50 protein-coding genes and 3 pseudogenes (1 of these 53 running past the window's edge) are annotated in these 57,671 nt (G+C 44.8%); 23 read left to right on the top strand and 30 right to left on the bottom strand.

Features of this window, described 5'->3' with window-relative positions:
- Positions 1-523: YHS domain-containing (seleno)protein (locus GPLA_RS01995; RefSeq protein WP_040513804.1), on the top strand; the 523-nt coding region annotated here is incomplete at its 5' end.
- A gap of 172 nt (positions 524-695) precedes the next feature.
- Here GPLA_RS01995 and GPLA_RS02000 read toward each other — a convergent pair.
- Together GPLA_RS02000 and GPLA_RS02005 are read right to left on the bottom strand one after the other, a co-directional pair.
- Positions 696-1,253 carry a phosphoribosyltransferase gene (locus tag GPLA_RS02000; protein WP_007103134.1) on the bottom strand — a complete coding sequence of 186 codons (558 nt, stop codon included), beginning with the start codon at positions 1,251-1,253 and terminating at the stop codon, positions 696-698.
- A gap of 155 nt (positions 1,254-1,408) precedes the next feature.
- Positions 1,409-2,620, bottom strand: coding sequence for a lipoprotein-releasing ABC transporter permease subunit (locus tag GPLA_RS02005; protein WP_007103135.1), 1,212 nt, complete (start codon positions 2,618-2,620; stop codon positions 1,409-1,411).
- A 296-nt stretch (positions 2,621-2,916) separates the two neighbouring features.
- Between GPLA_RS02005 and GPLA_RS02010 the strand changes: the two genes are divergently transcribed.
- Genes GPLA_RS02010 through GPLA_RS02020 form a run of 3 tightly spaced genes read left to right on the top strand, consistent with a single transcriptional unit; the run spans position 2,917 to position 8,437 of the window.
- Positions 2,917-3,513 (top strand): PilZ domain-containing protein, encoded by a 597-nt coding sequence (locus GPLA_RS02010; RefSeq protein WP_040513831.1) that lies wholly within the window; start codon positions 2,917-2,919, stop codon positions 3,511-3,513.
- 5 nt (positions 3,514-3,518) lie between these two features.
- Positions 3,519-7,001 (top strand): transcription-repair coupling factor, encoded by a 3,483-nt coding sequence (gene mfd / locus GPLA_RS02015; RefSeq protein ID WP_007103138.1) that lies wholly within the window; start codon positions 3,519-3,521, stop codon positions 6,999-7,001.
- Positions 7,001-8,437 carry a CsiV family protein gene (locus GPLA_RS02020; protein ID WP_007103139.1) on the top strand — a complete coding sequence of 479 codons (1,437 nt, stop codon included), beginning with the start codon at positions 7,001-7,003 and terminating at the stop codon, positions 8,435-8,437. Before mfd ends, GPLA_RS02020 begins: the two co-directional genes overlap by 1 nt.
- An 84-nt stretch (positions 8,438-8,521) precedes the next feature.
- On the opposite strand, the gene GPLA_RS02025 is transcribed toward GPLA_RS02020, so the two are convergent.
- From GPLA_RS02025 to GPLA_RS02040, 4 genes are all read right to left on the bottom strand, one after another.
- Positions 8,522-11,131, bottom strand: a complete 2,610-nt coding sequence (locus GPLA_RS02025; protein ID WP_007103140.1) for a TonB-dependent receptor plug domain-containing protein — start codon at positions 11,129-11,131, stop codon at positions 8,522-8,524.
- 110 nt (positions 11,132-11,241) lie between these two features.
- Positions 11,242-11,739, bottom strand: coding sequence for a RidA family protein (locus GPLA_RS02030; protein WP_007103141.1), 498 nt, complete (start codon positions 11,737-11,739; stop codon positions 11,242-11,244).
- A gap of 18 nt (positions 11,740-11,757) precedes the next feature.
- The gene (locus GPLA_RS02035) at positions 11,758-12,372 is read right to left on the bottom strand and encodes a c-type cytochrome (protein WP_007103142.1); all 615 of its coding nucleotides are present in this window, start codon (positions 12,370-12,372) and stop codon (positions 11,758-11,760) included.
- Positions 12,362-13,951 (bottom strand): flavin monoamine oxidase family protein, encoded by a 1,590-nt coding sequence (locus tag GPLA_RS02040; protein WP_007103143.1) that lies wholly within the window; start codon positions 13,949-13,951, stop codon positions 12,362-12,364. The genes GPLA_RS02035 and GPLA_RS02040 overlap by 11 nt, the downstream gene beginning before the upstream one ends.
- 293 nt (positions 13,952-14,244) lie before the next feature.
- Between GPLA_RS02040 and GPLA_RS02045 the strand changes: the two genes are divergently transcribed.
- Positions 14,245-15,243 carry a LysR family transcriptional regulator gene (locus GPLA_RS02045; RefSeq protein WP_007103144.1) on the top strand — a complete coding sequence of 333 codons (999 nt, stop codon included), beginning with the start codon at positions 14,245-14,247 and terminating at the stop codon, positions 15,241-15,243.
- Between the two features lie 52 nt (positions 15,244-15,295).
- On the opposite strand, the gene GPLA_RS02050 is transcribed toward GPLA_RS02045, so the two are convergent.
- The 3 genes from GPLA_RS02050 to nagZ all read right to left on the bottom strand — a co-directional run bounded on the left by GPLA_RS02050 (position 15,296) and on the right by nagZ (position 18,377).
- Positions 15,296-15,622: a YunC family protein gene (locus GPLA_RS02050; protein ID WP_007103145.1), complete on the bottom strand. Its 327-nt coding sequence runs from the start codon at positions 15,620-15,622 to the stop codon at positions 15,296-15,298.
- A 255-nt stretch (positions 15,623-15,877) separates the two neighbouring features.
- Positions 15,878-17,254 (bottom strand): SLC13 family permease, encoded by a 1,377-nt coding sequence (locus GPLA_RS02055; RefSeq protein WP_007103146.1) that lies wholly within the window; start codon positions 17,252-17,254, stop codon positions 15,878-15,880.
- A 124-nt stretch (positions 17,255-17,378) separates the two neighbouring features.
- Complete coding sequence (gene nagZ / locus GPLA_RS02060; protein WP_040513832.1) at positions 17,379-18,377, bottom strand: beta-N-acetylhexosaminidase; 999 nt, start codon at positions 18,375-18,377, stop codon at positions 17,379-17,381.
- Positions 18,378-18,643: 266 nt separating this feature from the next.
- Between nagZ and nadK the strand changes: the two genes are divergently transcribed.
- From nadK to GPLA_RS02080, 4 genes are all read left to right on the top strand, one after another.
- The gene (gene nadK, locus GPLA_RS02065; RefSeq protein ID WP_007103148.1) at positions 18,644-19,519 is read left to right on the top strand and encodes an NAD(+) kinase; all 876 of its coding nucleotides are present in this window, start codon (positions 18,644-18,646) and stop codon (positions 19,517-19,519) included.
- A 94-nt stretch (positions 19,520-19,613) separates the two neighbouring features.
- The gene (gene recN / locus GPLA_RS02070; protein WP_007103149.1) at positions 19,614-21,287 is read left to right on the top strand and encodes a DNA repair protein RecN; all 1,674 of its coding nucleotides are present in this window, start codon (positions 19,614-19,616) and stop codon (positions 21,285-21,287) included.
- A 113-nt stretch (positions 21,288-21,400) separates the two neighbouring features.
- Entirely contained in the window at positions 21,401-21,757 is a 357-nt protein-coding gene (locus tag GPLA_RS02075) for an outer membrane protein assembly factor BamE (protein WP_007103150.1), read from the top strand.
- Positions 21,758-22,172: 415 nt separating this feature from the next.
- Positions 22,173-23,759 (top strand): ABC-F family ATPase, encoded by a 1,587-nt coding sequence (locus GPLA_RS02080; RefSeq protein ID WP_007103151.1) that lies wholly within the window; start codon positions 22,173-22,175, stop codon positions 23,757-23,759.
- A 104-nt stretch (positions 23,760-23,863) separates the two neighbouring features.
- On the opposite strand, the gene GPLA_RS23660 is transcribed toward GPLA_RS02080, so the two are convergent.
- The gene (locus tag GPLA_RS23660) at positions 23,864-24,031 is read right to left on the bottom strand and encodes a hypothetical protein (protein ID WP_007103152.1); all 168 of its coding nucleotides are present in this window, start codon (positions 24,029-24,031) and stop codon (positions 23,864-23,866) included.
- 365 nt (positions 24,032-24,396) lie between these two features.
- On the opposite strand from GPLA_RS23660, the gene GPLA_RS02085 reads away from it, so the two are divergent.
- Positions 24,397-24,873, top strand: coding sequence for an NYN domain-containing protein (locus tag GPLA_RS02085; RefSeq protein WP_007103153.1), 477 nt, complete (start codon positions 24,397-24,399; stop codon positions 24,871-24,873).
- A 79-nt stretch (positions 24,874-24,952) separates the two neighbouring features.
- On the opposite strand, the pseudogene GPLA_RS02090 reads toward GPLA_RS02085, so the two are convergent.
- Positions 24,953-26,086, bottom strand: a pseudogene (locus GPLA_RS02090) (nucleoside recognition domain-containing protein); the annotation flags it as partial.
- 328 nt (positions 26,087-26,414) lie between these two features.
- On the opposite strand from GPLA_RS02090, the pseudogene GPLA_RS23665 reads away from it, so the two are divergent.
- Positions 26,415-27,161, top strand: a pseudogene (locus tag GPLA_RS23665) (transposase).
- Between the two features lie 315 nt (positions 27,162-27,476).
- Here the strand turns inward: GPLA_RS23665 and GPLA_RS02095 are convergent.
- On the bottom strand, positions 27,477-28,028 hold the full coding sequence (locus tag GPLA_RS02095) for an acyloxyacyl hydrolase (RefSeq protein ID WP_007103156.1): 552 nt from the start codon (positions 28,026-28,028) through the stop codon (positions 27,477-27,479).
- Between the two features lie 249 nt (positions 28,029-28,277).
- Here GPLA_RS02095 and GPLA_RS02100 point away from each other — a divergent pair, with 249 nt between their 5' ends.
- From GPLA_RS02100 to GPLA_RS02115, 4 genes are all read left to right on the top strand, one after another.
- The gene (locus tag GPLA_RS02100) at positions 28,278-28,898 is read left to right on the top strand and encodes a glutathione S-transferase family protein (RefSeq protein ID WP_007103157.1); all 621 of its coding nucleotides are present in this window, start codon (positions 28,278-28,280) and stop codon (positions 28,896-28,898) included.
- 47 nt (positions 28,899-28,945) lie between these two features.
- Entirely contained in the window at positions 28,946-29,614 is a 669-nt protein-coding gene (locus tag GPLA_RS02105; RefSeq protein WP_007103158.1) for a cupin domain-containing protein, read from the top strand.
- Positions 29,615-29,658: 44 nt separating this feature from the next.
- Entirely contained in the window at positions 29,659-30,243 is a 585-nt protein-coding gene (locus tag GPLA_RS02110) for a TetR/AcrR family transcriptional regulator (RefSeq protein ID WP_040513811.1), read from the top strand.
- Between the two features lie 75 nt (positions 30,244-30,318).
- Complete coding sequence (locus tag GPLA_RS02115; protein ID WP_007103160.1) at positions 30,319-31,401, top strand: aldo/keto reductase; 1,083 nt, start codon at positions 30,319-30,321, stop codon at positions 31,399-31,401.
- Positions 31,402-31,576: 175 nt separating this feature from the next.
- Here GPLA_RS02115 and GPLA_RS02120 read toward each other — a convergent pair whose 3' ends face one another.
- The 13 genes and pseudogenes from GPLA_RS02120 to GPLA_RS02175 form a co-directional block, all read right to left on the bottom strand.
- Positions 31,577-32,068: a PaaI family thioesterase gene (locus GPLA_RS02120; RefSeq protein ID WP_008983531.1), complete on the bottom strand. Its 492-nt coding sequence runs from the start codon at positions 32,066-32,068 to the stop codon at positions 31,577-31,579.
- Positions 32,065-32,550, bottom strand: coding sequence for a PaaI family thioesterase (locus tag GPLA_RS02125; protein WP_040513813.1), 486 nt, complete (start codon positions 32,548-32,550; stop codon positions 32,065-32,067). Before GPLA_RS02125 ends, GPLA_RS02120 begins: the two co-directional genes overlap by 4 nt.
- Positions 32,551-32,842: 292 nt before the next feature.
- Entirely contained in the window at positions 32,843-34,111 is a 1,269-nt protein-coding gene (locus GPLA_RS02130) for an ISL3 family transposase (RefSeq protein ID WP_007103163.1), read from the bottom strand.
- A 4-nt stretch (positions 34,112-34,115) separates the two neighbouring features.
- Positions 34,116-37,373, bottom strand: a complete 3,258-nt coding sequence (locus GPLA_RS02135) for a type I restriction endonuclease subunit R (RefSeq protein ID WP_007103164.1) — start codon at positions 37,371-37,373, stop codon at positions 34,116-34,118.
- On the bottom strand, positions 37,374-38,684 hold the full coding sequence (locus GPLA_RS02140) for a restriction endonuclease subunit S (protein ID WP_007103165.1): 1,311 nt from the start codon (positions 38,682-38,684) through the stop codon (positions 37,374-37,376).
- Positions 38,681-40,312, bottom strand: a complete 1,632-nt coding sequence (locus tag GPLA_RS02145) for an HsdM family class I SAM-dependent methyltransferase (RefSeq protein WP_264370806.1) — start codon at positions 40,310-40,312, stop codon at positions 38,681-38,683. Before GPLA_RS02145 ends, GPLA_RS02140 begins: the two co-directional genes overlap by 4 nt.
- A gap of 115 nt (positions 40,313-40,427) precedes the next feature.
- Positions 40,428-40,709 carry a type I restriction-modification system subunit M N-terminal domain-containing protein gene (locus tag GPLA_RS24180; RefSeq protein WP_264370807.1) on the bottom strand — a complete coding sequence of 94 codons (282 nt, stop codon included), beginning with the start codon at positions 40,707-40,709 and terminating at the stop codon, positions 40,428-40,430.
- 85 nt (positions 40,710-40,794) lie between these two features.
- Positions 40,795-41,487: pseudogene (locus GPLA_RS02150) on the bottom strand (FeoB small GTPase domain-containing protein); the annotation flags it as partial.
- Positions 41,488-41,614: 127 nt separating this feature from the next.
- Positions 41,615-41,848, bottom strand: a complete 234-nt coding sequence (locus GPLA_RS02155; protein ID WP_007103167.1) for a FeoA family protein — start codon at positions 41,846-41,848, stop codon at positions 41,615-41,617.
- Between the two features lie 80 nt (positions 41,849-41,928).
- A complete protein-coding gene (locus GPLA_RS02160) occupies positions 41,929-43,272 on the bottom strand; it encodes a class II 3-deoxy-7-phosphoheptulonate synthase (RefSeq protein WP_007103168.1) in 1,344 nt (447 codons plus the stop codon).
- 157 nt (positions 43,273-43,429) lie between these two features.
- A complete protein-coding gene (locus tag GPLA_RS02165; RefSeq protein WP_007103169.1) occupies positions 43,430-44,170 on the bottom strand; it encodes an ABC transporter ATP-binding protein in 741 nt (246 codons plus the stop codon).
- A gap of 7 nt (positions 44,171-44,177) precedes the next feature.
- Positions 44,178-45,179: a FecCD family ABC transporter permease gene (locus GPLA_RS02170; RefSeq protein ID WP_007103170.1), complete on the bottom strand. Its 1,002-nt coding sequence runs from the start codon at positions 45,177-45,179 to the stop codon at positions 44,178-44,180.
- Positions 45,166-45,663, bottom strand: coding sequence for a low molecular weight protein-tyrosine-phosphatase (locus tag GPLA_RS02175; protein ID WP_007103171.1), 498 nt, complete (start codon positions 45,661-45,663; stop codon positions 45,166-45,168). The genes GPLA_RS02170 and GPLA_RS02175 overlap by 14 nt, the downstream gene beginning before the upstream one ends.
- Positions 45,664-46,028: 365 nt before the next feature.
- On the opposite strand from GPLA_RS02175, the gene GPLA_RS02180 reads away from it, so the two are divergent.
- The 8 genes from GPLA_RS02180 (at position 46,029) to GPLA_RS02210 (ending at position 52,907) form a co-directional block, all read left to right on the top strand.
- Positions 46,029-47,018: a paraquat-inducible protein A gene (locus GPLA_RS02180; RefSeq protein WP_040513837.1), complete on the top strand. Its 990-nt coding sequence runs from the start codon at positions 46,029-46,031 to the stop codon at positions 47,016-47,018.
- A 2-nt stretch (positions 47,019-47,020) separates the two neighbouring features.
- Positions 47,021-47,989: a PqiB family protein gene (locus tag GPLA_RS23815; protein WP_226993034.1), complete on the top strand. Its 969-nt coding sequence runs from the start codon at positions 47,021-47,023 to the stop codon at positions 47,987-47,989.
- Positions 47,934-48,686, top strand: a complete 753-nt coding sequence (locus GPLA_RS23820) for an MlaD/PqiB family protein (RefSeq protein WP_226993035.1) — start codon at positions 47,934-47,936, stop codon at positions 48,684-48,686. Before GPLA_RS23815 ends, GPLA_RS23820 begins: the two co-directional genes overlap by 56 nt.
- A gap of 1 nt (position 48,687) precedes the next feature.
- A complete protein-coding gene (locus tag GPLA_RS02190) occupies positions 48,688-49,266 on the top strand; it encodes a PqiC family protein (protein WP_007103173.1) in 579 nt (192 codons plus the stop codon).
- A 24-nt stretch (positions 49,267-49,290) separates the two neighbouring features.
- A complete protein-coding gene (locus GPLA_RS02195; RefSeq protein WP_007103174.1) occupies positions 49,291-50,403 on the top strand; it encodes a GGDEF domain-containing protein in 1,113 nt (370 codons plus the stop codon).
- 130 nt (positions 50,404-50,533) lie between these two features.
- Positions 50,534-52,321: an ABCB family ABC transporter ATP-binding protein/permease gene (locus GPLA_RS02200; RefSeq protein WP_007103175.1), complete on the top strand. Its 1,788-nt coding sequence runs from the start codon at positions 50,534-50,536 to the stop codon at positions 52,319-52,321.
- Complete coding sequence (locus tag GPLA_RS02205) at positions 52,321-52,539, top strand: DUF3820 family protein (RefSeq protein WP_007103176.1); 219 nt, start codon at positions 52,321-52,323, stop codon at positions 52,537-52,539. The genes GPLA_RS02200 and GPLA_RS02205 overlap by 1 nt, the downstream gene beginning before the upstream one ends.
- On the top strand, positions 52,539-52,907 hold the full coding sequence (locus tag GPLA_RS02210; protein WP_007103177.1) for a hypothetical protein: 369 nt from the start codon (positions 52,539-52,541) through the stop codon (positions 52,905-52,907). Before GPLA_RS02205 ends, GPLA_RS02210 begins: the two co-directional genes overlap by 1 nt.
- Before the next feature lie 281 nt (positions 52,908-53,188).
- Here the strand turns inward: GPLA_RS02210 and rpsO are convergent, their stop codons facing one another.
- The 5 genes from rpsO to nusA all read right to left on the bottom strand — a co-directional run.
- A complete protein-coding gene (gene rpsO / locus GPLA_RS02215; RefSeq protein ID WP_007103178.1) occupies positions 53,189-53,458 on the bottom strand; it encodes a 30S ribosomal protein S15 in 270 nt (89 codons plus the stop codon).
- Between the two features lie 109 nt (positions 53,459-53,567).
- Positions 53,568-54,521, bottom strand: a complete 954-nt coding sequence (gene truB, locus GPLA_RS02220) for a tRNA pseudouridine(55) synthase TruB (protein WP_007103179.1) — start codon at positions 54,519-54,521, stop codon at positions 53,568-53,570.
- Between the two features lie 3 nt (positions 54,522-54,524).
- Positions 54,525-54,938, bottom strand: coding sequence for a 30S ribosome-binding factor RbfA (gene rbfA / locus GPLA_RS02225; protein WP_007103180.1), 414 nt, complete (start codon positions 54,936-54,938; stop codon positions 54,525-54,527).
- Between the two features lie 107 nt (positions 54,939-55,045).
- Positions 55,046-57,646: a translation initiation factor IF-2 gene (infB, locus tag GPLA_RS02230; protein ID WP_007103181.1), complete on the bottom strand. Its 2,601-nt coding sequence runs from the start codon at positions 57,644-57,646 to the stop codon at positions 55,046-55,048.
- A 23-nt stretch (positions 57,647-57,669) separates the two neighbouring features.
- Positions 57,670-57,671, bottom strand: a 2-nt sliver of a protein-coding gene (gene nusA, locus GPLA_RS02235; protein WP_007103182.1) for a transcription termination factor NusA. 1,492 nt of this gene lie beyond the right edge of the window; only 2 of the gene's 1,494 nt are visible here; its start codon lies beyond the right edge, outside the window; only part of the stop codon is in view: it crosses the right edge, with 2 bases visible at positions 57,670-57,671.

Consider the following 57,671-nt stretch of genomic DNA (forward strand, 5'->3'; position numbering starts at 1 on the left):
GGGATTACTCAAGCTCGCCGGTATTTTTCTAACCTTATACGTTTTAGCGATGAATGTGGCGTTAGCCGAATCAATGGACCGAGCAACCCTTGAAAAACAGGCCACACTCGCATTGGGCGGATATGACGCCACAACGTATTTCAATTTAAGCGGTGCCAAACAGGGTAACGATGCATTTCAGGCGGTTTATCACGGCAAACGTTACTTGTTTACGAGTGAAGAAAATCAACAAGAATTTGCTAACAACCCTACCCAATATTTACCTCAGTTTGGTGGCTTATGTGCACACTCTTTGGTCATGGAAAAAGAGGTCAGCGCCAACCCGGCTATTTACACGCTACAGCAAGGTAAATTGTACATGTTCGTTTCTGAAGAGGCTCGTACTCAGTGGTCCCAAGACACCAGCAAGAACCTTATTGCTGCAAATAAACACTGGATGTTTGAATCAGAAAAGCGTCATGAGCAAATTGCGGCCAAAAAGCGTTGGAAAACAAACAATACGGTTAAGCTATTTAGTTTTTAAACGGTTAACTATAACGCCATGTTTCAATACCTAATGAGCCCGGTAAGTTGCACGGTTGACGGTCGGTTACGGCTTATTAGGCGGGTCACCGTTTGGTTATGTATTCAGGCATAAAAAAGGAGCCAAAAGGCTCCTCAATATATACAGATTTTGCTGTAACAGATACGGCGAGTTAAACCAGAATGTCCCGCACGTTTGCTAGGTCTGTTTTGCCATTGATGATTTCGTCTGGCGTGAGGCCTGAAATTTCATGGGGGAAAACTAACCACTCTTCACTTTCATGTACGTAGTAGTCCGGCACTATGTCAGTTTTATTATTTTTAGGTTTGTAATACGGGCACGCAATTCGCACATTTTTTGGCATATTCGCACGAGAAAGCTTTTTGATCTGAGTGATCAGTGCATCCACACTGCGGCCTGAATCGAATACATCATCAACGATAAGCAAGTCATCTTCAGCATTGGCGTTTTCAATTAAATAATGTAAACCGTGAACCTTGATGGTTTTTGATTGCTGATCAATACCGTAATAAGACGAAGTACGTACAGCAATATGATCAGTTTCTACTTTTTTAAAGTCAAAGTACTCTTGCACTGCGATGCCGATGGGAGCACCACCGCGCCAAATACCAATGATGAACTGAGGGCGAAAGCCGTCTTCGTATACTTTTGATGCTAAGCGGAAGGAATCTTCTAATAACTGCTGAGCGGTGATAAATGTTTTTTCCATCGAAAAACCCTTTAAAGCGTAAACTGCCGCGAATTGCGTAACCTAACAATCCAACGGGCGAATATGAAATCATCGCCCATTATACACTGAAATAATCCAATATGAGACGAGGAATATTGCATATTTGTGACCAATTCAAGCACTTGCCTGTGAATTCATTCGTATTTTAATGCACTGGCGGGGTCAACTTTTACCGCTCGATAAGCAGGGTAAATACTGGCAGCAAAACACAACAACAAAGAGAATAAAATGAGCATAGCAATTTGCTGCCAATGCATAATAATCGGTAAGCCCTCGCCCCCTGTTGCCGCCATAATGGGCACATTGAATAAACGGAGTAAATTGTTGAGCTGACTGACCAACAACAAGCCCCCTAACGCCCCAAATAAAGTCCCTTTGATGCCGTTATACAAACCGTTAAAGAGAAATACCTGCATAATGCGCCGACGCGATAAGCCTTGGGTCAGCAAAATAGCGATATCGCCCTTTTTCTCGGTCACCACCATGACCAAAGCAGACACTATATTAAACGCTGCTACGGCAATAATGAGTAGCAACATCAAGGACATCATGTTTTTTTCCATTTTGACCGCATCAAATAATGGTCCTTGGCGAGTGCGCCAATCATCGCTGGCAAGACCAAGCTGAGAAACACTATCAACCACCGTTTTGTACTCAAAGGGGTCGTGCAAAAATAGCCGAGTTTGAGCAATGCGACTCACTTTGTTGCGCATGAGTTTTGCGCTGTCATTGATGTTCATCAGAATCACTTTTGCATCAAGCTCTGAGCCCACATCAAATACCCCAACAACGGTGAACAAACGTTGACTAGGCATCTGCCCGAATGGCCCAAACACACTACCTTGGGCCGAAATGATTCTCGTCTGCTGCCCCACACGCAGGCCAATACGCGAGGCCAGAGCACGCCCGACAACAATCCCATAGCTACCTGAAGTTAAGTCACTTATTTCCCCTACCAACATATTATTGGCGATAATGGAGTGCTGGGCGGTAATTTCAGGCTCTACGCCTTGGATCATAACCCCCTCTAAACTGCGCGCGGATTGGATCACGCCTTCAGATTCAATAAAATCGCTGGTCGCCACCACACCGGGCAACTGGGCAAGTGATGAAATGATCTCATCACTTGCCCCTTGCGTATCGACGACGACATGGGGAGCTATGCCTAAAATTCGATCTTTTAAATCGCCTTCAAAACCGTTCATTACCGATAAAACGGTGATCAGAGACATCAAGCCAAGGGCAATACCAATGGCGGAAAAAGCGTTGATAAACGCAATAAAATGGTTACCTTTAGAAGATTTTGCGTAACGCAAACCGATAAATGCGGAAACAGAGTGAAACATGCTAGCAATAGACTCTTAGCCAAGGGTTAGGGATAATTCAGCGATAACAATAACGGTGCAGAATAAACGTGGTAATAAATAATCGCTTAACTCATGGTAAAGTAAAACGTTTTTTGAATAATACGCTCTGGTCATAGTGCAAACAAGGTTACAATGATTACCTAGGCATAACTCCTGATGAAGACACAGAGCAAATACAACGCCATTGGCGCATAAATGACCTTGCGTTGGGCGCAATGAATGGTTTAACCCTTAGCGTCAACATCAAGGGTTACGGAATAAATAGCGGGGAAGACATGCACGGCTTAAGCCTTGAAGAAAAACAGCAGCAGTTCAATGAATTTTTTACCATAGAACATGCTATTCGGGTTAATTTCAAAGCGCTTGGACCGGACTTTGTGCTGCCTGACGTTGAAGATTTGGGCGAACATATGCCCTATGCGTTTCGCGTGGCAACTGAGGCAACGTCTATCGATGCTCAGGCATTGAAAGCACTGCGTAATATGGGTGAACACGCGGATGAATTAGCCAATTTTCTAAATGCTCAATCCCGTAAAATTGATCTCTTGATGTCCTTGGTACTGCAACAGCAAGACGATCCCAGTGTAGCATTCGAGTCTTATAAATTTGGCGGTGGCGGCATAGTTGTAAAGTGCGACCAGCCTTATGCTGTCGAGCAAACCATCGAGCTTAAGTTATTTTTAAAGGAAGAAGCGGCGGCTATCTTCTGTTACGGCGAAGTCATTAGTTGCGAAAGCATTGATGATAATTTTCACGTTTCACTTATTTACAACTGTATACGTGAAGAAGATCAAGATCTTCTCGTGCGAGCCAGTTTACATCTTCAAACCGCGCAGTTACGTAAACGCGCCAAGCAACAAAAGAACGACTGATTTACATGACAACAAGTATTTTTAATCCAACCTTAGCCAAAGGCCAAGGGGACGCTATTCACTGGGGAAACCTGCACGGTAGTAGTTTGGCGATGGCCATCGCAAATGCGGCGGGTAAAACCAAGGGGCCGATCCTATTGGTTACCGCAGACACCCCAAGTGCAATGAAATTAGAAAAAGAGTTGAGCTTTTTCTTGTTAGGTAAGAAGGTTCAAGTGCAGCTTTTCCCTGATTGGGAAACCCTACCCTACGATAACTTTTCTCCCCATCAGGATATTATTTCACAGCGTCTTGAGACCCTTTACCGTCTAACCCAAGCACAAAATAGCGTGTTTATCGTGCCCGTGAATACCTTGATGCTGCGCATGGCCCCGGTCGATTACTTGAGCAAGTATTTGCTGATTTTAAAAGTGAATCAGACCTTAGACATAGATGCATTTCGATTAAGTTTAGAGCGCGCAGGCTATCAACATGTAAATCAGGTCATGGGCCATAGCGAATTTTCTATACGTGGCAGTATCATTGATTTATTCCCAATGGGCAGTCAGCAACCGTTTCGTATCGATTTGTTTGATAATGACGTAGACAGTATTCGTTATTTCGATCCTGACAGCCAACGCTCGGGGGATAAAATTGATGAAATCAAATTATTACCCGCTCGTGAGTTCCCCACTGACAAAGACGGTATCGCCTTATTTCGTCAACAGTATTTAGAAAGATTCGACCCCAGTAATGCCAAAGAGTCCCTGTATTACCAAGTAGGCAAAGGCATGATGCCAGGCGGCATCGAGTACTATTTACCCTTGTTTTTTGCCCAAACCGCCACCTTATTTGATTACCTACATCCAGACACGTTATTGATGTTGCAAGGTGATTTAGGCTCTGCCTGCGAATTTTTCTGGACCGATGTGAATGAGCGTTATGAGCAACTTAGGTATAACCTGAGTCGGCCATTAATGGCACCCGCTGATCTATTTTTACGCCGCGAAGAGTTATTTGCCGCGTTAAAGAAATGGCCGCGGATCACCATAGATCACAGCGCCAAAGAACAAAAAGCCGGTGTCACCAATTTTGCCACCCGCACCATTGGCGATATCGCCATTAAATCGCAGAATAAAGTCCCTTGGGCCACGCTGAAACAGCGCATAGCGGATTGGCAAAAAAGTGGTAGCAAAGTACTGTTTAGCGCCGAGTCACAAGGCCGCCGGGAAAGTCTGCTCGACTTACTGACCAAAGCGGGTATTAAGCCAAAAGCCTTCGATCATTTAGATGCCTTTCATAAAAGTAAAGAGCAGATAGGTATCACTATCGGGCTAGCAGAACACAGTTTTGTCCTGTTCGAAGATAATAACGAACTGGCATTCATCACAGAAACCGAGTTACTTGGGCACAAAATTAGCCAGCGCCGCCTGCGGGATAAAAGCCAAGCTACCGACGAAAACGCTATTATTCGCAACTTGGCTGAGCTCGCGATCGGTCAACCTGTGGTGCATTTAGACCACGGTGTGGGCCGCTACCTTGGCCTGCAAACGTTAGACGCCGGCGGGATCACCACAGAGTACCTGTCAATTGAATACGCCAAGCAAGCCAAATTATATGTGCCCGTTTCATCACTGTATTTAATTAGCCGCTACAGTGGCGGCGACCTCGAACAAGCTCCCCTGCATCATTTAGGCACAGAAACTTGGACTAAAGCCAAGCGTAAAGCCGCGGAACGTGTGCGTGATGTGGCAGCCCAGTTACTTGATGTGTATGCCAGACGTGCAGCCAAACCTGGTTATTCCTACAAGATAGCCTGGGACGAATATCAAGCCTTTAGCGATAGTTTTCCATTTGAAGAAACCTTAGATCAGCAGCAGGCAATTAATGCTGTTATCCAAGATATGGGCAGTGGCAATGCCATGGACCGCTTAGTCTGTGGTGATGTGGGCTTTGGTAAAACCGAAGTGGCCATGCGCGCGGCCTTTATTGCTGCCAACCAAGGCAAACAGGTGGCCATTTTGGTCCCCACCACCCTGCTTGCGCAACAACACTACGAAAACTTTAAAGACCGTTTCGCGGACTGGCCATTCAAAATTGAAGTGATGTCACGTTTTGCCAGCGCCAAAGATCAAAAAGGCGTGATGGGCGGCTTAGACGATGGCAAGGTCGACATCGTCATTGGCACCCATAAATTGCTGCAAAACGATGTCAAATTTTCTGACTTAGGCTTGGTTGTAATTGATGAAGAGCACAGATTTGGAGTGCGCCAAAAAGAGAAGTTTAAAGCCCTGCGCTCTGATGTGGATATTTTAACCTTGACCGCTACGCCGATACCACGAACGCTGAATATGGCGTTATCAGGCATGCGTGACTTATCGATTATTGCAACCCCACCCGCCAAGCGTTTAGCTATTAAAACCTTTGTTCAGCAGCGCAGTAAAGAACTGATCCGTGAAGCTATCATGCGGGAAATCCTGCGCGGTGGTCAGGTGTATTTCTTGCACAACGAAGTGGAAAGCATTGAGCGCACAGCAGAAGAAATAGCCGAAATTATCCCAGAAGCCAGAGTAGCCATAGGCCATGGTCAAATGCGCGAGCGAGAACTCGAAAAAGTCATGGGTGATTTTTACCACCAGCGTCACAACGTGTTGGTCTGTACCACGATTATTGAAACCGGTATTGATGTGCCCTCGGCCAATACCATTATTATGGATCGCGCCGATCATTTAGGGTTAGCACAATTGCATCAATTACGTGGGCGTGTAGGTCGTTCTCACCATCAAGCGTACGCATATTTATTAACCCCACATCCCAAGCGCATGACCAAAGATGCCATTAAACGACTCGATGCGATTTCATCAATGGAAGATTTGGGCGCGGGCTTTGCGCTGGCCACACACGATTTAGAAATTCGTGGTGCAGGTGAACTGCTTGGAGATGATCAGACAGGGCAAATCACCACCATAGGTTTTACCTTGTACATGGACATGCTTGAGCAAGCGGTTGAGGCGTTAAAAGAAGGCAAAGAGCCATCATTAGACGCCGCCTTGGCCAATCAAACTGAAATTGAACTGCGTGTACCGGCATTATTTCCGGACGATTACATTAGTGATGTCAATACGCGTTTGTCTTTGTATAAAAAGCTCGCGAGCTGTAAAAATGAACGACAGATAAACGAGCTACAAATCGAACTCATTGACCGCTTTGGTTTACTACCAGATGCAGCGAAGAATATCGTCCAAATCAGCCTGATGAAGCTTGCTGCTAAGAAAATCGGTATCAGTAAAATTGAAGCTAATAATGCCGGCGGAGCCATCGAGTTTTCAGACAAAACCCAAATAGATCCAAGCTTTATCATTAAGCTTATCCAGTCTCAGCCACGTATTTATCGCCTGGAAGGGGCAAACAAATTGAAATTTAATGTGCCAACAGAATCGGCCAGCGATAGACTGCAACTTATCCTGGATATGTTAAATGAATTTAGCCAGCAATTACGAGCCGCTTAATGCCAAATATTTTTAGTCTTAGTTCTACGTCAATGCGCCCAAAAAATTCGCGGAAACGCCACTTCACCGCCTCATTTTTAGCGTTGAGCTGCACTCTAGGTGTTAGTACCGCTGCAAACGCCAATGACTGGTGGTTCGACGTGGAAGTCATTGTATTTAAACGTGATATAGCAACACAATCGATTGCTGAGAGTTTTGACCATCAGGTACCAAAGTTCGCTTCACCTTCCGCTTTAGATTTGCTCAGTGACTATATTTCGCCGAATTTAACTTACGTCAGCGCCGGCTTGCCCGTATGTAGCACATCACAGGCAAGCACTGAAACGCATTCTGAGCAGCAAGGCGATAAAGCATTAACCTTAGCCAATGAGGTTTTCACTCAGGCGGATTTTTCACACTTTGATAATCAAACTGACGCGCTAACACCTGACGCGACTATTGTTCATGCTCAGTTAGACTCACTTGATAGCGTGAGTAATAAAGATGCCACGAGTGGCACACTAGATATTGACGGTGAAATGTATGACCAGCAAAATGCAGACAGCATCGATCCCCAATATACCATCACTGCACCTCAGTGGATAAATTGGCAGCTACCAAAAACACTGCCTTGTAGCTATGCAGAGGATCGAATTTTACTGGCAGGCCCTTATGATCATTTGATACCAGTATCCCAACCGACCGGTATGCCGCTGAATATTGACGGCGTGGAATGGCCCAATCGCCAAAGCGCGTATTTATTGCCAAAATCAGCACAACAATTGGCTAAACTGGAAGAAAAAATTCGCTGGCAAAAAGACCTAACACCGATACTACATGTTACATGGCGCCAGCCAGTGGTATTTGGTCGCGATAAAGCTCAACCGTTGAAATTGATAGCCGGGGAAAACTACGCTCTGGAGTTTGAGCAAGATGGCCAACGTAAAATAGAGAAGAGTAAAGAAGTGGCTCAAGACTCACGCTTTATGGCGCAAGAGCAAGCTCTCGTTAACGAGCCGGTAGGCTTATCGAATAACGCTTTATTTGCCCAGATAAACGCCGCTTTAAATTCACCGGAGCCAGCCCAAATTGTCGACTGGAGTCAATCAACTCATGATGACACGGATACCAGCATTGACCCTGAAGACTTTACCCAAGCCGCTCAGCGTCCATTATGGCAACTGGAAGGCGACTTTAATGTTTACCTTGAGAATTTAGGCCGTACTCCTTATTTGCACATAGACAGTAACCTAGAGTTTCGCGCCCCTATTACCCTGCGCCTGCCCGGTGAAACCGACGTGAAACCCAATAACTTCTTACAGAGTTTTCAATTTGATCAACTTCGTCGGGTTATTTCCAAGCAATTGCATTATTTTGATCACCCATTGTTTGGTGTAGTGGTGCAAATTCGTCGCTATGAGCCACCCAAGATCAGTGATGAAAAGCTGAGTGAGTAAAGTACTGATTCAGTACTGGTTTTAAACAAACATTAAAAAGCGGCTAAATAGCCGCTTTTTTGCATGTATTAACCTAGGTTAATACTAGAACACTGTATTCAATCGCATATAGTAGTAACCACCCTGCCAATCAACTATGTTGCTTGACCAGTAAACAGCACCACAACATTCGTCACTGTTGTCGCTATCTGGGTATTCATCAAAGATATTACGTGCACCTGCAGCAATCGTTACATTTTCACTGATTTGGTAGCTCGCTTCTAAGTCGAAGAATACCGTTGGATCGTAATCTTGCTTAATCGTTGCATCTGAGTCGATAGCATTAGTATACGAACCGTATACGTTAGCACGTACCAGTAACGTCAGTGCATCGAAGCTATGCTTTGCCGAAGCTACACCGCGCCATTCTGGAATGGCATTTTCTAAATCAAATTGATCTTCAGCGTTCAAGAAATCTGATGCATCCGAATCAATTTCTGTTTTGTTATAGTTAATAGAGGTACTGAGTACCGTATCACCCATGGTGTATGTCACCACAAAATCCATACCATTAGTGACCGTATCAAACGCATTTTGGAAGTAGTTAACACCGCCAATCGTATTGGCGCCAGCCACACCAGCCGCTTCTAATTTAAGATAGTTGGCATATGCATCAGCATCTGTTTCATCCGTCGAAACATCTAAAGTAGATACCGCATAGAAACGATCTTCAAGTTCGATACGATAGAAATCTAACGTCACGTTCAAATCATCAATACTGCCTGTTACGCCCAAGCTATAGTTAAGTGATTTTTCAGGTTTAAGTGCTTCTGCACCTAATGCTTGACCCACAGCGCTTAATGCTGGGAACAAGCCCGTTGCAACAGGTAAGCCATCCGGCAAACGCGTTGACACGTTGGTGGTACCTTGCTGACCAGGTGTAGGTGCTCTAAAACCCGTCCCCACTGAACCACGCATATTGAATTCATCGGTAAGTGTGTATTTAAACGCAATTTTACCGACTAATTCAGAGCCGAAATCTGAATAATCTTCGTAACGCATAGCCGCTTGCAAGTATAAGTCTTCACTCACATCACTGCTCACATCACCGTAAATACCGTGCATATCACGTTCATATTTACCTGAGTATTCAGGAGAGTAACCAGGGAAACCGTTCGAGCCGACACCGACAACTTGATACACAGGATCATCGCCATTGGCACAATCTAGTGTTGAGCCATTCGTTATGACCTCTAAGCCTGCTGCGGTTGCCGCACCATCAGCACAAAATCCCCAAGGATCTGATGTTGCATAAGGGCCAGCAGAGTAAGACGTTTCATCCCCACCGGTTAGCTCATAGCTCTCTTCCATGTAGGTAGCACCGAACGCAAGAAGCACATCTGAATACAAACCAAAATCAAGATATTTGGTAAAATCTGCTGAGAACTGAGTTTCTTCATTGGTTAAATCACCTGGGCGAAATGAAGTAGGTGAATCAGCCCCTAACGACGGATTGATAGTATTTTTTAACGTGTATTTAATCTCGTTAGAGCCAAACCGACCACTGAAATCATAGGTAATGCCATTGGCAAATTCGCCTTCTAAGCCACCGACTAATGAGAAATCAGTAATATCGCCAAAGAAGCGCGGGGTAAAACCACCCGGGAATTTTTCTAACGGGTTGTAAATTGAGCCGTCTTCTTGGCGTAAATCTTCAATGGTACCGTTACCTGGATAACGATAATAGAATGATGCATCACCTTCACTTTCTGAATAGTTACCGAAAGCGTAGAACTTCATATCATCATTAAATTCATAACCTGAGTTAAAAAACACCCGAGTAGCGGAGGTATTTGGCTGACCCCAAGGTTGAACCACGTTCTCGCCACCTAAATTTGCATTCGCCAAACCGGCAACAAAGTCAGGATCGCTTAAGTACGGATTAGCAGCGCCCCGAGGGTCGCTCGCGTCAGCACAAAACCAGTCTTCACAATATTGCTCACCACGATTGGTCGAATCTGAATCGGCGTATTCACCTGACAAGCTAAAGAAACCTTTGTCGCCTAGGGCAAAACCAATATTACCGGTAATCGTTACTTGATCACCATCACCTTCATAATACTGACCACCTTCAACAGAAAAAGAGCCCCCTTCATCGTTATCTTTTAATACAAAGTTAATCACCCCTGCAATGGCATCTGAACCGTATTGCGCAGCGGCGCCATCTCTTAACACCTCCACACCTTTAAGGGCAGAAGCCGGAATAGTCGCGATATCTGGCCCTTGGGTACCTGAACCACCGATTTGCACTAAGGCTGAGCGGTGACGGCGTTTTGAATTAACCAATACCAAAGTTTTATCCGTTGGCATACCACGTAAAGTCGCTGGGCGAATGAATGACGCACCATCTGAAATAGGTTGGCGTTGTAGTGAATATGACGGCACTAACGTTTTGAGGATGTCGTTGGTATCTGAAAAAGGCACAGAGGCTAAATCGTCTTCACTGAGTACGTCTACAGGTACCGGTGAATCAGCTAATGAGCGAGGCGCGCCGCGAGAACCCGTTATAACAACTTTTTCGTACGCTGCTGCAATTGCCGCTTCATCGGGTGTTTGTGTTTCTTGTGCCATTGCTGACGATAGCGCCACTGAACTAAATGCGCATGTCACCAAACCGGTTTTAATTGCTTTGCTAAGTTTATTTTGCTTGAGCATGTGTGTTCACCTTTTATTATTTTATAATTTTTGCGAGCTAATTAACTTGGCTAAATCCGTTATTGCACAACCTGCTCATCCCGAGCAGGTCTCCTATTTACGTGGCTTTTTTACTCAGGCTTTGCCAGTACCACTTCGATTTCGATCAACATATTTGGACCACCAGCCAACCCTGCAATTTGAAAGGCAGAACGTGACGGTTTATTAGGTTGCGCTTCAGTACCGAAATATTTTGTATAGGCTTTCATGAAGCCGCCAAAATCCATTTTTCCGTCCATGCTTGGGTCACCCACCAAGAAAACCTGCATTTTGACCACGTCGCCAAAATCAACACCTAAGTCTGTAAACGAGCCTTCGAGGCGCTTGAACACACTTAGCGCTTGGGTTTCGGTATCACCGTAATACTCACGACTGCCCTTTTCTGCTTCTGCATTGACAGGTCCTGGGGTCATACCTGCGTGAAAAATCAATGTGGTATCAGGGGTGACTTCAACCGCACGAGAAATTGGAAATGGATTGTTGTTTGGCAATGCATGACGCGTCACATCGGCAAAACTGTTAGTGCTAAATAATGCAGCTGCGGCGGTTAGTAATAAGTGTTTTTTCATGTGTGTAACTCCTAAAGATTAATTAAGTTGGCTGATATAAGCAGCAAGGTTTGCCGCATCAGGATCTGATTGCACCGTAGATACAGCGGCTTTCATTTGTTGTCCGTACACATCCGAGGGCTCTGTGCCGCGAATACCTGAACGAAAATGGTTTATTTGGGTCAGTAGGTACCAGTCGTTGATACCGTTTAAAGCAGGTGCTCCTATGGCTTTATTGCCAGACGCATCAGCACCATGGCAAGCTGCGCAGCCTTGATACAAGTTTTTACCCGCCTCGATATCGCCATGCACGGTGAGCTTGGGCGTTGGGGATTCAGTTTTACTTATCCAGGTGGCAATTGCGGAAATATCACCTGGGGTTAAATGTCTCACCATGGATTGCATTTCACTACCGGTCACATCACTGGAATGTGCACCACGCACGCCTTTTTTGAAGTTGCTTAATTGACGTTCGATATACCATTTAGATAATCCGCCAAGTCTGGGCGCGCCGATATTGGCATTGCCTTTTAACTGACTACCGTGGCATACAGTGCAATATTCAAGACCTACTGGTGTAGGGATTTCAGATGCTTGCAACGTCCCCCCTGCACTGGCCAATAAAAGAATGAAAAGAGTAGACTTAAGCGACATGACTAGCTTCTCCACTTTTAGTGTTAGTACTGACTAATCGATTAAATTGTTGCAGTGCTTGCTCGCTAGACGCTAACGCACCTTCTTGCCAACCACTGTGGTGACTTATCTGATCACCAATCATAAAATGGCGCCCTTCAGGTTTTTGCAGTAAGGAATAATACTGATCGAAATCTTCTGGACTCATGCGCATGCCACAGCCCATTTGATGATTCATACGTGCCCACGGGATACTGATACCGTTCTCAATATACTTGCTGTAACCAGGGTGGATTTTCTCGGCATATAACGCACCAGCGGTCAGTCGCTCTGCTGGGGTCATTTTCTCAAACATGGCACCCACTTTAGGATCCCAAGTGTAAGCGCCAAGTAAAATGCCCTTTTGCGCATGGATATCGTGGGATGGATACCAAAGTTGACCAATGGGATCCGTGGTATAACTGATGCCACCATAAATACCGTCACGCTCCCAAAAACGCTCACTCATTTGATAGGCTATTTTGAATAAATGCCCACGCTTAACACTGTCTAAGCCAGACTGATAAGTCGCTGAAAAGTTATTGTCGATACCGGCCATAAAATAGGCGGGAATATTGTTAAAGCAATAATCCGCTTGCACGGTATGCAATTGGCCGCCCTGCTCGTATGTAACCTCAACTCCATTATCGCGGTTGTAAATTTTCTTCACTTGGGCATTCAATACCGGCTGGGTCTTTAAGTTACGCAAGAAGCCTTTAATCACACCGTCCATGCCGCCCACGGGCTCCATTAACGGTTCGCACCAATCGTAAAGCTCGGCCCCCATTAACCCGCCATACCAAAATTGACTGTCGAGCATGGCCTTTAACTCAATGGGAGCATGGGGCTTAGGGAATTCCAGCATACGGTCTGTGGTCGACCCAGCACGCTCACTGCCAATGTATTTGCCATTTTCAGTCAGATCGCCATAGGTCTGTGAAAACTTCATTAATTTGGCGACGTCATCTTCACTTAAGAGTTGATCATATTGATTATTTTCAGCCGACTTCCAAAGTAATTCAGACATCAAGCCACGTACATCTGTGTGGTACTCAATAATTCGCTTAGGCTTACCACCTAGAGAGTTGTCATCATGAAAATAAGCCATCTTGCTACTGTTGGCTTTGATCTGTAATGGCACATTCAGTGCTCTGCAATAGTGCAATATACGTCTGTGGTGGCCAGGAATACGCGCAGGGCCACAATTGAAAAATAAATTATCCTGTTTATCAAACTGGCAAATTTGAGGGTTACCCATTTCATCAATTTTATCGCCATTGCGCACAGTTAAGTTGCGTCCTCCAGGTCTAAATGATGCTTCTAAAATGGTGCAATGAATGCCCGCCTTTTCCAATTCTAAGGCGGTGGCAAGTCCAGCCACACCTGCACCTAAAATAAGTGCAGTGGGTTGCTCGCCGTTGGCTGCGGGTTTGATTTTAACCGGTCCAGCATAGTTATCATCAGGCATTAACCCCAGAGCTAAACTCGTTTTAAGTAATGCTGATGAACCACCTGCTGCCCCTACGTAACTGAGAAATTGTCTTCGAGTAATATTTAGCATAAGTGTTCTAACGTAAATCCTAATTAATCTTGAGGAAAGGTGGATAAATCAGATATTTATGCTAGCGATACCGGTTGAATGACAGAACACACAATACTATTGTGCGGCCCCATATTTTTTTTATGGCCTATATTTTTAGTGGGCTACGTAGTAGGTAAGGAGAATATAAAAAGGTAATTTTCGGTTAATTCAACTTGGGCAATCAGTTTTACGGCATCAAATTTGCTTTTCGATGTTAAGAAAATGGTTAATCAAAATGACTTTGGCCGTAACAGCATATTTTTGGGTCGTGAATGAACACAAAACAATTAGCGTATTTCTTATCGACTGCCGAGCAAGGAAGTATATCAGGAGCGGCAAAAACTTTAGACGTCGCACAACCTGCTATCAGTTTACAACTTGCGAATTTGGAGCATGAGCTCAAAATAAAATTGTTCGAGCGTAATTTTCGTGGCGTGGCGTTAACCTCAGCCGGAGAGCAATTCGAAGAACACGCTCGCCTTATTCTCAACCAGATCAACCAAGCTAAACTAGCACTCATTGGCCAACAGACCCAATGCAAAGGCAAAGTTGTAGTGGGCCTGAGTCAGTCAATCTGTAATGTATTATCGATTCAATTGCAGACGGAATTAGAGCACCGTTTTGCCAATGTAGAGTTAACGTTTCGTGTGGGGCCGTCTTATATGGTGGAAAACTGGTTTGCGGAACAGCAAATTGACATCGCCTTATGTTATAACGCCGAGCTCAATAAAAATGCAGCCAATACCCTGCCCTTGTTAAGTGAGAATTTGTATTTGTACATCTCACCTCGCCCTAAAAATCCGAGTTACAGCGAACTGTCATTATTCGGGTCCATTCCGTTTGAATCGCTGCAAGACTATGAATTATTCATGCCTGATAAACGCGACGCGTTGCCAGAATTGCTCGTTGCACAAGCTGAAAAATTAGGTATTAAACTGAAAACCAGAAATGCCTTCGGTCAACTGATGACAACGCTGCACTATGTGTCCCAAGGTTTCGGTTTAGCCATCTATCCGTCATCAGCAACCTGCCACTTAGAGGCCTGTCAGCAAATTAGAGCGATTAATATTATTCAACCTGAGCTAAAACGAGATGTCTTTTTACGTTTGTCTGATCATCAACGGAAAAATGCCGCTGTGGCTGCCGTGTTTGAACTGATCCGCGAAACCACCGCCAACCTGCATGCTGATCACAGTTGGCGGGGCACATTGCTCGATACCAAATATCGCCAATCATCCGTTATAAACGTAGAGTCTGCCGTCGCCGGGTAGACGCCGGTAAGTGGATTACCGGTAATAAGATAAAAATGCAAAACGCGTATTATTAACGCATTATTTCCAATGCTTGTGTGCCTGTCATGCCGACTTCAACACCTAATATACTGGCCGCTTTAGACACAGCCAGTACGGGCTGAGTTAGCATGTCATCGTGATTGCGTACCCCGGATACAATGGCACAGGCTTCACCGGTTTTATCACAGGTATTCACGTCCACATAACCACAGGCCAGCAACCCTTTTTCACCTTGCGCCGTTAGCAATGGAAGTTGTAACTCGATACGCGCAAGCTTTAACGCCCCCCAATCAAAAGATTCGGCATACACATTCCCGCTAACGAATAAGCTTAACGCTATCCCAATGACTCTACCCATTTATTGGCTCCTTAAATTGCCGTCATTAATACGCAATTGAGGTCATCTCAATGCTATCCGCTGTTAGGCAGTGCAGTATTAATGCCACAGGGGCAGCGCAATATTTTTAAGACTTGTAGGGTAAGCGACTGATTTTATTGCACCAAATTAACGATACTAGCCAGTATATTGCACAAAAAGTACTCGTTTCGTTTTTCACTCTGGCCAAAATTGCCACATAACCTCAGGGGATGGTAGTTATTGTGAATAACGAATTTAACTGAGTAAGCCAAAGCATATTAGCCCGACGATAGTTGAAATTAAAAAGCTTAAAATAGCCCCTTCTTTGACCATGTCTTTTATCTCAACTTCACCCGTCCCATAAGCAATAGCATTAGGCGCTGTGGCAACAGGTAACATAAAGGCGCAACTTGCAGCCATCGCCGCAGGGATCATAAACAACGCAGGATCATTGCCCGATGACATAGCCGCAACCGCTAAAATAGGCATCAGCAAGGTAGCGGTTGCTGTGTTGCTGGTGATTTCAGTGAGGTAGGTCACAATTAAGCAAATGGCTAAAATAACCATGACTAAAGGTAGGCTTGTTAACCCCAGTAACCAATCCCCTAGAATTTGACTTAATCCCGATGCGCTAAATCCCTTGGCGAGAGCAATCCCGCCAGCAAACAATAGCAAAATTCCCCATGGGATCGTTTTAGCTGTTTGCCAATCTAATAAGCGGTCGCCTTTACCATTTGGCACAATAAACATCACCACAGCAGCAGTAAGGGCAATGGTGCTGTCGCCTGCATATGGAACATCAAACCAAGTACTCCAACCACCAAACGGCTCATTGCGGGTTATCCAAGCTAACGCAGTTAAACCAAATACCCACAAGGTACGGGATTCTTCCTTACGCCAAGGGCCGAGTTTTGGCAGTTCGATGTCGTGCTCAAGGGTGACATTTCGGGTTAACCACAAGGCAATAATAGGTAGGCTAACGAGCACAACGGGTACACCGACCTTCATCCAGGCAAGGAACCCAAATTCCTGTCCGGTTTGCTCTTGATAGATACCGGCGAAGATTACATTGGGAGGAGTGCCAATTAAGGTCCCTAAGCCCCCCACGCTGGCAGAATAGGCAATGCCGAGGATCAGAGCCACTTTAAGTTTCGGGTTATCTACATGGGATAACACAGCTAAAGCCATGGGCAGAATAATCAACACGGTTGCGGTATTTGAAATCCACATACTGAGAAAACCCGTCGCCAACACAAACCCCATCACCAGACGCCTGCCGCTGCTTACTCCTACCATACGCACCATGTATACAGCCAAACGTTCATGAGCACCACTGCGCTCAAGCGCAGTGGAAAGCATAAATGCCCCCATGAGAAGCAAAATAACATGGCTACCTAACGCCGAAGCGGCAGTGCCATGATCAAGCACACCAAACAAGGGTAACAAAGCAAAGGGAATAATAGATGTAGCAGGAATAGGTAGCGCTTCACTTACCCACCACACCACAGTCAATAACGTAATTGCTGCCGTAATCGCAGGTAGATAGTCCAATTCATAATGACGCAAAAACGCGTAGAGTCCAATGGCAAGTATAGGGCCAATCAATATAAAGTGCTGACGCGCTAAGTGCATTATGGTGAGTTCCCTATCGTTTTATCGCTAAAAAGTGCGTGCTAGCCGTTAGCTATATGTAAACGGCATATTAAGCTCGCGCGGGCATTCAACATAGATGAATGCCAAATTTGCTATCGGCAATTTAATGGTAATATTCAGCTAAACTGCGCTGTGCAAGAGTATATTCTTTGGTCTTTTTCAAAGCGTTAAAATCACCACAGGGTGCTTTGGCTAATTTAGCCAAGCGTGTATTAGTTGGCATATTACTCGGTAAGTTATCTATAACCTGTGCCGCGGCGTCAGGGTTGTTGCACACTAAAATCATATCGCATCCTGCGTGCAGAGCGGCTTTGGCTCGAGCGGCAAAATCACCAATAAACGCTGCCCCTTGCATGGATAGATCATCCGAAAATATGACCCCATCAAAACCCATTTGTTTACGTAGGTAAGTCTGCAGCCACACTTTGGAAAAACCCGCTGGCATATCATCTACTTCTGGGTACACCACATGCGCTGGCATAATACCGTCTAACAGACCTTTGGCATGTAACTGAGTGAAAATATACATATCGAGCTCAGCAATTTGCTCTAGGCTGCGACCATCGATCGGCATCGCAATATGAGAATCTTCTTTAACATTGCCATGACCGGGAAAATGTTTCCCTGTGGCCTTCATACCGGCTCGGTGCATGCCAGTAATAAAATGACTGGCTAAATTAATGAGCGGTTCGGGTTGGGTATGAAACGAACGGTCGCCAATGACATCGGACACGCCATTTAAATCAAGCACTGGGGCAAAACTAAGATCAATATCAAACGCCAAACACTCTGCCGCCATCAACCAACCAAAGGTGTCACAGTATTGTTCAGCCCTTGTCATGACTTCTGCGCTACGATTAAAGATATCGCCCATGGCCGGAATAGCACTAAAACCTTGACGGAAGCGTTGTACCCGCCCGCCTTCGTGATCCACACCAATTAGAATATTATTACGTGCTGATAAGCGAATTTGACCGATCAATTCAGCTAATTGTTTTTGATCATGATAGTTGCGGCTAAATAAGATAACGCCGCCGACTAGGGGATGATCGAGTAACTCTTTATCGTCAGGTGTAAGTTCACAACCTGCGACATCTAACATTAATGGACCCATGGAAAATCTTATAACTTGTTGAATTAGATGCACTATAAGAGAACACAGAGAAGAAACAAAGGGTCAATACACACAATATGCAGATATTAACCATTCGGTCCCTGCCGATTGCGTTAAAAGAATGACCGCGCAATTAAATATTGAACACAAATCAATCGTTAGAAGGCATAGTAAAATCATAGACATAAAAAATTATGACTTTCACCACTGGGGATGATTATACTAACCCAAATGCGTTATTTTAATGAGTTACTATGGGTTTTCACACCGTTGGATTGATAGGCAAACAAGCCCATCAGGGAGCCAATTTAAGCTTACAAGCACTGATTGTTTATCTTAAAAACAAGGACTGTCGGGTGATTGTGGAGCAAAGCTGCGCATCACAATTGAAAGGCAATGGATTTGAGATAGCGGATCTGAACACCATAGGTACCCAAGCAGACCTAGCGATTGTGGTAGGTGGCGACGGTAACATGCTGGGTGCGGCAAGAGTACTCGCTAAACATAACGTCGCTGTGGTGGGTATTAACCGGGGTAATCTAGGTTTTCTAACGGATATTAACCCGGATGATTTTGAACGCCAGCTAGACACCATATTCGACGGTGATTGCCAAACCGAGCAACGTTTTTTACTAGAGTTAGAAGTCTATCGAGGCGGAGAATTGCAAAGCACCAATTCTGCGGTAAATGAAGTCGTTATGCACCATGGCAAAGTCGCCCACATGATGGAGTTTGAAGTCTATCTAGACGAAAACTTTGTCTTTAGTCAGCGCTCTGATGGTCTCATTGTTGCCACACCAACAGGCTCTACGGCGTATTCATTATCAGGCGGTGGACCAATACTCACCCCAAATTTAGATGCCCTCAGCTTAGTACCTATGTTTCCGCACACGTTAAGCGCCCGCCCAATAGTGGTCGATGCAAATAGTACTGTACGCATTAAAGTATCCCCGGAAAATAAAGATAATTTGCAAGTAAGTTGTGACAGTCACATTGTGCTTGCTGTACTGCCCGGCGATGAAATTATTATTCGCAAAAACCCAGCCAAGTTATCGCTAATTCACCCTAAAGATTACAATTATTTCAACGTGTTACGCACGAAACTCGGATGGGGTAGTAAACTCTACTAATATCCTGCGGTAGAATAAATTTTAAGCGATCACTAGACAGCCGTAAAAATATGTATATATTTACAGTTACTGTATATATAAACATGTGTTGCGTATGTTACTTCATCTATCAATTCGTAATTTCGCGGTCGTTAAATCTTTAGACATCGATTTAGCCCAAGGTATGACGGCAGTAACCGGTGAAACCGGTGCTGGTAAGTCAATCTCAGTTGATGCATTAGGTTTGTGTCTAGGTGACAGAGCGGATGCTAGCTTTGTGCGCAGTGGCGCAAGTAAAGCTGAAATTTGCGCCACCTTTGACGTCAGTAATTTACCCCTTGCGCAGAAATGGCTCAAAGAGCAGGAATTAGACGATGGCAATGATTGCTTAATCAGACGTGTTATTTCCAGTGAAGGTCGCTCAAAAGCTTTTATAAATGGTTCATCTGTACCTTTGCAGCAACTTAAAAGCTTAGGGCAATATTTATTGAGCATTCATGGGCAACACGCTCATCAGCAAATACTAAAAGCCGATACGCAACGAGAACTACTGGATAACTTTGCCGAGCACCCTGCTCTTTTGGCAACGGTTGCAGATCATCATACTGCCCTTCAGCAAAAGCAAAAACGCTACCGAGAATTATTAGCAGGCCAGCAGCAACGCGCAGACCGCTATCAACTGCTGTCTTATCAGGTGTCTGAATTGGATGAGTTTGCGATTGGGGATGGCGAATTTTTTGAGCTAGAAATTGAGCATAAAAAACTCAGTAATAGCCAAACCTTATTAGAGCAAACGCAATTAAGTTTTTATCAACTTTACGAAGCGGATGATTTTAATGCGCTGTCAGCCGTACAACACAGTATTGAGCGTTTAACTGAGTTACAAGAGCACGACCCTACATTGGGCCCAATTGTAACCTTGTTAAACGAAGCAAGCATACAAATCGATGAGGCTGCACAAGAGCTTAGGAATTACACTGAGCAATTAGAAATTGATCCTATGAAAATGCAACAAGTCGAAGCGCGATATTCCCAAGCCTTAGACTTAGCCAGAAAGCATCAGGTTCAAGCGGAAGCGCTATATGCTTATCACAACAGTTTAGCCCAAGAGCTATCTCAGCTATCAGATGATGACGATCTTTTAGAAAGCATAAGAGATGAATTACTTGCACTTGAGAAGCAGTATTTTCTAAGTGCCGAGAAATTAAGTCAATCTAGGGTTAAGGCGGCGAGTAAATTAGCCAAACGAGTTGAAAGTGAAATCCATAAGATGAACATGGGTGACGCGATATTTAAAATAGAAGTGGAATATACCGCCCATAACGCCCCACAAAAATCAGGGTTGGATGGCATTCATTTTAAAGTATCAACCAACAAAGGCCAGGCACTCGATAAAATCGAGAAAGTGGTATCAGGTGGAGAGTTATCGCGCATTGGTTTAGCTATTCAAGTTATTAGCTCACACAGCAGTCAAGTCGCTACCATGATTTTTGATGAAGTTGATACCGGGATTAGCGGTTCAACGGCTTCAGTGGTGGGTCACTTATTACGTAAATTAGGCGAAACATGCCAAGTAATTTGTGTGACGCATTTACCGCAAGTAGCAGCCCGAGCGCACAATCAAATGTTTGTCACTAAGTTCAGTGATAAGAAAACCACAGAAACCCATATGATTTCTTTACAAGAAAATGAACGAATTGCCGAGTTGGCACGTCTACTAGCAGGAGACAAATTGACAGATTCTGCGCTCGCCAACGCCAAAGAGTTACTACAAATCAGTAATTCTTAACAATTATGCATTGATTAGGCTATCTTGGCTGAGTTAGGATGCTTCGCCTATCGACCTTTAGCGAAGTGCCTGTAGGGTCATTATTTACCTAACAGCTGAGATATTAAATAAGAATGAAGTTTAGAAATTTATTGGTGGTAGTTGCCGCCGCTTTGATGTTGTCTGCTTGTGCTGACTGGATTTATCGAATTGACGTTCCTCAAGGTAACTTTTTGGACGAGCGAGATGTCAAAAAATTGCGTATCAACATGACAAAAGAGCAGGTCGAATACGTGCTTGGTAAGCCTGTTGTTGAAGACTCGTTTGATCACGACACTTGGTACTACCTTTACCAAATGAAACGTGGCATGGCCAAGCGCGGAAAAGATTTTCGTAAGGAACTAAAAATTCACTTTTTAGATAATCATATTAACAAAATCACGGGTGATTTTGAGTTGTCTGAAGACTTCAATACTCCCCTTGATGAGTAATAACTGAACAAGTTAGTACCTTAATATCGATTGGCCTTTTCTGTTGTCTTCATCATGAATAATACAGAAAAGGCCCCTTACCTTTTGTACGCACTATTTTCGTCCCTACGCCTGATTTATTCCCCGTCACTTCTATTGTCTGCTTAGTGAATGCTTATTTCGCTGACGCCAATCTTGAATTATATTTTCGTCTTTGATTTCCTCAGCCGTAATTTACTGGGTATTGTCATAAAAAGATCGGTAATTCAGGCTAAAATTAGCCGAGTTGCTGATAGTTGTGGCATAATATGCGCCGAATTTTTCCTCAGTCTCGTCTCGCCCTTTTCAAAAGGCTGAAGTGCATTAGCAACTTCAGATTAAGTGCATTCAGTAACTAGGAATAACACTTTTCACCTCAAATATTCGGAAGAAAACATTGTTAACGACCGCAAACATCACTATGCAATTTGGCGAAAAGCCATTGTTCGAAAATGTATCAGTCAAATTTGGTAACGGAAATCGTTACGGCCTGATCGGCGCCAATGGCTGTGGTAAATCAACCTTCATGAAAATTTTAGGGGGAGATTTAGAGCAATCAGCCGGTAATGTATCCACTGATCCAGGGGAACGTATCGGTAAGCTGAAACAAGATCAATTTGCTTACGAACAATACAGCGTCATTGATACAGTAGTGATGGGTCATAACGAGCTGTGGAAAGTAAAAGCAGAACGTGACGCAATTTATGCTAATCCAGACATGACGGAAGAAGATGGCATTCGCGTTGCAGATTTAGAATCCGAATTTGCTGAAATGGATGGATACACATCTGAAGCAAGAGCAGGTGAGTTACTGATTGGCGTTGGCATTCCCGTTGAACAGCATTACGGACCCATGAGTGAAATCGCTCCAGGCTGGAAACTACGTGTATTGCTTGCTCAAGTTATTTTCTCTGATCCTGACATCATGTTGCTCGACGAACCAACCAATAACTTGGATATTAATACCATTCGCTGGCTTGAGGATGTCCTTAACGAGCGTAACTGCTCCATGATAATCATTTCCCATGACCGTCACTTTTTAAACAGTGTATGCACCCACATGGCTGATTTAGATTACGGTGAAATTCGTCTTTTCCCAGGTAACTATGACGAATACATGACCGCATCAACGCAAGCCCGAGAACGTTTGGTGTCTGATAATGCCAAGAAAAAAGCTCAAATAGCTGAACTACGCACCTTTGTAAGCCGTTTTTCTGCTAATGCATCAAAATCTAAACAAGCTACGTCCCGTGCAAAGCAAATTGATAAGATCAAACTAGATGACATTAAGCCTTCTAGTCGACAAACACCTTTCATTCGTTTCGAACAAACCAAAAAGCTCCATCGTCTCGCGTTAGAAGTTACCGGCCTGAGCAAGTCGTATGACAAAGAGTTATATAACGGTTTAGATTTAATGGTAGAGGTAGGTGAGCGCATTGCGGTTATCGGTGAGAACGGTTTAGGTAAAACGACTTTATTAAAATGCTTAGTCGGCGATACTGATTTAACCGCGGGCGAAGTGAAATGGTCTGAAAATTCTAACATTGGTTACTATGCTCAAGATCATGCCCATGAATTCGAAAAAGAAATGACGCTGATGGAATGGATGTATCAGTGGGCCCAGGAAGGGGATGACGAGCAAGTCATGCGCGGTACATTAGGTCGACTATTATTCTCACAAAATGAAATCACTAAGTCCGTAAAAGTGATCTCCGGGGGAGAGCAAGGAAGAATGATGTTTGGCAAACTAATGCTCCAACGTGCAAACATTTTGGTGATGGATGAGCCGACCAACCACATGGATATGGAGTCCATCGAATCATTAAACCTAGCACTAGAGAACTATGCAGGTACCCTTATCTTTGTCAGTCATGATCGCGAATTTGTATCCTCGGTTGCCACACGTATTATTGAAATTACGCCAAATGGCATCGTTGATTTCCGCGGCAATTACGAAAGCTATTTAGAAAGTTTAGGGGCTTAATTCCCCTACTTCCGCTTTACAGTGAGATACAAAAAAGCCTGAATCACATAAATGTAATTCAGGCTTTTTTTGTCAAATTAGGGCACTTACACCCTTATTTTTGATTAGGCGTTAACTAACCATTTTACAAATTGCTTAGCTTCATTTGCATTAGCAAATCTGGTATTTTGACGACCTTCTTTGTCGGCAAATGCCACGCTTTGTTTGTTTACAGAAATTGAATGCACTGGGTGCATGACACGGATCTGCGAACCGTTATATAAATAAGACATAATAAAACTCTCTTTCAATAAGCGCGATAAATTTATCCCGCGAAATTCAACGAAGCTTCACTATAGATTTGACGATTACTTTGCGACTTTATATAAGTCTAGGAGTGATAAATAGCAAGCACATACTCGCTCATTCGCCGTTCAATAATTCAGCTTAATATTTTTGTTTTTTAAATGCTGGCTGACTGGATCAAGGTAAGACAAAACATTAACAAGCGACCGAAATGGTCACAATGCTTATAAATGCGGAGGATGATTTACAAGCAAGGCAGCACATTACAGTGTTTTAAAAATAAAGGCAATAGCTAATTTAGTAATATTTAATGCTATTATCGCACATCGGTTCTTTACCATTAGAAATATCTATGCCTACTAAAATTGCTGTCTTTGTAGACGTGCAGAATATCTATTACACCACTCGAGACGCATACAAAAAGCAATTTAATTATCGTACATTTTGGCAACACCTAAGTGCGCAAGGCGATATTATGATTGCCAATGCCTATGCGACAGAACGCCATGATACCCAGCAGCAAAAATTTCAAGCGGCACTGAAGCACATAGGTTTTAACGTAAAATTAAAACCCTTTATTCAGCGCAGCGATGGTTCCGCTAAAGGTGATTGGGATGTGGGGATCACCATAGATGTACTAGACGCCGCGGAGCAGGTAGATCGCGTTGTGTTGCTGTCAGGGGACGGCGATTTTGACCTACTTCTTAAAACAGTAAAAAACAAGCATGGGGTCGACACCCATGTGTATGGCGTCCCATCTTTAACAGCAAACTCATTGGTGAACGCTTGTGATACGTTTGTCGAAATCGATAAATCATTGCTTCAGTAAACCTTTAAATACGCCAATAGGAGTCTACCGATTGCCAACGACAGACCCCTTCACATTACCCCCATAGCAATATGATGAGTTAAAATAGATGTGAAACAATAAAGGCAAGGCTGTATGCCAGCATGCCATAGCCCACAAACAACCCCCATGCAATATTTTTACTGCCTGTTTCGCCCTTAAGTGTCGCGACCGTGGCCACACATTGCAAGGCAACTACATAGAAAATCAGCAATCCTAGCCCTGCCCCAAGCGTAAGGCCATCAGCTTGGATATTGGCCGCTAGGCCTGCGATATTCTCGTCAGCGCCTTCAATACCAAATAGCGTACCTAATGCGCCAACAAAAACCTCTCTCGCTAAGAATGAGACTAAAATTGCGACCCCATAACGCCAGTCTAATCCTAACGGTGCGAAAATCGGCTCGATCCACTGCCCTATCATCGCTAAGTAAGAATCCTGCAGTGCATGCTCTGGGCTGGGAAAGTAGCCTAAAAACCATATGACCACAGAAACCACAAAAATAACCGGACCCGCACGGCGAATAAACTGCTTCGCACTGGTGAGCACTCTTAACATCAAGGGCTTCCAGTGGGGTAAACGATAATTCGGTAGCTCTAGGATAAAGGGCATTTCAGCCTTATCGCTGTCGCGATCAGTAAATTTATTGAGCAAAACGCTGACCGTAAGTGCGGTGAATATACCTAAGAAATACAGGACAAAAAATGCGCTGCCTTGAAGGCTAAACAAGCCACCGAGATAGGTAGTATCAGGGATAAGAACCGCTATAAGCAGCGCATAAACAGGTAAACGAGCAGAGCACGACATTAGTGGTATCGTCATCATGGTGATCAAACGCTTACGAGGCGACTCTATCGTTCTGGCCGCCATAATTGCAGGGATCGCACACGCATGCCCGGATAGGTATGGAATAAAGCTGCGCCCTGATAGTCCAAAATAGCTTAGTGGTTTATGGCATATCAAAGCGGCTCTGGCTAAATAACCGCTGTCTTCCAGTAACCCTATGATAAAGGTCAGAACCATTATTTGCGGCACAAACACAAGGAATGAACCAAATCCACCAAATAACGCATCCTGTAAAAAATCGTTAACTATTCCAGGGCCAATGGAAGAAGTAACCACCTGGGCCAACAACCCAATCAAACTTTCAACGCCGTCCATTAGGGGGGTGGCCCAAGTAAATATACTTTGGAATAATGGCTATTTGCATTCTAGGGTTGGAATTGCCTTTTTTAAATTCAATTCTTATTTCTAATACCTAGTGCTTGGTTGGTTGGATTTATCGAACTAAGTGTATGTTTCTTGCAGCTATGGTCTGGTTGGTTTGAGTGCTTTTTTTCTAAAAATTGCTTGTGATATTATCTAATCTAATGAGTGAGTGGCATTGAGCCACCCTAGCTTAGCTTTCACGTGTATTTTTGAGGGACTTGTTGAACAAATAGTTGAACGTTCTCGGTACGCGTTGATCAGATCGTCGAGTCAAGCCGATTGTCAATGGCCATTAACACCGATACCGTACACCATAATGGGCAGTGTCAAATACCGAGTTAAAAACTGGTCTAAACACAATAAAGCCTTTAAATCTCGGAGCTCTGTAACTTTCTGGCGAGAAGAGAAAGCTACCGCTCAGTGGTAGCATGATCCACCGAACGGTGAAGATAAAGTTCCACGTCCCGCGGGTCCTGTAACGCACGTAGTTTTTGATGCTACGGGGCTGAAAGTTTTGGTGAAGGCGAATGGAAAGTCCACAAACACGCCTAGGAAAAGCGCCGTACCTGGCGTAAACGTTGAAAGCGAACAGGTAGTGTGCGAAGAAATCTCGCTAGTCAATGTTGGGGACAATGAGGTTCTCCCAACCATGCTAAAAAGATGGAGCGGCAAAAGTAGGCAACGTTGTCAGTGACGGAGCCTACGACACACAAAATGCTACCGAGAAATCTCTCGTAAGAAGACAGTAACCCTATACCCCGGCGCCGCAATGTCAGGTACTGGTGTTGACAGCGTGGCAACTATCCGAGAAACGACGCAGTTAAGTTTTTGAAGCAAGGGCAGTTGGCGCAATGGAAGCATGTGTCAGCAACAATTCTAAATGTCCGGACATTTTAAGTTGGTGTTGACACATGGCACCGTCTCACCACCAGCGCTCATTAGTGGAATCCGCGATGTGGCGATTCAAAAGCTACAACGCGCAGGTAGGAGAGGACTAGTGCGAGTAGCCGTACTTAATAAATCAACCCGCCTTGGGATGCCTGTGAGGGAAATGGCGCGCTAACCCTATGAATAGGGAAAGGAGCCATTTTATCCTCGACATTGATGCGATAAACAAGGCCATTAAATATTCTCATGAGGTTGAGAATATGCAAGAAGAAACTAAAAATAATCCTTATGCATTAATAGTTTGTACTGACCAAAAATTATTTTAGCTCAAACTATTGACCGACAAATATCTTGACCGATTATGTGGTTCACGCGGCACTTAGCAAATATTTACCGAAACCAAAGGTGGTGTGAGAAGTGCAAAGTGAAAAGGGCTTCGAAAGCCATTTGCGGTAAACAACCTTACAATTTAATAGAACGTAACTCCCAATTAGAAGGTATTACTCCAAGTTAAACCGAAAAAATCGAGGCCATCATTAGGACTATCAATGTCTGCATTTGAATAGTGCACGTATGCCAGCGTTAATCGTGCATTTGAATAAGCCGAATACTGCCAACTTAACCCAATGCGGTCTTCAAACTGAAAACGCGTGGATAAACGTCGGTCGCCCAAGCGCGTGCCATCCAGATAACTGCCGCCAATACCGGCTTCCACATACAGCGGACGAGGCCCATCGGTAAGCTGCCATGCCAACACTGGGCTAATCGTCAACGCAAAAACATTATCTGAACGGTCATTGGAGTTTTGCCAATTGTTTAACGCACCTTCAATATGCAGCTTTGGACCTCCCAACCACGTCCAATCCTCCAATATTGACAGCCGGATATCAGTAACCCGGTACCCAACGCGTGCACCACGCAACTGATCCGTTGAGTACGAACCCGCCATATGCCACTCGTCCGCCTGTGCTGATGCTGAATTCATCAACCCCCAAAAACCAAAGACCATAGCCACAATTAATGCCAAAAATCCTTTGCTCATGCACCCTCCACTTTGCCTACAATCCGGCAGAGCATTCCAAACCAGAGATGAAATTATATATACATACGTAAATGTATGTAAATAGAACGGCAGCAACTACAACACGGTCTTCAACTCAAAATTGCCTGTGGGACTCCGTTTGACTCTTTGAAAGAAGCCAAAACGAGAGAATATAATAGCTTCTTGTCTAACTACCTATCAGAAGGTAGAATAATCATCAAATGGTTATTAATCAATAAAGGTGTTCCAATGAAAATTTATGAAACCACAGGGTTTCCGAACCCACTTCGCGTTCGCATCGCCCTTGCGGAAAAAGGTGCCACCAACAAAGTGATATTTGTCCCAGTAGATGTAATGGGTGGTGAACACAGAACCAGTGCTTTCAAGGCAAAAAACCCTGATGCCACCGTACCATTATTAGAGCTGGACGATGGCACCTGCATTGCGCATTGTAATGCTATAACCGAATACTTGGACGGTATCTTTGACGGACCATCCCTTACAGGCACGTCATCTAAAGAGCGTGCAGTTATCGCGATGATGAATATTCGTGCTGAATCCGGATTGATGAATGCGGTGGGCGCGTATTTTCACCACGCAACTCAGGGCCTAGGGCCCGATCTTGAGACATGGCAATGTCCTGACTGGGGTAGTAAGCAGAAAGAGGTCGCCCAGTTGACCATGACCTATCTCGACGGAGTACTCACAGAAAGTGACTTTGTCGCAGGTAATCGTTTCACGGTAGCGGATATCACAGCTTATGCTGGACTAGCATTTGCGGAGTTTGCCAAGGTTGAAATTCCCGAGAACCTACGCGCTCTTAGGGCCTGGCGTGACCGGGTAGCGGCCCGACCGTCGATTAATGGCTGATATTTGTATCTTATGGCTTGTCAGACAAATTAACAAAAGGACACAGCATGGAAATAAATGCAGATTTCACAAAATCCGTAGTTATTGATACCGACCAGCTGCTATGGCGTCCTTCGCCAGTGAAGGGGGTCGAGCGTAGAATGTTGGATCGCATCGGTGACGAGGTGGCTCGTGCCACCAGTATTGTGCGTTATGCGCCAGGCAGCCAGTTCTCTGCGCATACTCACGATGGTGGCGAGGAATTCATCGTACTTGACGGGGTGTTTCAGGACGAGCACGGGGATTATCCCACGGGAACCTATGTGCGGAATCCTCCGACGACATCTCATGTGCCCGGCTCTGCCGAGGGCTGTACAATTTTTGTCAAGCTCTGGCAGTTCGATCCTGAGGATCGAAATCAATTCAAAAAAAACATGGAAGCGGAACTGAATGCGTCAGTGGAGGGGGTTGCCACCTCGCTCCTACATGAGGACGGGCGAGAAGCGGTGACATTCCACAAGCTTGACTCCGGCGCTACTTTGAATTCTAACGCAGTCGGCGGGATTGAGATGCTAATACTGGACGGCGAAGTCATGATAAACGATGATATATTGAGTAAGAATGCTTGGCTGCGCCTACCCGAGGGAGAAGCGTTGTCAGCAAAAGCTGGGGGCCTTGGGGCGAAAATCTGGATGAAGACTGGGCACCTTCGGTTTGTCAGGGCCCCCGAGGTGTAATTGACCGGGGCCTAAACACTAACTACATCAACCATTAGATATTTATGAACCGTGATACAAGAACAACCCTGCTTGACATCGCAGAGTACAACGCTCGGTCAAGGGGCTTTGATGGGTTTAGCTATGCCGATCTTGCTGTAGCCGTTGGCATTAGAAAGGCTTCCATTCATTATCATTTTCCGACTAAGGCGGATCTATCCGATCATCTGATCGTTCGGTATCACACCAGTTTGAAAGAACGCCTAGCTGAAATAGAGAACGACCATCTTAGCGCTGACGAACGTCTGATGGCTCTCATCAGATTATACCGAGAGGCACTGAATGGAGGCCAAACTGTCTGCCTTTGCGTTGCGTTTTCAATATGCCGAGAACGCATTTCCGAAAAGGTTGTGATACGGGTTGGTGCGGTTCGAGCAATGCTGCTGAAATGGATTAAAAGCAATTTTGAACTGGGTCTGAAAGACAGGTCCATTTCGCTCATTACTGCTCCCGAAGAAGAAGCCTGTGCGACATTAGCAATGTTGGAAGGAGCTCACCTAGCGGCTCGCACAGCACAAGACACGGCGCCGTTTGATGCTGCAATACAAATGTTGCTGGGTAGATGCCGACAAAGTGCTCGGAAAGAATAATTGATTGACATCTGAGTTCTAATGAAAAGACCCGACAATAAGTCGGGACATTAACCTGTTATAAAGAGGTGTAACATGACCACTGATAAAATACCGAACTTCGAACAAAATCATATACGCTACAGAGCTCTCGGAAACTCCGGATTGATGGTCTCTGAACTCTGTCTTGGAACCATGACCTTTGGTGGTGACGAAGATATTTGGGGTCTAATTGGGCAACTGCGGCAGGAGCAAGCTGACGAGCTTGTAAGAATAGCCCTGCAGGCCGGCATCAACTTCATCGATACGGCTAATATTTATGGTCTCGGCGCTAGTGAGCTTATCGTCGGGCAATCCTTGAAAAACCTCGGAGTTCGCCGAGAGGATGTCGTTTTGGCGACCAAGGTGCTCGGCCCTATGGGCGAGGGGCCCAATGCCCGTGGAGCGTCCCGTGGCCACATCATGAACGAGTGCAAGGCAAGCCTAAGTCGTTTGCAAACTGACTATATCGACTTATACCAGATCCATGGCTTTGATCCGGCCACTCCAATCGAAGAAACGCTGGAGGCACTCAACACCCTGGTACAACAGGGGTATGTGCGTTATGTAGGCTTGTCCAACTGGGCCGCTTGGCAGGTCATGAAGGCCATCGGTATTAGCCAGGCCCGAAATCTGTGCCCAGTGACTTCGCTGCAGGCCTACTATACCCTAGTTGGCCGCGAGCTGGAGCGGGAAGTTATCCCCATGCTATCGTCGGAAAAGGTAGGGTTGATGGTGTGGAGTCCACTAGCCGGTGGTTATCTTTCCGGCAAATACGAAGGTCCTGACGTGTCCGAGGAGAACCGTCGTGCCAAATTCGATTTTCCTCCAGTTAACCGTGAACGGGGCAGAGACATTATAAAAGTAATGCGTGAGGTGGCCGACGGAAAGCAGATTGACGGAGAACCGGTCAGTGTGGCTCAAATTGCACTAGCCTGGTTACTTCACCAAGAGTCTGTCTCCAGTATTATCGTTGGTGCCAAGCGACCAGAGCAGCTGAAAGCCAATATCCGGGCCGCACAGATCCGATTCTCTGATGACGAGCGTAAAGCTCTGGACGAGGTGAGTCGTATACCGGAGGAGTACCCGGGCTGGATGATGGAAATGATGGCCGGGTACCGAAATTCTTCTAAGTTCTGAATTCGATCGTGACCCTCTGCACACAATTCGCTGCGTCCTAGCGGCGCAGCGGTTCAATTAAGTTCTGAATTCGATCGTGACCCTCTGCACACAATTCGCTGCGTCCTAGCGGCGCAGCGGTTCAATGATGAAAATCGTGAGCGACCAGAATTCGCAGTGTTCAGGATTGAAGCCCTTATGAGTCATGAAGTTCTTCTTGTTCGGCGGCGATTGTCGGGAGTAACAACTGAACCTGACCACTAGCGATCGGTTTGCTTTTATCGTTCTGCCAGCAGGTCACACTGACCAAGCTGGACCGCCTGCCTTGCCGAACAATTTCTGCGCTCGCGAAAGTCGATTGGGCCTTCGCGGAACGAAGATAGTTTACGTGGCTGTCGATGATACGCGGGCAACGTTTATCTCTATCTTTGCTCTGTGCAGCCACCCGAGCGGTGAGTTCAATCAGGGCTCCAACTACACCTCCATGGAGGGCTGGTAGCATGAAGTTGCCAATCAGCGTTTCATTACACGGCAAGTAAACCAATACAACTGCATCACCGCACTGTACCTGAAGTCCAAGGTGCTGTGCGTAGGGAATACGCTCCAACAGAGCTTTCCAGTCAGCACATTTCTCCCTACTTTCTGCAGCGCGCGATCTTTGTTGTGCCAAATCATCTGTCTTACTCATACGCTGTTCTTCTTTAATCCATTTGAGTGGAATTGCTGTCCATGAGTGTTTCTCATGAAGGTGGCCTTTGCCGTAGCCAATAATTCGCTATCAGCCTCGCAGAAAATGTCGCAATCAATGAACGCGACCTGGTCTGTTAAATGACGACAGGTAGCTACAGCCAACAGGGCTCGGTCGCCGTTGGCAGGCCGCAAATAATCCATGCGCAGATCCAGCGTAGCAATGGGCATCAACTCCATGGCCCCTGCAATTACGGCCAAGCCTCCGGCGGAGTCTGCCAGCGAATAAAGTAAGCTGGTGCAGATTTCTTTCGTATCCTCTTGCGCGAACATCCATGACTGTGGAGTCAGACGCATACGGACCTGGTCTCGGTCTACCGAGACGACCTGAATGCCGAGAGCTCTAGCGTGAGGAACCTGCTCAGTGAACTGGCACGCAGCCGTAACAACATGACTGTGCTGGAGTCTGCTTAGCTCGTTCATCAAAGCTGCCCAGCTAGGTATGTATTTCTTGCAGGCGCGGAAGTTTTGGAGATCAGTTGAATTCTATAGGTCATGAAGATAGCGTTCTCTTGTGGATAACGTTGTTTACGGATTCTGGTTGATTAACTGATCAAAAGTCAAACACTTTGTTGAACTAAACGGAATGGGACCGGCGCAATGGCGTACGGTCATTGCAACGAGCCTTACCGCAAGCTTATCGTCAAAATGCGTTGTAAACTGATCCTGAAACGAGTTTCTAAGTTTGGCAATGTCCATGTGCTTTCATATTCTTTTAGTCGAGTTCACCGCTCTCTGCCTGCTTTAGCAACGTTGGAATATGCGGACCATACTCGACCTTACCTCTGCCTGTACGGATGCCACTACCAACCTTGCGAGCTTCACCTGAATACAGCGTTTTTGCGCGAATGATGTCGTAACTGTAACCACGGCCGAGTCGGTTCGACATTTTTATCAAACCATTCAACCCTTCGGTATAAGCATTCGTGATAGGGAACGGTGCATCCCAGTACGCAAAAATATCGTGATAGTGGTTATGGACCGTTTTCACCAGCTTTTTGAAAGGCTCCATGCCATGAGGAGGGAGGCTGTTTTCCCAAGCTTCAAATGCGTTTTGCGCTTTTTGTTTGTCTGGCTCATCGTAGATCCCAAAAAAGCTTTCCTTGAAATCGTATGCTATTGCCAGCTCAGGAATAGCTTGGCGCACGACAGCCAACGCATTTTGCTCCGCAGGCGATAGATTCCCGGGTCGTTTAAGTGTAAGCCAGCGGATCGACTTTTTGACGTGAATGCGCTGCTCTCTACTCAATTGAGCTTGGTATTTTTTACGCTCCTCTTCTAACGCTTCTGAGGCCATCTTCACAACATGAAATTTGTCGATAACGAGCTTTGCGTTTGGCAGGTACTGGGAAAACGAACGTTTAAACGGTCGCCACATATCCGTACAAACCCATTCAACCTTTTCTCTGTCGGGGAGGTCTTTGAAGAAGGGCTTGAGGTGGTCTTGTGTACGGTGCTCCAGCATGTCAAAAACGTTATTGGTTGCCAAGTTGGTAATGACACAACGATAACCACCTGCAAGGTTTACTTCATCAATTCCCATAATGATTGGGGTTTCATAGCGAACCGTTTGTTCGAGCTCCTGAATTAAATCGTGGGCGATATTTTTGACGGTATTAACGGCAACCCCTGTCTGGTCGGCCAAAGCGCGAAAGGTGGTACTCAGGCATTGCTGACGGATAACATCAACCAAACGCTTGGTAGCACGGCGCTTATCGTCGAGAAAGCTAAGTTCAGGCATGGCCATCTTGCCGCAGGATTCGCAGCGAAAACGAGGTCGTTTAATTTCAAGTCGAACAGGCTCCATATACAAAGGCGTGTCAGAGAATTTATTGACGCGTGTACCGTGCTTGTGCATTGGGATATCGCAGGCGGTGCACATTGGCACGTCAATAACATCAGGCTCAGCCACTATAATTAGCGCTTTGCTTTCTTTGTACATATCTACTGGCTTAATGCCCGGCAAATTCAGCAAATCAAGCATCAAGCTAGTCCATGTCCAAATCTATGTTTTTGTTTTCACGCAGCATGTCATAGACAACATCGACGAGCGCAATCATGCCTTGGCGGTCTGACTTGAGAACCTGCGTGGCCAGCTTCTGGTGGCTCGATAAAGCACGAACGACCGCTTGTTGCACCGCTCCCGGAAGATTTCCCTTTAACGCCTGCTCTCGCGAGTTACTCTCGACCTGAGCCATAACAACATCGCTTTCACCTGCTATGGATTTTATCTGGTTGACGAATGCCACCTGATCTTGAATCGGTGTTGCTTCCCCAAAGAGGCTATTAAGCCTGTCGATGATCTCTTTAACGAACTTCGGCTTGTCGCCTGTCACGCCACCGCCGCCGGGGCCGACTGGTTTAAGTACGGGGGCATTACTATCTTCGTCAACAGCGTCGGAGCGGGCTTTGATATCAAACCCTGTCAGCACCAAGCCTGTTAAATCAACAGTTTCGGGCGCTTCATGCATTATTCGCTTCTGAAGCAGCTTTGCAAAAGCCGCAAAATTCTCTAATTCAGGATCACCAAAGTCTATCAATTGCGCAATATAAGAATAGGTTCGACAAAAGCGCCCAAGGTCGGATTTAAAGCCCATTAACGTCTTAATTTGCTCTGCGTATTCCTCTTGATGGTGATCAGCAGACTTCATACCCGCTTCATCGCCTTTTGCGTGAGCCTTTTGGAAAGCGGCTTCCCATGTAGACATGCCATCACGAAGCATCTTCATTTTGTCGTTATAGAGGTTCGTCGCATCGCTGGTCGCTGCATACAGGGCTTTGTGCTGTGGTGATTTTGTGTGTGTAATATCCCGTATGGTTTTGAACCGAGCCTCTTTGAACGCGGCTAAGTCCTTTTCATCGTACAGGCTGTGTTCATCGAGGCGCTCTTTGATCTCATACACCACATTCAGATTCTGGATTTCATCAATTTTTGCCCCTTGGTCATAGGTCTCAAAAGCCATACGAACGTTCTCTGGGTCATTTACAAAGTCGATGATAAACACCTCATCCTTGCCCGGTGCCATGCGGTTAAGACGAGCGAAGGTCTGCACAATCTCTACGTGGTTGGCTATTTTTTTATCCACATACATAGCGACCAACTTGGGTTGGTCAAAACCCGTTTGGAACTTATCGGCCACTAACATGACGCGATACTCGGGCCTGTCAAATGCAAAGCGTAAGTCTTGTCCCTGAGCGCTTGGGTTCATTGACGATTCGGTGAACTCTTCGTTTTCATCACAAACGAAAATGTCATCCCCCAACAACCCATCATCTTGATGCATGACCTGTTTGCCCATCATCTTGCCTGAAAAGGCCACCAGTGAGTGAATGAAGCCATACTCACTGTGTTGCTCTATGTATCGGTCGAACGCCTTCTTATAGCGTATAGCGGCTGCACGAGAGCTGGTTACGACCATTGCCTTGGCTTTACCGTCAAGACGATGAGCAACGTTCTTCGTAAAGTGTTCAATAATGAACTGAACTTTTTGGGTCACGTTGGTTGGATGCAACGCCATCCATTGCGCCAAAGCTCTTTTTGCAGCCTTTCCACTTACACGCTTACTGTCTTCAAGTTGTTTTGAGAGGTTAAACGCAGTTTGATAAGGCACGTAGCCTTTAAGCACGTCTAAGATAAACTTCTCTTCAATGGCTTGGCGCATGGTGTACTTGTGAAATGCAACCGGGGGATTGTCATCGGATACGGGCTGAGAGGGATCTTCTGGGCGGCCAAATAGCATCAATGTAGAGTGCTTTGGCGTACCAGTAAACGCAAAGTAACTGATATTGTCAGGACGAGCGCGTGATTTTTGTAATTGCTCCAGAATTTCGTCTACGGTCATCGTGGACATTTTTCCCTGACCACTCATGCCAAGGGCGGCTTGCAATTTAGCTGCGGTCGAGCCCGTTTGCGAATTGTGAGCCTCATCAATGATTACGGCAAAGTTTTTACCTTTCAGGGATTTGTCGGTAATGATGGCTTCCATCGCATAGGGGAAGGTTTGAATCGTTACAACGACAATTGGCGTTCCAGCTAACAATGCTTCGGACAGTTGCTTACTTTTCGGCTTGGAAGACTTTTCTCTGTCTATCGCTGCAATAACCCCAAACTGATGGTCAATTTGCTTTACCGCATCCTGTAATTGGCCGTCCAGTACATTCCGGTCTGTCACGATGATGACACTGTTAAATATCGCGTCACCATTATCTTCGCGCAGCTTCACTAAATCGTGCGCTGTCCATGAAATGGTACTTGTTTTTCCTGAGCCAGCACTGTGATCAGCTAAATAGGTCATGCCAGCACCATTTTTGCGTGCATCGGCGAGCATGGCATTAACCGCTGTCCATTGGTGAAAACGTGGGAAAATAAGGGTTTCTTTCTTAGACCAGTTGCCTTGAATGTCCACCACATCCTTTTTTTCGACATACACAAAACTATGGAAAATACGCAGCCATGCATCGGGTTGGCAGACGTCTTCCCAAAAGTACGCAACCGGATACTCCTGCGTTCCGTCAGGTTTAATCTCTCCCGGAGGATTTCCGGCATGAATCGCGCCGTCTTCGTCTTTGCGGCCTTTGTTAAACGGCAAGAAAAAGGTGTTTTCACCTTCCAGCTTAGTTGCCATCATGATTTCGGAGTCGGACATTGCAAAATGCACGACAGCGCCCCGTTTAAAGGTTAGTAGTGGTTCTTTGCGCTTAGTTTTTGGGTCGAATGGCAAGCGGTCATTTCGATACTGATCCATAGCAGCTTCGGCAGATTGAGTAAAATCGGTTTTAAGTTCTACCGTGGCCACAGGAAGGCCATTGATGAACATCACCAAATCAATCGCAAACTCACGAGCAGGGTGATACTTCAACTCAGGCACTACACGCAGTATATTGGCCTTGTAGCGGTTGGTCACGGCTTCGTTACGCTTGTCTTCAGGCGCGGTCTCGGTCATTTCAATCAGACCGCAGCCTGCAATAGAGAAGCCCTGACGTAATACATGCATGGTTCCATGCTGCTCAAGTGCCTTGCCTAGGCGCTCAATAAGAACAGATAGCGTTCTTGCTCCATTCAGGCGCTCAAGTTTGTCCCATTTATCCTGCTGGCCACTGCTTTTGATCCAGCTTTCAATGTCTTCAGGATACAAGGCCCGCTCGGTGTCGAAGTGCTTGGTCTCGCCCAACTTCCATCCCTGTTCGAGTAATCGCTCAACGATGTAGTGTTGAAAATGTTTTTCCTGATGCGCTGACGAATCCATTTATTCTTCTCCTCGCAGATCAATTTGACCAGTTACTGCGGCGGTAATAAAAGCGGCTCTGCGCTCAGTAAGTAGCGCAACGCTGTGTTGTGTTTTTTCAATAAGCGCATCAATTCTTGCTGTTTGCTGGTTCAGGTATTGTGCTATGCGCTTCTGCTCTTCTAACGGCGGTTTCGGTAATTTCACTTGTCGAAAATTGCCATAATTCAAATCTTGTCCATCGCGTATAAAGCTGGATGTAGCCTGCAATCCTTGAATATAAGCGCTGGATTTAAAGAGATACGCGAAATAATCGACGTCCGCTTCATCAGAGGCTTTTAGAACAACATATGATGACCGGACACAGCCGCGAGCTTTTACTCTCTCTATACCACCTTGGAAGCTACGCATACTTATCACAAAATCATCGAGTTCAACGTGTTTGCGCTTTTCTAGGTTTTTAATGGCATGGGTAACTTGCCGATTCTCTAGTCGCTCATATTCGGATAAAGGTATAACGCCATATTTCTGAGTCGCAGACAAGTGTTGGTCATCTTCGCGGGCTGTTTCTTTGCTCTCAGCGAACAACCAAATACCCGGAACGACCTCCCAATGAGACGGCACTTGCTCAACCCACTTAATACCAGACTCTTGGAGGTTCGCGTTTTTTACAATGCCTGTTGTAACACTATGGGTAATGAGCGCCTGTCGTTTTTCTTTTAACAGCTCGACAAATTTATTTTTTTTGGATACTAACTTATCGATACGTTCGATTTCTTTGTCGATTTCCGCAGATATTACAGCTTGCTCGTTGTAAGGCGGTATCGCAACCTTAAAAACTTGGAAAAGTTCTGACGGAACCCTCTTTAAACCCCCTGTGCCGGTCATCTCTGAAATGGCTATTCTTCTGAATTGGTCTTCTTGCAACCGATAATAAAGGAAGCGGGTGTTGATGCTGCTTTTAGCTCTTATTACATTTATTTCTGTAGAGCCAAAGCCTATCCGATTAGTTAAATCGGCCGCGACCGCGATGTTTCTGTTTTCGAAACATGGTGTCACCTTCGCAATTAAAATGTCACCATCAGAAAAATAGCTATAGCCTTCATACACCTCATCGACTACTCGTATCTCATCCAAAACAATGGTGTCTGTTTTTAACTTCTCCATCGGCAAGAAAGAGCATAAGGCGTAACGTCTATTTGCAACGGCTGATTTCGTTGGATTTAAATCAAAGAGATATTTAAATCGCGTAACACTCCAATGTTTCGGAATTTCACCAAGCCAAGCAACATTAGATTCTTTAAAACGTGAATAGGTCGCATGGTACTTCATTCTGTTGCCAACTCAGCTAAAAGAGCAGCTATCTCGGCCTCAACTTCTTTCAACTCTGTGTCAATATCACGCAACTTACGTGGTTGCTGATATTCATAGAAGAATCGGTTGAAGTTGATTTCATAGCCGACGCGACCAAGCTTCTTGTCTTTATTGTCGATAAAGCTTTCATCAATGTATGCATCAGGCACATGAGGAAGCACTTCACGAGCAAAATACTCGTCAATGCTGTCCATGTAAGGAACGTTTTCATAATCAGTTAAGTCAGTATCGGCTATGAAATTACCTTTAGCATCCGTAACTGGTTCTGCGTCGGCATTCTTATGGCCAAACGCATCAACTAGCGCTGTAACGAATGCCTTTGGGGCTTTAAGTTTTAGCGCCTTTGCCTCTGGTGTTTTAGCTGTGTCTTTCGCAAAGCTATCTGCCCATTGGTACGGCAGCGTCTCGCCTGTAAACGGCTTTAGCGCGTTTAGCCAGAATGACTGGTGCTCAGCAGGTAACTTGCCCCATGCTGCTTCGTCTTGCAGACGTTTCAATCCTGCATCATCCAATTGAAGCTTCATTCGCAAAGGGCGCAGCACTTTAATGCGCCGATAACCAAAGGTACGGTAATCCAGCATGCGAGATAGCTCATCATTTTCGCCCGCCGCATAGATTTCTAAAATTTGTCGCTGCTGGTCATCGCTTACGATTCGACGTTTGTTACCCTCGTTTTTAATGGGTGACCACAAGCTGGTTGCATTAATGAGCTGTACTTTCCCTTTGCGTTCATCCGCCTTTTTATTGGACAAGACCCATAAGTAGGTTGCTATGTTTGTACGGAAGAATATATCGGTTGGCAAAGCCACAATAGCTTCTACCAAATCTTTCTCTAAAAGCCACCGACGGATCTCTGATTCACCAGAGCCAGCGCCGCCATTAAATAGCGGGGAGCCGGATAGGACAATTGCCGCACGACCACCACCGTTATCTGGTAACTCTAACTTGCTAGCCAGATGCATAAGGAAAAGCATTGAGCCGTCACTAATTTTGGGAAGGCCGGGACCAAAACGGCCTAGCTCACCTTTTTCGTGCTCACTCTCAACTGCCTTTTTATCCTTTTCCCACTTCTTGCCAAACGGTGGGTTGGATAAGCAATAGTGAAATCGCTCACCAGCAAACTGATCGTTAGACAAGGTACTGCCTTGGCGAATGTTCTTGGATAAGTCACGACCGGGGTCGGACTCCAATCGACGAATTAGCATACCTGCTACACATACGGCATGCGTTTCAGGTTCTAGTTCTTGGCCATGAGGAACGAGCACAGGAGGGATTTTTCCACTGCTCCCATACTCACTCACATGGTTCATGGCATCGGTCAGGAATCCACCAGTGCCGCAGGTCGGATCGTAAAGCGTGCGAATTAGACCGGGACTGGCTTCAAAAAGGGCATCATCAGGATCAAGCAGGAGCGCTGTTGCTAAGTGAACAATGTCACGAGGTGTCATGAAATCCTCAGCGCCTTCGTTAACCTCTGCACCAAAGCGGCGGATCAAGTGTTCATAAATATTGCTCATCACTCGGTCTGGAACGGCGTCAGGGTGTAAGTCTATGCCCGCAAAGTTCTGGCAAATCTTATATAGCAATCCAGCCTTTTCCAGCCTGATTATCGTGTTACCGAATTCAAACTCCTCAAAGATAGCTCGCGCATTATCAGAGAATAGCGCAATGTAATCTTCGAGGTTACGCCGAGTCTTTGTACTACTCTAATGAATCGAGTGAATATTCCGAAGTATTGTAGAAGGGGTAGTTAGCTGTTGAACGAAGGATAGGGTCAAGCTCAACATCAGCCTCTTTGAATGAACGGTAAGCTTCTCGGACGGCTTCACGAGTCGGTTCAAGTGCGCACTCCAAACGACGCAATAACGTGAACGGCAAAATGATCTTGCCAAAATCCGTATGTTTAAAATCTCCCCACAGATCTTCTGCGTTCTTCCAAATAAAATCAGCTTGTGAAGCTGCCGATCCTGTAAATTCCGTCATTTTGGCCTCCAACCACCTTTTGCACAAAAGAGAGTTGATTCCAGTTTAATTACTCAGATAGAATCCAACCTTGTATTGCAAATAGCCGGAATAATAAAAACATAATTCCAAAAAACGCGATACCACCCAAAACATTGTTCAGTAAAAAACTGTCAATGTGGTTCTGTTGTTTTAGGACGATATCAGCATGGATACCATAACGCTTGGCGATCTGTCGACTGACATTAAATACACTGTCGTCTGCCGCTACACTTATAGTAGGGATATAATTTCGGGGTTGCGCAATGATCACATTCAATGCCAGTTTAAATTCGTGCAGACCAATAAGTGTCTTGGCGGATAACGGAAAAACTGACGCACCTAAATCTTTTGCTAACTGTTCACAATCAATTTGATGGCTAAAACGCTCAACCTCATCAATCATATTCAATGCGAAAACAAGGGCTTTATCATGTTGCTTGGCTAAGTCTCGCACTTGTAAACCAAATACCAAGCTACGTTCCAATCGCGTTGCGTCTAAGTTACACACAATCAGGCCAGTGTTATCGTCATGCATCGCTTCATGTATTTTTTCAACTGCGATTTCTTCATCTCTGGATAAGGTACTGAGAGAATAGGCACCTGGAAAATCGATTAATTGATGATCTGAAAACTTTCCGCTTTTAAGTTCAACTGTCACACCTGGAAAGTTCGCTACTTTCTGACGCATTCCGGTTAACTGGTTAAACAGCAGGCTTTTTCCCGAATTCGGCTTACCGACTAAAATTATATTTTTCATTACATTACTTGATTATATAGGCGCTAATCTGGCACCTGAAGAAAGAAGAAAAGGTTTATATCCACGCCTAAAGGCTGACAGAACGGTGAAGTAATTTGCTGTCAGGGCTGATATTTAACAAGAGAGATTAAGTAAGACCGCTGATAGCAACCTTATCGGCAATACTTTGTTCTAAGGTGTAAACGCAATCGCCAATTTGAACAACCAGCGGCCCACGTAATGGACTGCGCCTTAAACAACGAACCGATTGACCATCGGTCAGTCCCATTTCTAATAAACGATTCATCACAGCAGGCAGCAAAGAATGATCTAAACCACTAATTAATGCAGATTTTTTTGCGGGGATATCCCAAAGTGTCATTGCACCCTCACCGATTTAATACAAATGAAAACTATTTTCATTAATAACATAAAATCAGCTTTGGGCGCAATGTGATTTCCTTAACTCACCTTCAGGTGGTCGGCAACCAAAAAGGCCATTTCTAGCACTTGATCTGCGTTTAAACGCGGGTCACATTGGGTTTTGTAAGCTTGCGCTAAATCGTCATCGCTGATTTGATAGGCCCCACCAGTACATTCGGTAACATGTTGGCCAGTCATTTCTAGGTGAATACCACCTGCGTGCGTACCTTCAGATCGGTGCGCAGCGAAAAACTGCTGGATCTCACGTAATATCGCGTCAAAATTACGGGTTTTATATCCGCTTGATGCTTTAAAGGTATTGCCGTGCATAGGATCTGAGCTCCATACGACATTGCGACCTTCTTGTTTCACGCGGCGCAACAAGGCCGGTAGTTTATCTTCAAGGTTGTCGGCACCCATACGTGTAATTAAGGTCAATCGGCCTGAGGTATTATCAGGATTCAAGGCATCAATTAATCGGATCAATTCATCCCCTTGCATACTCGGCCCAACTTTCACACCAATGGGGTTATGGATCCCACGGAAAAATTCGATATGCGCATGGTCAAGTTGACGAGTGCGTTCACCAATCCACAACATATGCGCAGAGCAGTTGTACCACTTGTCCGTTAGCGTATCCACACGGGTCAATGCCTGCTCGTAGTTAAGCAACAATGCCTCATGAGACGTGTATAAGGTAGTCTCGTGCAGAGTTGGCGTGTTATTGGTATTGATACCCATAACATCCATGAACTCTAACGAATCTTGGATACGGCGAGCCACATCCTGATAACGCTCTTTAAGTGGATTGTTTTCAACGAATGCCATGTTCCAGCGATTCACTTGATGCAAATCCGCTAAACCGCCTTGAGCGAACGCGCGAAGTAAATTCAATGTTGACGCACTGCGATGATATGCATCTAACATGCGCTGCGGATCAGGCATACGAGAAGCTTCAGTAAATTCAAAACTGTTGATGATGTCGCCGCGATAGCTAGGTAATGACACACCGTCTATGGTTTCTAAGTCCCCCGAGCGAGGCTTAGCATATTGCCCAGCCATGCGCGCAACCTTAGTGACTGGACAGCGACCAGCGAAGGTAAGTACGATCGCCATTTGTAAAATAACTTTGAAGGTATCACGAATTTTAGGGGCATTAAATTCATCAAAGGACTCAGCGCAATCACCTCCTTGCAACAAAAAGCCGTTACCGTCAGCAACTTGGCCTAGCTCTTTAAACAATTGACGCGTTTCAGCGGCAAAAACAAGCGGCGGATAGGATTTAAGTTTCTGTTCAACATCACGTAAATGCTGCTGATTATGGTAAGTAGGTTGTTGCAATATTGGCTTTTGACGCCAACTATCAGGTTGCCATTGGCTCACAATGTGTCCTTAAAAAATAAAATATAATGGGAAAAGGGAAATTAGTACACGAAACGAATGTTCTCAACTACGTTTCTGACGCATTATCATACCTGATATCTTGGCCTTTGAAATGCGCTCATGGCAAAGATCCGGGATAAAAAGCCATATTAACGCGTTAAACGAGATATGTTTGCAATATGCTATTACCTGCGAGGTCATTAAAACGACGGACTTGGCAATCAAAAATATCACTTAATATATCAGGTGTCATAACCTCCTCAACCGGGCCGTGATATTCCACTTCCCCAGAGCGCATCAACCAGACACCGTCAGCGTATTGTGTGCACACATTAAGATCATGTTCGCTCATTAGCACAATATTACCAATCTTCACCAGTTCTACCAGACAAGATAACAGCAGATGTTGATGGCGAAAATCTAATCCTTGACTGGGCTCGTCGAGCAATATCAGTCCCTGTCCCTGCTCTATCGCTGGCCAAATTTGTAATAACGCCCGGGCAATTTGCACACGACGACTTTCACCACCAGATAAAGTAAGTAAGGACCGAGACATAAACGGCGCTATTTCAAGCGCATTTTCAAGCATGGTAGGCATAGTAATATCACGGGCAAAAAAGGTTAATGACTCACGGACTGTAAGGGCAAAAACATGGCTTTGCTGTTGTTCTTGAAAACAACGGAAGGTTGCCATTTCAGTCATGGATATGTGCGCTGTATCACGTTGATTTATGCACAATCGTCCAGCGTCGGCATTATCAAGACCTGCGATGACACGCAGTAAGCTCGACTTTCCTGCACCATTTGGGCCCAAAATTTGAATAAACTGACCAGGGTGAGCACAAACATTTATGCTATCTAACCGCTTAGCAAAGCTGAGGTTTTCAATGCTTAACATGACAGTCTTAACCCATCTGCCGATTCAAGCGCAGTATAGAATACAAAAATATCGGGCCACCTAACGTCGCGGTCAGCATGGAAACAGGTACACTTACCTCACCGACAGCGCGCCCCACTAACACGACGACCATTAAAACAATGCCGCCCAGTAATCCAGAGGCAGGCAATATAAAACGATTATCATAGCCAAAAAAATTACGCAGCATATGGGGAACCAACAAGCCCACAAAAGCGATTGATCCCGCGATAGACACAGCTATCCCTACTACTAAGGCACAGACCAGTAACATCATTTTGTGAAATCGAGTAACATTCAACCCAGCCAATTGTGCACTACTGGCACCGAAATATAGCCAATTCAGCGCGCTACCCTGACGTACAAGCAACCCGAGTAAAATAAGCAAACTTGGCCCTGCAACCGTTAGTACCTTCCAATCAGCTTGATTAACACTGCCCATCAGCCAAAACGTCATATTGCGCATAGTTTGCGCATCTGATAAAAAATGCAGCCAAGCAATCACAGCGCCACTTAATGTAGAAATAGCAATACCAGCGAGAATAACGCCTGAATGCATCCCGGTTAAACGTTTAGAAATGAGATAAATTGCCGCAGTTGATAGTAACGCGCCTAAAAAGCAAAATACGGGTAACAGATATTGCACATATAAAAACGGTATTGCGCTGCCTAGTGTCAAGAACAATGCAGCAGCCAAGCTAGCCCCGCTACTTATACCAATAATTCCAGGATCGGCCAGTGGATTGCGTAACAATACTTGTAGCACAGCTGAACTCACCGCTAACCCAGCCCCGACGATAAACGCTGTTATGACTAGGGGTACGCGTAGTTGCCATAGAATACGTTGTTCGACCACAGCTGAAGTCGTATTTGGGAACAAAGGATTATGCAAACCGCCAAACAAAACCCAGATACTGCTTACTATCAAGGCGCTTAACAATATCAATAACCATATTTTTTGTTTGCGCTCGAGATTATTAGGGCCGGGCAAAACGTACCTTAATTTGCTCTATCAAGCCATCAGATGCCAGTTCAATAAGATCCAGTACATATTCAAAGCCACGTTTACCACCGTAATATGGATCCGGTATTTCCATCTCTTGTGCATCACAGAAACTCATCATCAAGGCGATTTTTTGTTGGTACTCTTGGGGACAAATGTCTAACAAATTCCGTACATTGTCTTTATCCATGGCGACAACATAATCAAAACGTTCAAAATCTCTGACCTCAACCTTGCGACACTTTATTTTTTTAAAGTCATAACCTCGCTCTTCTCCCACGGCTCTAGAGCGTTTGTCAGGAGATGTGCCAATATGTGCACCTAAGGTGCCTGCCGAATCTATGTGTATTGCTAAACCAGCATGTGCCGCTTTGTGACGAAATATCGCCTCTGCCGTGGGCGAACGGCAAATATTGCCTAAACAAACAAAAAGCACGGAGGTTAATTTTTTCTCTACTTTTTTTTCAAACACCTGGATAACTTCCGTCGATATGGTTAATAAATTGAAGAATCACCACTGTCACCATGTGCACAGGGATTATATTTCTGTAGTATTTAGCGCCTATTTCCTGTGTTATCAAACCAGATTTCGTTGTTAACGTATCCAATTGATACGCTATATGTGATTATCTTTCCACAGTTGGTCGCTTTTTGGTAATCTAGGCAAATCTTGAGTTAAATGTGTCTCATATGGATGAATCAATAAAGATTACAACCGCTTGCCATCAAGTTCAGTGCCATGAATGTGCCTACCTGGTTGAGGTTCCGGCCCTTTATCATCGCCAGCGTGCACATTGCCCCCGATGCCAATATGTTATCACAACCTATTATCAAAACATGACTCAAAAGCTGGTTGCCTTTTCAGTAGCGGCCCTGATTTTTATGGTCGCGGCACTTTGTTTTAAATTTTTATCCTTTAGTGCGAATGGGCAATATCACGCAATCAATATTATTAGTAGCATTGAGGTACTAGCAGAGAACAATTATCTGGTATTGGCTATGTTACAAAGCGCGGTCATTCTATTACTACCCGTGACCATTCTATTCTGTTTATTGTATTTATTAGTACCGGTTTTGTTTGGTAAGAAGCCTAAATATGCCGCTGTGCTGCTCAAAACCATATTTGCTTTACGCCCTTGGACCATGGTTGAAATATTCTTAGTTGCCGTATTGGTCAGCCTAGTGAAAATTATGTCTATGGCTGACATTGGAATCGGTATTTCGTTTTATGCATACGCTTTATTCGCTGTCTGTATGACCTGTACCTTAATGTATTTAGACAAACATCAACTGTATTTACTGACATCATGTGAAATGCCAGATGCCCCTAAAAGACATTCGTCATCCCATAGCATTCAAACTACCTGGGCGTTATTAGTGACATCGATGCTATTTTATATCCCTGCGAATACGTTGCCTATTATGCATACCGATATTTTAGGAGACGATCAACCTAGCACCATAATAGGCGGGGTGATAACCCTTTGGAAAATGGGCTCCTATCCCATTGCCGCCATTATCTTTATCGCCAGTGTGGTCGTCCCCGTCGCCAAACTCAGTATATTATGTTGGCTTAATTACTCTGTTCAAAGCCGTTACACTGGACGTAAAAAAACTCGTATGATCGGTTATCGACTAACAGAATTTATCGGGCGTTGGTCAATGATTGACGTCTTCGTAGTGGCTATCTTAGTTAGCCTCATTCAGCTAGGAAACATAATGAGTATCTACCCTGGCTACGCAGCTCTTGCATTTTGTGCAGTGGTTATTTTAACCATGATGGCGGCAATCTCATTTGACACAACTTTAATTTGGAGCGACCGATAATCATGTCTAACAATGGTGAGCCTGCTGAAATAAAAAATGTGAACAGCATTTCAAAAATATGGTTGGTACCTATTATAGCGATCTGTATGGGTGCGTGGATGGTTTACCACCAATGGAGTAACCAAGGCCCATTAATCAGCATAGTGTTCGAAAACGCATCTGGATTAGAGGCAGGTAAAACCAAAATAAAGATGCATAACGTTGATATCGGCGAAGTGAAAACTATCGCCCTGACAGAGGACTTACAAAAGGTATTGGTCACTGCGCGCATGTCTGCCAACGCTGAAGGGCTGCTTCGAGAAAGCACTGAATTCTGGTCGGTAAATCCACGTATCTCACTCAACGGCATATCTGGACTCAACACATTGGTATCTGGTACGTACATTAATATGTCTACTAACTTAGAAGGTGCTTCAATCCGTGATTTTGTTGCCCTATCGGCCCCTCCAATTACACCTAGCGGTACGCCTGGTCTACATGTAACGTTAAACAGTAATGCCGAATTCGCCTTCAAAGAAGGCGACCCGGTGATATATAAAGGCCTAAAAGTAGGCGAATTTGAAAGCATTTACTTTAATTTTGATGAACGCGTGGTGTATTACAACACCTTTATTCAGGCTCCTTATCATAAGCTAATTACGAGCAACACCAAGTTTTGGAATGCCAGTGGCGTGCAAATGGAATTAGGCACCAACGGTGTGAAAGTAAAAAGCAGCAGTATCGAAACTTTAATCACGAATGGTGTTGCCTTTGGTGTCCCTGAGGGGTTGCCTCAAGGTGAACGAGTCAGTGACCGATCATACTTTAATATTCACGACTCCTACGAGTCCGCTGCAGAAGAACGTTACAAAGCTGTCGCCAAATACGTGATCTTGGTCGATGACACTGTACGTGGTCTGCATATAGGTGCTCCCGTTGAATATCGGGGTATCCAAGTGGGCAAAGTACTCGAAATTACCCCCCCCAAATAATAATCAACAAAAATGGTTAGACTCAGGCGTCGCTATCCCTGTCATTATTGGCATACAGCCAGGCCGTATAGAGCAAACTGACGACCAGGCCGGTATTGAACATATTCGCCAACAAATGCGCATGTGGGTTGAAAATGGTTTTCGGGCTTCTTTACAAACTGGTAATTTATTAACCGGGGCGTTATTTGTTAACTTGGAGCAATACCCTAATGTGGCATCCACTAAAATAGAACAATTTCAAGATTACGAGGTTATCCCAAGTATTTCTAATGAATTTTCGCAGATTACCGAAAAAGTCAGTGCCATTCTGGACAACATCAACGATATGGATTTAGTCCAGTTCTCTGTTGCAGCCAACCAGATGATGGCCGACATCAGTGCTAGCGCCAATAGCATGAACAGCACAGCAGACGACTTTGCAGGCACTTTACGGCAAATGGACGAACAACAGTTCAGTGTTAAATTAGCCGCGGCACTATCAGGTGTCGCGGAGTTGACCCAAGGCTTTGCTTCTGGCTCTAGAACAAATAACGAAATAAACGATACATTGAATACCTTGCAGCAACGCTTACGTGAATTACAACCTTTGCTGCTCGAGCTAAACCAAGCACCTAATAGTTTAATTTTTGACAAACCACCTAAGCCCTATCGTCAACCAAATAGCGTGAACGATAATGCCCAGCAAGAGCATAAATAATATGAAACAGTTTAGCGTTTTCCTTCTGATCTTAGTATTGTGCGGATGCAGTTCAGCACCGCCCACAGGTCAGCAGATTTATCTACTTAACATTGACGCCCCACATTCCTCACCAGGGGGTAAAAATATTAAACAACTGGTTGTGGTGGAAAAAATACTGCTTGCTGAATACCTAAAGCGGCCAAATCTTGTGATGCAGGTAGACGGAAATCAACTGTATTATTCAGACATTGACCTGTGGGCTGAAAACCTACAGACTGACATTCACAAAACTTTAACTGCTTGGTTAAATGACCGCGCCAAACACACTCGCTTTGTCGCTTACAACTCCCCGGAGGCAAGGCTCGACCTTAAACACCTAGTTGTCAGCATTGAGCACTTTATGCCTACTGATCAAGGCACTGTGGTTAGTAATGGTCAATATTGGTGGGTCGAAAACAGCAAGATGGATAACCCTACGTCTCAAAACAGTTTTAGCTATGAATCAGCGCTAACGCAGAAAGGTTATAGTCATAGTGTTTCACAACTAGCGCAACAACTAGCCCAACTGAGCACACAGATAATTAAAGACGTTGAGTAAGTAAAATAAGGATATGACACTGGTATGTTTAACGTCAAAAAATTGATTTTTGAGTATTTAAATACTGGCACTAAGGTAAGTAACTCCCCAGCCGTAAGACAGCAAATTCAAGTCACCAATTTGTTTGGTTTTATTGGCTATACCATCACCTTTATTCTCGGTATCAGTGCGTTACAGCGCAGTGATTTTTCCCATAACGAAGATCTCTATTTGGGTATCGTACTGCTCATTGCGAGCGTGCTTTTTTTCTTATCGCGGATTATCCTCAAGCACTTCCAGAGTAAAAACGGTTATACATTTTCTGCAAATTTAGTCACCTATGCCCTAATGGTATTGATGCTCTATTTGGTCATCACAGGCGGCGTTAAAAGCACCGGCCCGTTGTGGATTTACATCGTTCCTCCGGTGGTTTTATTTTTTGGTGGTTTGAAACGAGGCTTAATTCATGTAGGCCTTTTCGCTGTGGCCGTCATTGTGGTTATGTGGTATCCAAACAATACAATGTTGTTGGCACATTATAGCGACGAATTTAAATCACGTTTAATCTACTCATTTATAACAGTCGGCATGTTATTCGTATTTTACGAATATTCTCGCCAACGCTCATTTAAAATACTGCAAGAATTGAGTCAACGTTTTGAAAAGCAAGCCCGCCTCGACCCACTTTCAGGATTACAGAACCGCCGAGGCATGTTAGAAAAGCTCGAATACGAGCATCAACGCACGCTTAGGCACACAAAAAACATGACCATAATGATGTGTGACATAGATAACTTTAAGCGTGTTAATGACGAATTTGGTCATGACGCTGGTGATCAAGTCATTAAGGAAGTTGGACAGCTTTTTGCCAAAGGTTTACGCAAACAAGATACCGTTGCCCGTTGGGGCGGTGAAGAGTTTTTGTTTTTATTGCCCGAGACCACCCAAGAGCAGGCCTTTATCTTGGCTGAGAAGTTGCGTATTAAAGTTGCTGACAGCGAATACGTATTTGGTTCAACCCGATTATCTGTCACTGTGAGCATAGGTATATATCAAATGCACCCCCAAGATAGCCTAGACCATGCTATTAGTCGTGCCGATACCAATTTATATCGGGCGAAAACCCACGGCCGAAACTGTACAGTGAAAACGGACTAACCCTAAGCGTTTCGTTAATAGATACCGGGCTTAGGTATTATCACTCATTCGGTTGCAAGCGAACTTAACGTAAAATCGACATTTATTTACACCGCCAATCTTGGTTAATACTTTAAATAACACGAGACTCATGCGTTCAAAACAACAGACTCAGATTGAAGATGTCACCTTTAATTGGCGTGTAGTACGTCAACTTTGGCCTTATTTACTGGAATTTAAAAGCCGAGTATTTCTTGCCATGTTGTGTCTCATTGCTGCTAAAGTTGCCAGTATCGGCCTACCCTTTATTCTCAAACATGCGGTGGATACGCTCAATGCAAAAGACACCGAAAGCACACTCGTACTTGTCCCTTTTGCGCTTATCGCCGCCTATGGCTTGCTGCGTTTAGCCAATGTACTATTCGGGGAAATACGCGATACCTTATTTGGGCGGGTAACCGAGCGCGCCATGCGACGGATCAGTTTGCAGGTTTTTGAGCATTTGCACAAACTCGATTTAGATTATCATTTAAACCGCCAAACCGGTGGCCTTTCCCGCGATATTGAGCGCGGTACAAGTGGCGTTAGTTTTCTAATGCGCTTTCTTGTGTTTAACATCGTTCCTACTCTTCTTGAAATTATTGCCGTAGTGGGCGTGCTTTTTTATAACTATGGATGGAGCTTTGCATTCATCATTTTACTATCGGTTATTAGCTACGTCGGGTTTTCAGTGAAAGCTACCCATTGGCGGACTGAATTTGTCAGGGCGGTCAATCAAGCTGATTCATTAAGTAACACTAGGGCAATTGATAGCCTGCTGAATTACGAAACCGTTAAATATTTTAATAATGAGCAATATGAAGCAAGCCGTTACGATGTAGCGTTAGCTGATTGGGAGGTTGCTCGGCGTAAAAACCGTCTTTCGTTATTTGCACTAAACGGCGGTCAAGCCACCATAATAGCGATTGCGATGACCAGCATGATGGCTGTCGCGGCATACTACGTTGCGAAAGGAACCATGACCATTGGTGACTTTGTTTTAATCAACGCGTTTACCATGCAAATATTTATGCCACTAAATTTCCTCGGTTTTGTCTATCGCGAAATTCGTGGTGCGTTAGCCAATATTGAAAACCTATTTACATTGTTAAGCAAAGCACCATCAGTGTTGGATGATAAAGAGGCTGCCCCTCTTAACGTAAACAAGGGTAAAATACGGTTCGAGCAAATCAATTTCGGTTACGAACCCGACAGACAAATATTACACAATGTCAGTTTTGACGTTCCTGCGGGGAAAAAAGTGGCGATTGTAGGCCCAAGTGGCGCGGGTAAGTCCACTGTCATCAAACTATTATTTCGTTTTTACGAAGCGAATAGCGGAGAAATCTACATAGACGGGCAACCAATATCGAAAGTAAATCAAGCGTCACTACGGGAGGCGATCGGAATTGTTCCCCAAGACACTGTCTTATTCAACGATAGTATTTTTGAGAATATTCGTTACGGTAAACCTAGCGCCAGTGATGATGAAGTAAATGATGCGATACGACACGCCCATTTATCACTATTCATCAATTCCCTGCCCAAAGGGAAAGACACGCAAGTCGGAGAGCGTGGCTTAAAGTTATCTGGCGGTGAAAAACAACGTGTTGCCATCGCTCGCACCATATTAAAAGGGGCGCCTATTTTACTGTTTGACGAAGCCACTTCATCCCTTGATAGCCAATCTGAGCAGGCTATTCTCAGTGCATTCAGGGAAATCGCCATCGGCCATACCAGCCTCGTCATCGCTCATCGTCTCTCGACCATAGTAGATGCTGACAGTATCATAGTGCTCCAAGACGGTCGCGTAGTAGAACAAGGTGAACACCATAAATTATTGGCCCAAAAAGGCCCTTATTATCACCTGTGGAATACGCAACAAAAAGTGAACTCCTGATGACTGAGCCCGCAAACCAATTGCTTATTGAGGCAATAAACCAAACCATGCCCTTTGGCAAATATGCCGGAAGAAAGCTACTTGACCTGCCGGAACCTTATTTAGTTTGGTTCAGTCAACAGGGCTTTCCTGAGGGAAAGCTTGGGCAGCAATTGGCACTGATGCATGAAGTTAAGGTTAATGGACTAGAAACTATGCTCAAACCCTTATTGAGATGATGAAACGCTCTTACTCACCCGCCTCACGGCGGCGTCAAAGCAATAACAGTGCCCAGCATGATAATATCGACCGGCAAATTTTAGTCCTACACAAAGCAATGGCCTTAAAACTCATCGCCCGTTGTGATCTGCGCCAACAAGTTATCGAAACCATAGAGTCACGTTACACTAACGGTCAACTGCGCCATGGCGGATACTTAGTCTGGAGTTGCTTAATGGAATATATTGCTGAACAACCTGACGTTTTTTTACAAGGTGTATTGGCTGACACAGCGCAAATGCGAAAACTTCGCCGCAGAACCCCTTTTGTGAACGTATTAACTGAGCAAGAGCGCTTGCACACATTAAATACGAGCCTAAGCGAATAAATTGCAGAGTCGATATTTAGCAAAATAAGCAAAATCGAAAGGAAGATGAAAGTATGGCCCAGGCATCATTACACATACTGCGCTAAAGGATATTCCCACTGTTGAAATACGCAGCTTGTCTGATTGAAACCAACTCATCGTGCTGATTAAGATTAGATCTAAGCAAACAATATTCTCATGTTACTCGAAGTGTGAAATTAACCAATAACATGAGAGTTTTAGTTAGCTAAAACGAAAAAAGCACCCGAAGGTGCTTTTTCTCAATCGTTTAAGACTGTCGATTAACGACGTAGGCCTAAACGCTTGATTAGATCTTGATAACGCTCAACGTTTTTACCTTTAAGGTAATCAAGAAGTTTACGACGCTGGCTAACCATACGTAATAAACCACGACGTGAGTGGTGATCTTTTTTATGGTCAGCAAAATGGCCTTGAAGCTTGTTGATGTTAGACGTCAACAATGCAACTTGAACTTCAGATGAACCAGTATCACCTTCTTTTACGCCATAGTCAGCAATGATTGCTGCGGTTTCTTGAGTAGTTAGTGACATAACTTTCTCCAAAATAAGAGCTAAAATACAGCAGGCCGATCACTAATTCAGCCATGCCAAGGAGCGCGTATTATAGAGGTTAACTTCTATTTAGCAAGGGCAAATCCAGCTAAGCTGGTGAGTTAAATACCACGACTCGCTTAGGCGCGGCGTAATTGCTGTTATCAATCTCAGAAACGCCCAAAAACACATTGTCTTGAGTACAATAAGTCCGTACAAGTGTGCCGTGAGTAATCCTTGATTCACTTTGGTATGTTACCGGCTGACCATGCAAAAACGAATCTCTTGCCTCGGGCGTCAAACTAACGCTAGGCAATGACTTAACAGCGCTGTCCATGGGGATTAACAAGGGATCAAGAATATCTGTCAATGGGATCTGTTCAGCTTGGGCTTTTTCAAGCAATTCTTCAAGCATTTCAAAACTCACCATTTTATCGCTAGGATAATCAGCCACTCTGGTGCGATGAAGTTTACTAACATAAGCACAGCAACCCAGTAGTTGTCCCAAGTCATCCACTAATGAGCGAATATAAGTGCCTTTACTACAATGCACTTCCATATCCACTTCGTCACCCTCAAACCGGGTAATGCTAAGGGAAAATATAGTGATATCTCGCGCTTCACGCTCGATAACAATTCCTTGGCGCGCATAATGATAAAGCGGTTTCCCTTGGTGCTTTAAGGCAGAAAACATAGACGGCACTTGCTTAATAGGCCCTTTAAATGTCTCGCAAGCGTCATATAATTGCTGCTCAGTTACATTCACTTCACGCGTATCCACCACCTCTCCGTCTGCATCAGAAGTAGTTGTTCGCACACCTAATTTAGCGGTGACTATATAGGTTTTATCCGCATCTAACAGGAATTGAGAAAACTTTGTCGCTTCGCCCAAGCAAACAGGCAGCATACCGGTGGCTAGTGGATCAAGCGCACCTGTGTGTCCGGCTTTAGCCGCTAAAAATGCCCGTTTAACTTTCTGTAACGCTTGGTTAGAAGATATTTCTAATGGTTTGTCTAGCAGTAGAATACCGTCTATTGCACGACCTTTACGACGTCTAGCCAATCCCTAGTCCTCTTGTTCTTCATCTAACGAACGACCCGCATTACGCGCGCGTTCTTTGTCTTTATTCAAGGTTTCGTCAACGAGGTTAGTGATGCGAATACCTTCGCTTAACGAACCATCGCGCACAAATTTAATTGCCGGAACGGCGCGCATACGCATGCGACTGGCCAACAAGGTACGTATATAGCCTTTATTTTCTTCTAGAATAGACAAGTAATTATCCATCACTTCCTCGTCATTCTCGAAGAAGGTCACATAAATTTTGGTATACGCTAAATCACGAGACACCTCTACAGCAGAGACAGTTACCATGCCTAAGCGCGGATCCCGATTCTTAAATTCGTTCTGTAGAATACTGGCGATCTCTTTATGTATTTGCTGACCTACTCGGTCGGTGCGAGAGAATTCTCTTGCCATTTCAATCTCCTAAAGCATTACTTAATGCTTTTGTTAAGACAAAACGGAGGCCTAAGCCTCCGTTTTACTTCAATATTAATAATCAGCTAACAACAAGTGTTGGCGAATTATAACTCACGCTTAACTTGAACGATTTCAAACACTTCAATTTGATCGCCCACTTTAACATCGTTGTAGTTCTTCACGCCGATACCACACTCAACCCCGTTACGTACTTCTTGTACGTCATCCTTGAAGCGTCTTAATGACTCAAGCTCGCCTTCATAGATAACCACGTTTTCACGTAGTACACGGATTGGGTTACTGCGCTTAATAAGCCCTTCGATAACCATACAGCCAGCAATTGCACCCAGTTTCGGTGATTTAAACACATCACGTACTTCCGCCAAACCAATGATTTCTTGTTTGAATTCAGGGGCAAGCATACCGGTCATCGCCATCTTAACTTCATCAATCAAGCTATAGATTACACTGTAATAACGTAGGTCAATCTCTTCCGTTTCAATAACACGTCTTGCACTTGCATCAGCACGTACGTTGAAACCAACAACGATAGCACTTGAAGCAGCGGCTAAGCTTGCGTCTGTTTCGGTAATACCACCAACTCCACTACCCACAATGTTCACTTTCACTTCGGAAGTAGACAGCTTGGTTAGTGAATCAGAAATGGCTTCTACTGAACCTTGAACATCCGCTTTAAGTACAATGTTAAGCTCGCTTACGTCGCCAGCTTCCATGTTAGCAAACATGTTTTCAAGCTTGGCTTTTTGCTGCTTAGCTAGTTTAATTTCACGTTGCTTAGTGTGACGCTTGGCTGCAACTTCTCGCGCTTTACGCTCATCCTGAACCACTAATGCATCTTCACCTGCTACCGGTACACCGGACAAACCGAGCACTTCAACTGGCGTTGACGGACCTGCAACAGTCACGTCTTGACCGTTTTCGTCACGCATAGCGCGAACGCGGCCGTATTCAATACCACACAGCAGGATGTCACCCGCTTTCAGTTGACCTTCTTGGATCAATACTGAAGCCACCGGACCACGTCCTTTATCCAAACGAGATTCAATAACAATCCCTTTGGCAGAACCCGTAGGTGGTGCTTTTAAGTCTAACAATTCAGCTTGTAAGCTAATCGCTTCAAGTAAAGCGTCGATGCCTTCACCTGTTTTTGCCGAGACATTAACAAACTGGTGTTCACCGCCCCACTCTTCTGAAATCACTTCCAGTTGAGAGAGTTCAGTTTTAACTCGGTCTAAGTCTATGCCGTCTTTATCAATTTTGTTTACAGCAACAATCAAAGGTACACCTGCCGCTTTAGCATGTTGTACAGCTTCTTTTGTTTGTGGCATTACACCATCATCTGCTGCTACCACTAATACAACGATATCCGTTGCTGTGGCGCCACGAGCACGCATAGCAGTAAACGCCGCGTGACCTGGGGTATCCAAAAAGGCGATACGTCCGTTATCCGTTTCAACGCTGTAAGCACCAATGTGCTGCGTAATGCCACCGGCTTCGCCAGCTGCAACTTTCGCTCGACGAATGTAATCAAGCAATGACGTTTTACCGTGATCTACGTGACCCATAATGGTGACAACAGGTGCGCGAGAGGCAAGCTCTGACGAAATATTGTCAGCCAACAATTCGTCTTCTAACGCATTGTCGTTAACCAATTCATATTTGTGACCTAACTCTTCAACCACAACAACTGCGGTTTCTTGGTCAAGAACCTGGTTGATCGTAACCATTTCGCCCATTTTCATCATGGCTTTGATTACTGCGGTGGCTTTAATGGCCAACTTATTGGCTAAGTCACTTACTGTGATGGTTTCGCCCAGGCGAACAATACGTTCAACGGGCTGAGCAGGTTTGTTAAACGCATGTTTAAGATCTGACCCGGCATTACGTTTCGACTTTTTACGACGACGTCCGCCACGTTCAATTTTAATATCATCCGCATCTTCTGCTTCTTGTGCATAACGGTTGCTATGTACATGCACTTCTTCTGCTTCTTGCTTCTTACGACGCTCTTCTTCTTCTTTCCAACGGCGTGAGTTTTCTTCAGTCAGTTTCAGTGCTTCTTCTGCCGCTTTTTTAGCATCTTCTTCAAGCTTGCGTTGTGCTTCTTGTTCTTGCTTCTTACGGATATTTTCCGCATCAGCACGGGCACGTTCTTGCTCTGCCTTTTCTTCAGGGCTCAGAGCTGACTCTTCTGCTTGACGTGCTTCGGCTTCTTTCTTAGCACGGGCAACACGTTCAGCTTCAGCTTTGGCTTTTGCTTCTGCGGCTTTCTTCGCTTTTTCTTCGGCGGCTTTCTTCGCTTCTTCAGCTTGTTGTTGCTCGGCTTCAAGCTTGGCTTGTTGCTCAGCTAACACACGGGCTGTTTCTTCTTCCGCTAAACGCGCTTCTTCCACGTCAGTGCGTTTAACGTACGTACGCTTCTTACGTACTTCAACCGTTACCGCTTTCGACTTACCCATATTAAGAGTACTAGTCGTTTTACGTTGTAATGTCATTCGCTTAGGCCCGTCAGAGCCCGTACCGCCATGTTGTTTGCTTAAATAATCCAACAGCTGACGTTTTTCATCTTCAGTCACGTTTTCATTTGCCGCTTTAACAATATCAGCATCTTTAAACTGCTTAACTAAGCGGTCAACCGAAGTGCCGATATCGGCGGCGAGTTTTTCAATGGATACTTCTGCCATATTCGTAATTCCTCTTGGTGACCCT

The organism is Paraglaciecola polaris LMG 21857, assembly GCF_000315055.1.
In the GTDB taxonomy this organism is placed as follows: Bacteria; Pseudomonadota; Gammaproteobacteria; order Enterobacterales; family Alteromonadaceae; genus Paraglaciecola; species Paraglaciecola polaris.

Coding starts and splice junctions, on each gene's coding strand:
- GPLA_RS02095 (WP_007103156.1), bottom strand. CDS start 28,028: ATGAGCAAAGGATTTTTGGCATTAATTGTGGCTATGGTCTTTGGTTTT.
- GPLA_RS02030 (WP_007103141.1), bottom strand. CDS start 11,739: ATGAAAAAACACTTATTACTAACCGCCGCAGCTGCATTATTTAGCACT.
- GPLA_RS02055 (WP_007103146.1), bottom strand. CDS start 17,254: ATGCACTTAGCGCGTCAGCACTTTATATTGATTGGCCCTATACTTGCC.
- GPLA_RS02010 (WP_040513831.1), top strand. CDS start 2,917: ATGCACGGCTTAAGCCTTGAAGAAAAACAGCAGCAGTTCAATGAATTT.
- GPLA_RS02075 (WP_007103150.1), top strand. CDS start 21,401: ATGAAGTTTAGAAATTTATTGGTGGTAGTTGCCGCCGCTTTGATGTTG.
- GPLA_RS02050 (WP_007103145.1), bottom strand. CDS start 15,622: ATGGGTAGAGTCATTGGGATAGCGTTAAGCTTATTCGTTAGCGGGAAT.
- GPLA_RS02140 (WP_007103165.1), bottom strand. CDS start 38,684: ATGAAGTACCATGCGACCTATTCACGTTTTAAAGAATCTAATGTTGCT.
- nagZ (WP_040513832.1), bottom strand. CDS start 18,377: ATGTTAGATGTCGCAGGTTGTGAACTTACACCTGACGATAAAGAGTTA.
- GPLA_RS02115 (WP_007103160.1), top strand. CDS start 30,319: ATGACCACTGATAAAATACCGAACTTCGAACAAAATCATATACGCTAC.
- GPLA_RS23815 (WP_226993034.1), top strand. CDS start 47,021: ATGTCTAACAATGGTGAGCCTGCTGAAATAAAAAATGTGAACAGCATT.
- GPLA_RS02205 (WP_007103176.1), top strand. CDS start 52,321: ATGACTGAGCCCGCAAACCAATTGCTTATTGAGGCAATAAACCAAACC.
- GPLA_RS02195 (WP_007103174.1), top strand. CDS start 49,291: ATGTTTAACGTCAAAAAATTGATTTTTGAGTATTTAAATACTGGCACT.
- GPLA_RS02100 (WP_007103157.1), top strand. CDS start 28,278: ATGAAAATTTATGAAACCACAGGGTTTCCGAACCCACTTCGCGTTCGC.
- GPLA_RS24180 (WP_264370807.1), bottom strand. CDS start 40,709: ATGACGGAATTTACAGGATCGGCAGCTTCACAAGCTGATTTTATTTGG.
- nadK (WP_007103148.1), top strand. CDS start 18,644: ATGGGTTTTCACACCGTTGGATTGATAGGCAAACAAGCCCATCAGGGA.
- GPLA_RS23660 (WP_007103152.1), bottom strand. CDS start 24,031: ATGTCTTATTTATATAACGGTTCGCAGATCCGTGTCATGCACCCAGTG.
- GPLA_RS02110 (WP_040513811.1), top strand. CDS start 29,659: ATGAACCGTGATACAAGAACAACCCTGCTTGACATCGCAGAGTACAAC.
- GPLA_RS02190 (WP_007103173.1), top strand. CDS start 48,688: ATGAAACAGTTTAGCGTTTTCCTTCTGATCTTAGTATTGTGCGGATGC.
- GPLA_RS02120 (WP_008983531.1), bottom strand. CDS start 32,068: ATGAGTAAGACAGATGATTTGGCACAACAAAGATCGCGCGCTGCAGAA.
- mfd (WP_007103138.1), top strand. CDS start 3,519: ATGACAACAAGTATTTTTAATCCAACCTTAGCCAAAGGCCAAGGGGAC.
- rpsO (WP_007103178.1), bottom strand. CDS start 53,458: ATGTCACTAACTACTCAAGAAACCGCAGCAATCATTGCTGACTATGGC.
- GPLA_RS02000 (WP_007103134.1), bottom strand. CDS start 1,253: ATGGAAAAAACATTTATCACCGCTCAGCAGTTATTAGAAGATTCCTTC.
- GPLA_RS02035 (WP_007103142.1), bottom strand. CDS start 12,372: ATGTCGCTTAAGTCTACTCTTTTCATTCTTTTATTGGCCAGTGCAGGG.
- GPLA_RS02130 (WP_007103163.1), bottom strand. CDS start 34,111: ATGCTTGATTTGCTGAATTTGCCGGGCATTAAGCCAGTAGATATGTAC.
- GPLA_RS02155 (WP_007103167.1), bottom strand. CDS start 41,848: ATGACACTTTGGGATATCCCCGCAAAAAAATCTGCATTAATTAGTGGT.
- GPLA_RS02125 (WP_040513813.1), bottom strand. CDS start 32,550: ATGAACGAGCTAAGCAGACTCCAGCACAGTCATGTTGTTACGGCTGCG.
- GPLA_RS02085 (WP_007103153.1), top strand. CDS start 24,397: ATGCCTACTAAAATTGCTGTCTTTGTAGACGTGCAGAATATCTATTAC.
- GPLA_RS02045 (WP_007103144.1), top strand. CDS start 14,245: ATGAACACAAAACAATTAGCGTATTTCTTATCGACTGCCGAGCAAGGA.
- GPLA_RS02040 (WP_007103143.1), bottom strand. CDS start 13,951: ATGCTAAATATTACTCGAAGACAATTTCTCAGTTACGTAGGGGCAGCA.
- rbfA (WP_007103180.1), bottom strand. CDS start 54,938: ATGGCAAGAGAATTCTCTCGCACCGACCGAGTAGGTCAGCAAATACAT.
- GPLA_RS02020 (WP_007103139.1), top strand. CDS start 7,001: ATGCCAAATATTTTTAGTCTTAGTTCTACGTCAATGCGCCCAAAAAAT.
- GPLA_RS02165 (WP_007103169.1), bottom strand. CDS start 44,170: ATGTTAAGCATTGAAAACCTCAGCTTTGCTAAGCGGTTAGATAGCATA.
- GPLA_RS02025 (WP_007103140.1), bottom strand. CDS start 11,131: ATGCTCAAGCAAAATAAACTTAGCAAAGCAATTAAAACCGGTTTGGTG.
- recN (WP_007103149.1), top strand. CDS start 19,614: ATGTTACTTCATCTATCAATTCGTAATTTCGCGGTCGTTAAATCTTTA.
- GPLA_RS02200 (WP_007103175.1), top strand. CDS start 50,534: ATGCGTTCAAAACAACAGACTCAGATTGAAGATGTCACCTTTAATTGG.
- GPLA_RS02005 (WP_007103135.1), bottom strand. CDS start 2,620: ATGTTTCACTCTGTTTCCGCATTTATCGGTTTGCGTTACGCAAAATCT.
- GPLA_RS02135 (WP_007103164.1), bottom strand. CDS start 37,373: ATGGATTCGTCAGCGCATCAGGAAAAACATTTTCAACACTACATCGTT.
- GPLA_RS02105 (WP_007103158.1), top strand. CDS start 28,946: ATGGAAATAAATGCAGATTTCACAAAATCCGTAGTTATTGATACCGAC.
- infB (WP_007103181.1), bottom strand. CDS start 57,646: ATGGCAGAAGTATCCATTGAAAAACTCGCCGCCGATATCGGCACTTCG.
- GPLA_RS02180 (WP_040513837.1), top strand. CDS start 46,029: ATGACTCAAAAGCTGGTTGCCTTTTCAGTAGCGGCCCTGATTTTTATG.
- GPLA_RS02210 (WP_007103177.1), top strand. CDS start 52,539: ATGAAACGCTCTTACTCACCCGCCTCACGGCGGCGTCAAAGCAATAAC.